A 49,786-nucleotide genomic window follows, 5' to 3' on the forward strand; every position below is an offset into this window, starting at 1 on the left:
GATGAGAACGTCCGTCGTGCTGCGGGCCCACCTACTTGGTGTTTGCCTCGGACACGAGTTCTTGTGCAACGGCGCGGAGTTTGATGTTCGTATGCGACGAGGCCCGGACCAGGAAGGCGAACGCGCGGTCTTCGTTCATCTCGTAGCGCTCCATGAGAATGCCGATAGCCGCCCCGATGGTCTTGCGCGTCTGCAAACCCTCCTTGAAGGCCTCGCGCTCCTGGGCATGCCCCAGGGCAATGGCTGCATGGGTGGCGAACAGCCGAGCGAGGACTTGAGCGTCGTCGCTAACGTCATCGGAGCTCGTGGAGTAGAAGTTGATACCGCCCAAGGTGCCCTCGCCCAGGTACAGCTTGACCGCCATCTGCGACCGCACGCCCGCAGCCCGCGCTTGCGCCACGTAGCGAGGCCACCGCTGTTCGTGCTGCAGGTTCGACACCGACACCCGTACTGCACCGTGTCAAGGGGCAGGACCAGGTCACCGATAAAGGCTCGCGTCTCAATGTGGCCCTTCTTCTCCAGCGTCGCAATGCCGACGTGCTCGAACCCAGGCACTGAATTGCAGGCAACTTCGACAATGGTCTGCAGGGTGTCGTCGAGGCTGCGAGGTGTATTCAAGGTTCGCGCTGCTTCGGCGATGGACTGGGCGTAATCAGAAGATGCGAGCACGGGGCTCTCTCTGGTGCGCTGGAAGTGAGGCACACAGAGAGGCGCTCATAACGAGCCCTGCAGACCAACGGTGCCTCGAAGATGAGCCACGCGGTTGCACCACTGTATCCCCTACAAGCGGCGCACCCGCGAGCGTCAATTCGTTTGCGCTGGGTACAGCAGGGAACGAGCGCTGTTGCGCACATCGGCTGGGCCGCTCGAGGTTCATCGGGTCAAGCAAGCGGCCCGGTGAACCAGCCCGACGCTTGGTGAGCGCGAGTGCTCGCCCGACGGCGGAGCCGGGCGTCCGACAGGCGGCAGCACGACGCGAGCGGCGGTGCGTCACACCTGCTCCGGTTACCGCCGCCGACGGAGAATCTGCGACTGAATGTGAGGCGTCTGGGAGCATCTCGTCATGGACGTCGAGCTGCTGGATGCTGAACGGCTTCGATTCCGCGACGGCGCCCCGGTGCGAGCGGCCTCCGCGGTCGTTCCCTTCGGCGACGGCCACTTGGTGGTGTCGGACGACGCCACCCGAGCAGCCTGGTTCCGTGACGGAACGGCCACTCGCGTACGGCTCCTCCCGCCGGTCGGCGGGCATGACGTGTTCGACGAGGCNCGCCCCCCGAGCAGCCTGGTTCCGTGACGGAACGGCCACTCGCGTACGGCTCCTCCCGCCGGTCGGCGGGCATGACGTGTTCGACGAGGCGTCCGGGACCAAGCACCTCAAACCGGACCTCGAGACCGCCTGTCAGGTCGAGGTCGGTGGGGCGCCAGCGGTGCTGGTGATGGGCTCGGGTTCCTCCCCGGCCCGGATGCAGTGGTGCCTGCTTCGGCTGGAGGACGGCCGGCCGAGGGCCGTGGTCGCCGACATGGCACAGGTGTACGCCGCCGCGGCGGCTGCCCTGGCCATGGACCTCGACCTGCTCAACCTCGAGGGCGCCTGCATCATCGGGAACACATTGCGGTGGTTCCACCGCGGGCTCCCCTCGGCCGGGATGCCCTCGGGGTGCGTCCACATCGACGTACGCACCGCAGTGGCTGCCACCCTGGGAGACCTCAACGCAGCAGAGGTGACGGCCACCCGTCCCGTTCACTACGACCTCGGCGCCGTGGGTGGCGTCGGCCTGGCCATCACCGACGTCGTCGCGCTGCCCGGGGGCGACCTGATCGCCAGTGCCGCCGCCGAGGANGTGCCGGATGTCCTCCGGCTTGGTGATGGAGCCGTCCCGTGCACTACGACCTCGGCGCCGTGGGTGGCGTCGGCCTGGCCATCACCGACGTCGTCGCGCTGCCCGGGGGCGACCTGATCGCCAGTGCCGCCGCCGAGGACAGCCCTGACCCCCGCGAAGACGGGCCGGTGGTCGCCTCGGCCCTGGCACGCATCCGAGGAGACCATGTCCAAGAAGTCGTACCCCTGCCCAGACTCAACGGCAGCGTGATCAAGGTCGAGGGACTGATGGTGCTGGACGCCGACGAGGGACAGACGTCCCTGTACGCCGTGACCGACGTCGACGACCCGGACGCAGCGTCGTGGGCGACCAAGCTCCGCGTCAGTCACTGACCGGAGCCGGCCCAGAGCAGTGATTATGACAACCCGACCCTTCCATCGCACTGGCAATCACACGCTCCTCGGCATGAATGGATGCCTCGAGCTACGTCGACAGGCGGCGAGATGACCCGCCTTGGAACCCTGGGTCGGTACCGTGGCGTGCTACTGCTCCTCCGACGCACGGCTACCTCCATCCGTTGCGGTGATACCTGAACCGTGACCGGGTCCATGACCTGGGCGGTCGCCGCAGGAGGTTGGGGTACCGCTCGCCCGAGGCGCCGATCGCGTTGTCATGCTGACCTTGCCCGCCGCGGACCGTCATTGCGGGTCGGAACTCCCACCGACACGTCAGACGAGCCAGTTCTCGCAAGCCGGAGCCCCACCCGACACCCTCGCAGTTATGCGAGTACGGCGACCCCAGCCAGCAACATGGTCAACAGGGTCGATTCAGCGCAAGCGCCGAGTACGTCGCCGGTCGCGCCACCGATGCGGCGGTGCGCCAGCAGTCCGATGGCCAGGGTGGTTATCACAGCGACGAGAGCCATCAGGAGTGCCGCCCCGGGATGGACCCGGATCACTGCGGCCAACCCCACGAGGACCAGGGCGAGTCCGCTCACGAGCTGCCTCGTGCCCATGCCTTGGACCACGCCCCGGCCCGTCCCCTCCACCCGGGCGTAGGGGAGCACCCGAGCCAGTGGCAGCATCGCGCCGCGGGAGGCGGCGTACACGCCGATCAAGAGCAGCAGCATCTCCTCGGGGGACAGAGCGTTCAGCAGGGTCGCCAGGGCGGCCACCTTCAGCAGCAGGTGCAGTACCAGGGTCGCCGCGGCGTACACGCCGATGGAGTGGTCCTTCATGATCTGCAGCCGGTGCTCGCGGTCACGGCCGGCCATCCCGTCGGCGCAGTCAGCCAACCCGTCCAGGTGCAGGGCACCGGTGAGCGCCACTTCGGTCACCACGGCCAAGGTGACGGCGATCAGCACCGGCCAGAGTTCCCCGGCTCCGACAGCGACGCCCGCCACGATGGCCCCGATCGCGGCCCCGACAACGGGATAGAGCACGGCGGCACGGGCCGGATCGACATTGCCTGCCGAGACGGGGACCGGCACCCGGGTGAGCAGCATCGTGGCCGCGGCCAGGGTGCGCACTCACGCCACCGGGTTGGTCTCGGCCAGACCGAGGCTCGCGAACGTCGCCATCTCGGTGAGTACCGCGATGGCTGAGCGAACCAGGTTGATCGCCAGTGCAGCGCCGCTGCCCTCGCCCAGTCGCATCTCCAGGTCGAGCAGTGGACGAAGCCCGAGCGCGGCGAGCTGCAAGGCGTGCCCGGGCTCGGGTGACAGGTGCCCGGCGATCATGGCATCGGTGCTCGCAGGAGCGAGTCGAGCAGCCACCAGCGCAGCGGCTCCCGTGATGAATCCGTCGACGATCACGGGGATTCGCCGCTCCGCGGCCCCGAGCACGACGCCGGCAAGTGCCGCCACCTCGAGTCCACCGATCGAGGCAAGAGTGGCGAGCGGGTCGTTGGACACCCCGGATGTCGCGTGTCGTGCCAGGATCTGGTCGACCACCGAGACCTTGTGGGCCACCTGCTCGTCGTCGAGCCCGGTGCCGCGGCCACAGGTCGCCGCGGCATCGCGACCGAGGAGTGCCGCCGTCAGGGCGCTGGCAGTGGTGGTGTTGCCGATGCCCATCTCGCCCAGCGCAATCAGGTCGACACCGTCGTCGATGAGCTCGTGGGCGATGCCGATGCCGTGCCCCAGTGCCGAGGTCGCCTCTGCCACGGTCATCGCGGGCTCGAGGGTGCTGTCCGCGGTACCCGGACGGACGCTGCGCTCCAGGAGGCCGGGCACCGCTGGCGGGTCGATCACACCCAGGTCGGCCACCACGAGTCGTGCGCGGGCGGCGCGGGACAGCACCGCCACAGCGGCACCTCCACTGCCGAACGCGGTGAGCATCAGCCCGGTGACTGGCTGTGGGAACGCGCTCACTCCTTGGTTGGCGACACCGTGATCGGCGGCACAGACCACGACAGCCGGGGTCGGGTCGGGCAGGTCGATGCGACCACGCAGGGAGGCGATCCGGGTTGCGACGTCCTCCAGGCGGCCCAGGCTGCCCAGTGGCTTGACCTTGTCGGCCATGGCGGTCGTGGCCTCCTGCAGGGTCTGGGCCGAGGCTGGCCGGATCGCTTCGATGGTGCTCTTCAATGCCGTCAGGTCAGTCATCTGTCCTCCATGGTGGTGAGGTCGAGGTTGTGGTCACCGAGGGTCAGGGCGCGCCCGGCGACCACGAGCTGGGCGAGGGCTGCGTGGCGGGAGAACGTGGCGTTGACCCGGCCGAGCCGATCGCGGTAGTCGCGGCCGAGTGGATGCATCGGCACCAACCCCATGCCGACCTCGTTGCTGACCACGATCCACTCCGCGCCGCTGCCGGCGCACGCAGTGGCAGCGCGTTCGGCTGCTGCTTCGATCTGCTGGGCAGAATCGCCGCGTTCGAGCAGGTTGGAGACCCACAGCGAGAGGCAGTCGATGATGCCGGCGGACTCCGCGCCGAGCCCGGCGATCGCCGGCTCGAGGTCGAGGGGTGCCTCGATGGTCACCCAGTCGGCTGGTCGTTCGGCCCGGTGCAGCCGGATCCGGTCCGCCATCTCTGTGTCGCGGGCTTGGGCGGTCGCGACGAAGGTGACGTCGTGGCCGCTCGCTTCCGCCATCAGCACGGCGCGAGCCGACTTGCCGCTGCGGGCTCCTCCGGTCAGGAAGGTCAAGGGCATCGGGTGGATCTCCTCGTGTCTCGGACTCGGACCAGGACTCGGCCGAGTCGGTGGTCTGCCCGCCAGAGCAAGACCAGCGTCGCGATCAGTGCCCACTCGGTCCTGCTGGTCAGCTCACGCGCCCCAGCGATGTCGGCTGCCTCAGGGCGTGGGCCGTCACCGAGTCGTGGCCGGTCCTCGTGCCGTTCGCCGTACTGCAGGGGACCGCCGAGCTCGCGACGAAGTGCGGCCGCGACCGCAGCTTCTGCCACTCCGGAATTGGGGGACGGGTGCAGGTGGGCATCTCGTCGTACCGATGCCCGCACAGCCCTCGCCCGGGCCGGCGCGGCAGTCATGACCAGCAGGGCGAAGATCCTGGCCGGGACCCAGTTGGCGCCGTCGTCGAGCCGTGCTGCGGCCCAGCCGAAGTTCTCGTAGCGGTCGTTGTGGTGACCGACCATGGCGTCCATGGTGTTGATCGCCCGGTGCGCCGCCACCCCAGGGGCACCGGCGATCAGGCCCCAGAATGCGGGGGCGACCACGGCGTCCACGGAGTTCTCAGCCAGGGACTCGATCGCGGCAGCAGCCATGCCCGATGCGTCGAGACGGCTCGGGTTGCGGCCGACCAGCGAGGGCAGGGCGACGCGGGCGGTTGCCAGATCACCGGTGAGCAACGGCGTCTCGACCAGGCTTGCCGCCCGGCGCAGCTCCCTGCCAGCAGCGCAGATGGCAACCGCCAGGGTCGTGGATCGGATCGCCCCGCCTGCCAACCCGCCGATCGCCACACCGACGAGCGCATGGCGCACGCCGGCGGCACGGTCGTCGGCGTACCCGATGGCCTCCGCCTTCTGCATCGCGATCCCGAACCAACCCACCGGGTGCCAGCGGTCCGGGGGCTCCGGCAGTGCCTTCTGCAGGAGCAACCCACCCGCTACGCCGAGCGCGCGACGCCCCAGCCGGCTCATCGAGCACGTCCCGGATGAGCAACCAACCCCTGTAGTACGGCGGCATGGGTGGCCATGGCCAACCGGTGACCCCAGCTGGAGCGCACACCCCCGAATCGGTGCGCCGGGCCGGCCGTCGAGCAGAGCAGGGAGATGGCGTCGCTCGCTGTCCCCGTGCCGGGCACCTGCGCCTCCAGCAGTGCTTGAGTCTTGGCCTCGGTCATGGCAAGCAGTGCCTGCACCATCGCGGCCGGCTCCAGCGCAACCGGCACGGACGCGACCACGTTGATCGTGCCCGGCCACGAACCATGCCCGGCCTCGGGATCGGCGGCCCAGGTCGGCTTGGTGACCCCGACGGTCGCGCTCACCGATGCCCCCTCGAAGCACGCATGCTCCACCCGGGTCACATCGACGGCGGTGAACATGGCGATGCCAGACCCCGACAGGCCCCGCCCAGCCGCGATCGCCGTTGCGTGCTCGTCGAGGTCGATCCGCGAGTAGTCGTGCGGCACACCGATGTTGAGCAGCCAGGCAGGCGTGCTGAAGCCGCCGCCGACCGAGGCCGACGACAACGCCCGCACCGGTTCGTCGAACTGCCAGACCAGCACGTGTCGGTGATCGCGCCCGGGGGGCAACATGCTGACGCGGTACGTCATCAGACCCATCCCGGTGCATCGGAGATCGGAAGGGCCGACGTGGCGATCTCGTCCAGGGCCTTCAGGTCCAGATGCTCGCCGAGCCACGTCGCCAGGTGGTCAAGGTGTGTCTCCACAGCCGCGTGATAGGGCACTGGTGAGGGCTCGTAGAGCCGTCCTCGCGCCTGCGCCACCGTGCCCATGAAGGAGTGCCGGAAGGCATCGTCGTCGAAGATCCCGTGCACGCTGGTCCCGTGCACCGACCCTCGACGACTGCCCTCGAACGGCACGTCCCACGGCTCTCCGGTCACCGGCCGACCCCACCGGATCTCATAGCCGGAGCCGACCTGGCGCACGATCTTCGGCGTGGCGAATGTCGTCTCCACGTCCAGGAGGTCCAAGCCGGCCACCCGGCCGGCCCCGGACTCGATCGGATCATCGATCCAGCGTCCGAGCATCTGCTGGCCGGCGCAGATCCCGAGCACCACTGCATCGGTACCAGCCACGGCGTCGGCGATGCCACGCTCGCGGATCCATGCCAGATCGGCGACCGTGGTGCGACTGCCCGGCAGGATCACCAGGTCCGCATCCTCGAGGTCGGCGGGGTGGGTGGCCCAGCGCAGGCTCACCGACGGCTCCATCACCAGCGGGTCGAAGTCGGACGGGTTCGCCAGGTGCGGCAGCCGCACGACCGCCACCCGCACCGGCGAAGGAGAGCTCACCGGCCGCGCCGTCGCCGCCAGGTCGAGGCTGTCCTCCACCCCCAGCATCGGATGGTGTCCCAGGTGCGGAAGCACGCCGAGCACGGGCACCCCGGTGCGAGCGGTCAGCTCCGCATGGCCGGGCTCGAGCAAGGAGGGATCCCCCCGGAACTGGTTGAACACGAACCCGCGCACCAGGGGGCGCAGGTGATCCGGCAGCAGCGCCCAGGTTCCGTACGCCGAGGCGAACGCACCGCCGCGGTCGATGTCGACCACCACGATCGCGGGCATGCCGGCCGCGGCCGCGAGTGGCAGGTTGACCAGGTCACGGTCCAGCAGGTTGATCTCGGCTGCTCCACCAGCGCCCTCCGCGACCACCCACTCGTGTTCCTTGCGCAGCGACGTGAACGCATCGAGGACCACAGCACGCAGGCTGCGCGCAACCTCCCCGTAGCCGGCCGCGTCGGTCACTGACACCTCGTCACCGAGGACCACGAGGTGGCTGGTGTGCGTGGCCGACGGCTTGAGGAGGATCGGGTTCATCCGGCGGTCCGGTGCCACCCGTGCCGCCAACGCCTGCATCGCCTGGGCGCGGCCGATCTCGCCGCCGTCGGCAGTGACCGCGGCGTGGTTGGACATGTTCTGCGCCTTGAACGGCACCACGTCACGGCCCGCGTCGGACCAGACCCGACACAGGGCCGCGGCGACGGTGGACTTGCCGGCACCACTGGTGGCACCACAGACCAGCAGGGCGCCACTCAATAGTCGATCCCCTTGCGTGCCCGGATTCCTTGTTCGAAGGCATGCTTGACCTTCACCATCTCCGTGACGGTGTCCGCGACCTCGATGACGGGTTGCGGCATCTCCCGTCCGGTGAGGAAGACGCTGGTGTCCTCGGGTCGGTCGCGGAGCGTCGCGGCCACGTCGTCGGCGTCGATCCAGCCCCAGTTCATCGGATAGCTGACCTCGTCGAGGAGGATCATCCGGTGCTCGCCACGGTTGATCAGGTCCTTGGCGAACGCCCAGGCCGCCACCGCCTTCGCCCGGCTCTCGTCGAGGTCGCTGGACTCCCAGCTGAAGCCGTCGCCGGCGCTGAACCAGTCCACCCCGATCTGACGGCTGATCTTCTCCTCGCCCGTGTGCCAGGTGCCGCTCTTGATGAACTGCACCACCGCGGTCGGCCATCCCCGCGCCACCGAACGCATCACGGTGCCGAACGCCGCAGTCGACTTGCCCTTGCCGTGTCCGGTGTTCACCAGCACCAGCGACGGCGCCGAACGCAGCTCGCGCTTGTCGTAGGGACGTTCGGTACGCGGCTCGGTGTGGTCGCTCATGGGTTGTTCCTTCCGATGGTGGCAGCACGGCGGGGAAGAACGACCATCTCCCCGTTGAGTCGGTGCACATCAAGTGGGGTGCGATAGACCCGAGTCAGGACATCGGGATCCAGGACCTGCTGCGGAGTGCCCACCACCTCGGACGACCCGGCTGCGAGCAGCTGCAGCCGATCGGCGTACCGGGCGGCGGAGCCGAGATCGTGCATGGCGGCGATCACGCTGATGCCGTCCTGCCGGCGCAGCTCGTCGACCACGCTCAGCACCTCTGCCTGGTGGCCGAGGTCCAGAGCACTGGTGGGCTCGTCGAGCAGCAGGACCTGGGTCTGCTGGGCAAGGGCACGGGCCACCACGGCCCGCTGCGCCTCGCCTCCGGAGAGGGAGGTGACGGGTCGGTCGGCGAACTCCCCCAGCCTCAGCCTGCCGATCACCTCGGCGGCGATCCGGCGGTCCCGCCGGGTCTCGCCGCGCAGCCAGCCCAGGTGGGCCGTGCGACCGAGAAGGACGTACTCGACCACCGACATGCCCTCGGGCAGCAGCGGTGTCTGCGGCATCAGCGCGACCTGGGTGGCCCGGGAGCCGGAGCCGATCTCGAGGACGCCGGTGTGTCTCAGCACCCCGGCGAGCGCCTTGAGCAGGGTCGACTTGCCAGCGCCGTTGGGCCCGATCACGCCGAGCCACTCCCCTGCGTCCACGTGGAGGTCGATGCCGCGCAGCACTTCGGCGCCCTGCAGTCGCACGCGCAGCCCGGTGGCTCGCAGCCTCATCGGGGTGCACCGCGTCGCCACAGCACGAACGCGAAGAAGGGAGCACCGACGAACGCGGTGATCACGCCCACCGGCAGCTCGGCCGGCGCGACCAGGGTGCGTGCACCGACATCGACGCTGGCGAGGAAGGCGCCACCGAGCACGCCCGCCAGAGGCAGGATCACGCGATAGCTGTGACTGGTCAGCATGCGCACCATGTGCGGCACCACGAGTCCGACGAAGGCGATCAGGCCGCTGACCGAGACCGCGGCAGCCGTCATCAAGGTGGCCGCGACGATCACGAACAACCGGGTGCGGGCCGGCTTGAGGCCGAGCGCTCTTGCTTCGTCGTCTCCGAGCCGGAGCACATCCAGGTGACGGGCGTAGGCCAGCAGCACCACTGCGGAGAGCCCGACGTAGGGCAGCAGCAACAAGACCTGGTCCCAGCCGTCCGTGCTGAGCTGCCCGAACAGCCAGCTCAGCGCCTCTCGCGCCCTGGACTCGTCGAGCTGCTGCAACGCATAGGTCTGGGCTGCCGAGAACAGCGCCGCCATCGCCACGCCGGAGAGCAGCAAGGTGGCGGCCGACGAGAACGAGCCGCGGGCGATCAGTGCCGACCCGCTCACGGCCAGCAGTGCGCCCGCGAACGCGGCGGCGGGGACCGCGCTGAAGGGCCCGAAGCTCAGGTCCAGGTCGAAGCCCAGCGCGAGCACTGCCCCGAGTCCCGCCCCCGCCGAGACCCCGAGCAGGTAGGGGTCCGCGAGAGGGTTGCGGAACACCCCCTGGTACGCCGCCCCGGCCATCCCGAGTGCCGCTCCGACCAACATGCTCAGCGCCGCACGGGGCAACCGGATCGACCACAAGATCGCCTCCTGCGACGTGGTCAGGCCGGAGTCGACCTCGACCCCGGGCAACGCGTCGAGCAGCTCCGACACCACTCCGGACACCGGCAGTCCGGCGGCGCCCTGGGTGACGCTGACCAGGCCCGCGATCACGAGCAGGGTCAGCGAGACCAGCAGCGCGCGCACGGGCAACCGGTAGGCGCGATCAGCCGCACGGATCACCGCGGGGGGTGCCTCGTGGTCGGCCAACGGAGATGTCGCTGCCGCAGTGGTGTCGGAGAGCACGCTCAGCCGACCGGTGTCTTCACCGAGGCCAGCGCGTCGGCGATCGACTCGACCAGCTGCGGCAACCGGGGTCCCCAGCGCGAGGAGATGTCGGCATCGACGGTGACGATGTTGCCGTTCTTGACGGCACTGACGTCCTCCCACCCGGGTCGGCTCGCCACGTCGTCGGCGGTGTAGCTGACCTGGTCGGTGATCACGATCAGCTCGGGGTCGGCGGCGATGATCGCCTCTTCGGTGACCTGCGGGTAGCCACTCTTCGGCTTGTCCGCCGGGTCCGCGATGTTGGTCGCACCGAGCGCGTCGTACACCGAGCCGATGAAGCTGTTCGAGCTCGCGGCATAGAACGTCTCGTCGAGCTCGTGGTACACCCGCAGGCCTTCTTGTGGAGCTGCGTCCAGCGCGTCGTCGACGGCGGCCCGCATGTCGGCGACCACCGTCGCGGTCTCGTCGACGTGACCGGTGGCCAGGCCGAGTGCCGCGACGCCGTCATAGCCCTCATCGATGGTGGCCGGAGCCGGGCTGACGATGGTCGGAATGTCGAGCTTGGCCAGTGCCCCGACGATGCCGTTGGTGTCGTTGGCGATCACCACGAGGTCGGGCGCGTAGCCGGCGATCGCCTCCACGTTCGGGTCGTACGCCGACAGCTTTGTGGTCGGCGCCTGGGCGGGGTAGGTCGAGTAGTCGTCGGCGGCGACCACCTGATCCCCCGCCCCGATCGCAAACAGGATCTCGGTGGCCGAGGGCGAGAGCGAGACGATGCGCTCGGGCTGCTTCTCGAGGACGACCTCGCCGTTGACGGCATCGACGGTCACCGGGAAGTCAGCCGACGAGACGGGCGGACTGACGTCCCCGGACGGACTGGTGTTGCCGTCACCGCAGCCAGCGATGGTGAGCGAGGTGGCCAGGGCCAGCGCGACGGGCAGCTTGCGAATCTGTTTCAACTTTCCTCCTGATGGGTCGAGGAGGAAGCGATCGCACGACACGTTGCCGGACGAAACCCACCCCTGTCCTCGAGGGCGATGCGGTTCACGTCGGGAAGGTCGACCGGACTTGTCCACCAGGTTCTGGTGGCTTCACCGTTGCGGGACAGTGCCGGACTCTCACCGGACTTCGTCTTCAGGACGCCTGCGAAGGCTAGACCCAGGGAAAGCTCAGAGCACCAAGGGGTCCAGGGCGCGGACGAGTGCCCGATCGAGTCGGGCCAGCTGATCCGGATGCGGTACGGCGATGCGCGCGACGCCGGGCATGCCGAAACTGGTGCAGTCACGGACCAGGACTCCGCGTGGGGCAAGGGCTTCACGCAGTCCCGGCCGATCGACCAGCACCCAGGGGGCAGCGGCGTTAGTGACCTCGAGGTCGTAGCCGCGCAGCAGCCCCACCAGATCCTCCCGAGCCTCGCTGATCTGCGCCGACCACTTCGGGAGGTCTGCGGACTCGAGCAGGTCCGGCAGCACCGCCAGCGCGAGCGCGCTGGTCGACCAGTGTGGTTGGTGGCGACGGACCCGGGCCAGATCGCCCGGGTCCTCGACGAGCACGTAGCCGAGCCGCAGCCCCGGGCAGGCAAACGTCTTGGTGAGGGAACCGACCACCAAGCCACTGCGCCCTGCACTCCAGTGGCCGGTGGCCAGCGCATGAAACGCCTCATCCCAGATGTCGGCGTGATCCTCGGGGCCGGCCAGGCGCCCGGTCGGGCTGTGCGGGTTGCTGCGCCACACGGGTCCGTCGTCACCCCGAGGGTGCAGCGCGAACTCCGGCTCGCCGAGCACCTGCCCGCCGTACTCGGCGATGAGCAGTGCGATCGCCTCGCTCCCGCCGTTGGTCAACAGCAACCTCGATGGATCCACCTCCATCGCCTGCGCCAGGAGCCGAGTCGCGGGGCGGTCGTCGGGGTAGTGGCCGAGCGTGTCCAGATGCCGAGTGACCAGCGTGGACACGTCAGCGGCGAACGGATTCAGATTCTGCGAGAGGTCAAGCAGATCGCCCGGATCGAGCCCCAGCGCGCGGGCCACTGCTGGCCCGTCACCGCCGTGCGCGCCTGCGGCGGGCAGAGCAGGAGTGGACTCGGGCACCCGGCGAGCCTACTGACACGACTCGCTGGTCCCCGTCGTCCGCCCGACCCGGTGCCCTGCACCACGAGCGATCCGAGACGTACGGGAGGATCAACGCCGTGACTCCCCCGGTCTACCTCGTCCGCCACGGCGAGTCGGAGTGGAACGTCCTGCGGTTGACCCAGGGACAGACCTCCCACCCGCGGCTGACGTCCCTCGGGCGCGAGCAGGCCGCGCGAGCCGCATCGCTGATCGGCACGGATCTGGCCGGCCGACCGGTCGCCCGGATCCTCACCAGCGACCTGGTGCGCGCCGTCGAGACCGCCACGGTTGCTGGCAAGGCGCTCCGGGCGCCGGTGATGCTCGAGACCCGCTTGCGAGAGCAGCACCTCGGCACGCTCGAGGGACGCGGGTACGACGAGACCTGGGCCGCCGCGGAGGCGCACGACTGGTCTGATCCGACGCTCCCGCTGGCCGGTGGGGAGTCGATCATGGAGGTGCACGACCGGTTGGGCGCCGTACTCACGGAGGTGCTCGAGCTCCACGCAGGCGTGACGGTGCTGGTCTCGCACGGTGACGCCATCCGAGCAGCCGTCGCCCACCTGACAGGCGTGGCTCCCCACCAGGCCCCGTGGGTCGAGGTCGCCAACGGTGCGGTAGCGCGCGTCGACGGGACGATCACATGGTTGGCCTGACCCGCGCGTCGGGCGCCGTGGCGACCCGTCGACCAGTACCTACGGGTGCCCGGCGCCACCTCGATCACCGCCGGTTCGCCGGACTCAAGGGCCTCACCCTCGTCGCCGGCGACCGCTGCGACGCCCACCTGATCACGGTGGCGGGCCTCAAACCACTACCGACGTGAGAATTACCTGTTGGTGCCAGCGCGAGGTTACGGATGTGCCCCCGAATCGCGGACCTGCTCTCGCTCCTGCATGTTGGCGGGCGATTCGTACCCCCACTCCAGGCCCACAATGCTCACTTTCCATATTGGGCTAACGCTGATGCCAGCGGGGACGTGTACTGGGGAGACCGGGAAGTAGCGTGCCGCTGTCCAGGAGAGGCGACGCAACGGGTGCTTGACAAGTCCCATGCGGCGGAATGACTGTGAGGGTCGCCAACGCAGCTCGCCGGCGCTGGGCTGTCGTTGCCCGACGTTCAGCAGCCTCCGTGCAGTCCGTCCCTGGGAGCCCAATCACGGTCAATGAACATGAAGCTCACCCGGTCGGTGGGACGCGGCTGACGGTTCTCAGGTGTGCTGAGGCCAAAAATGAGCCAGTCATTTCCGCGCCGCAGCGCCTGTATCCAAAGGCGTCCGCCGTCGCCGTCAACGCGCCTCGCCGGACGCAGGCCCCGGCGCCCCGCGCGCATCTCGGCCACGGTCGACCGCACGCCCACGCCCGCCTTGGTGCGTGCCACCGACCTGCCCTTGATGAAGATGTTGTCGATGCTGTCATCGTCGTTCCACCCGACGAATAGGACGTAGGCGTACTTGTCGATCACTTGAGCGGGGTAGCCGCAAGGCTCTTCTGGGTTGTCGACGAGGTGCCCAGTGGCGACAGCTTCCTCGGCGCTCATCCCGAGCTGGAGTGTGCCGAGCTTGTGGGGTGTGAGGATGAGCCGGGCTGCAAACCCGACGTCGGGCGCGGTCGCCCTACTTGCCGTCGCAGGCTGCTGGAATGTGCTGACGACCAGAACGGCGGCCAGGACCCATGCTGAACCTGTGCGGCGTGTGAAAGACATTTGGTGATGATCGGTTCCCGCACTGGGCGTGTCAAGGACGGGTTGGCACCGCGCGGGGCTGCTCGCCTAGGCAAGTCGCCGCCATCAACTTGCGGCAGAATCGCGCCTCTTGGCGTGCCGTCGAATGCGGCGAATAGACGCATCCATGGCGGATGCGAATGACCAACCAACCCCCCGTGATGTGCGACTGGGTTGCGTGACGTGGAGGCCGCCGCGCCGCTGGCTGTGCCAGGCAGCGGTGTGTCGGAGACCCCCCTCGGGCCGCCGCCCCTTATCGTCCGACGAACTCCTCGACCCAGCACGGTCGAGAGGTCCCTGCGCACACCCAACGGAGGAAGGACTGATGACGCTTCGAGTGCTGACAGTCGCGTTAGTGATCGCGGCCGCCGCCGGTTGCTCTTCTGCCGATTCGGGGGAGGATTCGTCGAACTACATCGTCGTGGAAGAGACCGAGACCGGGATCGGCACGGAGGTCGTAGTTTCCGTGGAGGACAGCACCAACGCAGCGGACGTCTTCAAGGAGGTCCTCGACGACAACGACGGCTACGCAGCGGTTTACATCATCTGCGCTGGAGATGACGTTCGCCAGCAGGGCTTCATCCTCTACGGCAGAGCAGACGGCGACGACCGGAACATCATCATCCGCAACGACGATCACGACTGCTAGCCGAGCTTCGGCCCCGCCGCGCGCCTGAACGCGGCGATATGACGCGAGGTGGGCCGCCGTGCTTCTGGCGGGCCTCAGTTGACATCTGCGTCGGCCAAAGATCCCAGATCGACGCCGAAGGCGTCTTCGATGTACGCAGTGGTGGTCGGTTGGGCATCTAGCGATGCCCGTATATGCGTCGTCGTGTAGAGGCCACTCTTCGGGGCCCACTTGGCCTCCGCCCTCTCTACTGCTCGCACCCACTCGACGGCGACGACGTACTCGCAGGTCGCGTTGTCGTCAGCGTCGTGTGCGATGTTGGGTTCGACAAGGTCATATTCTCCGAGTGCTTTGCCTTTGTGTCGGTATAGCGCGTATGGGACGGCCTGCGACCGCACGAGGCCTACGCCGACATAGCCGGCCCCCTTGAGGTAGGCGACAACGACATCACCCTCCTCGAGCCCGCGAAGTGGGTCACTCCACTTCGGCTTGCCACCCGCTGCTAGGAAGCCGAAACGAAGACAGTCGTCCCAATGGCGCGTCTCGCCCTCACCGACGTTGACGTAGTAGATGCCGTTCTCGAAATCGAAGCGCGCGAGTCGTTTGTGAAAGGTGTCGCGCGGCCGAAATTTTCCGACGTATTGACCTGACGCAACATTCGTCAGCGTGCGACCCAGCTTCCAGATGAGGGTGGTCTCGACCATCAGTGCTTCGGCCGAGGTGAGGCCCCTAGCGATGATCCGGATGATGGGCTCGAGTCCCTCCTGCTGGATCGCCTTGATGCGCGCGACCTTGACGGAGTCGCCGGTGTCCTGGAGATGTGCCTGGCTACGGGACCCGGTGCCCTTCCCGTAGTAGAACTCCTCCAGGTTGCGCGGGTCGATGTACACGTAGACGTAGTAGCGATCGGACATCTCCACAGTGTCCACCTAGAGTCTGATGAAATTCGCGGGCGCACCACGGCGAGGGCGTCTCGTCGACATCGCGCCCGATGGCGGCGATATGACGCAGTTCAGGTGGAGCTACGTCAACCGCTCGCAACTCGGCGACGTCCCCACCGACAGGTGCGGCCTGGTGGGTTCCGACGAACTTCAGTTCGTCGCGAACATGCAGCGTCGGCTCGGGGCGGCACGTCCCTGGCACCGAGCGCCACCACCTCCGGGGGTAGGCGACCTCCGGCACAGAGCGCCCCGCTCCACGAGGCCGCGCGCGGTCTGTCTCCTGTGGCTGCGGACTCGGTGGAGCCAGCGTGCCAAGCCGACCCGCTCGAATTGTCGAGCCTGCTAATCTGGGTTCCAGGAAGTCGGAGTAAGGGCTGCGCTGGTTCGTGACCAGGGCTTCCACAGAAAGCGGGTGACCCGGGTTCGAGTCCCGGCCCGGCCCTCAGGTCGGCGTAGCTCAATAGGACAGAGCCCCCTTTTCACTTCTCACTCCCAGCGAGCGAGCGTCCACAGTCCGAGGGCGCGGGCCGCAATCTCGATGTCGACTTCGGCCACGGCGGTCCCGCCGTAGTTCTCGCGGGTGTAGCCGATCGCCGAGCGACGCCACTGGCTGGAGTTGCGGGTCTTCTTGGTAGACGCCGCGAAGTCAGCCACTGCGATTCGCGCCCACGTGTCGACCCTCAGATGGGTGCCGAGGACCGCGTTCATCGCGCGGCCGAGGAACTTGGTGACCGCGAAGGCTGTGAAGATGTGCCCGGCCGTGAGCGCGAGGCGCCCGCTGCCTCCGTCGAGCGCCTCCGGCTTCTCGAACTGGTTCAGGCGCTCCCACTCGGCTCGTGCCCCGGCACCCATCGCTGCGATCGCGTTGGTCAGCTCGGTGTTGACGCCCCCGCGCTCGTGGATGATGCAGTTCCGCGCCTCGCGAAGGACGTGGAACATCTCCATGTAGTCGGCGGGCTCCGCGTGTCCGCAACTCTCGAAGAAGACGGTGTGCATATTCCACGCCTTGACTCGCTTGCCGTGGGTGATCCACGGGGTCCCCTCGGTCTTGATCATGTCGAGCATGTCCATCACGAACGCCTCGTGGGTCGCGAGCGCGTATGGGACCGCCACGGACGCGATGTGCTCGTCCGCGTCATGAAGCAGGGCGCGGGCCTGGTCGCTCCGGAGGTTGAAGCGCCCGATGTGCTCCACGGCCGGGAACAGTTGCCCGAGGGTCGCGGTCGATCCGGTCGTCAGCTGGAGTGTGTGCGCAGCTAGCCGCGACCCCGCCAGCATCGCCATCATCGCGTTGTTCACTTCGACGCGATTGGACACGTAGTCGCGGTACTCGGGGTACTTGATCTCGGGCACGCCTCTACCTATCACTTGCGGCGCTGTCGGCGCTGCGGTTCCGTCGGCTGGCGTCTCGGCCGAGGGGGAGGCATCGTCAGAATCACTCCGTCGGCTTCCACTCCGTTGGAACGCAGAGAATAATCGTGTCGCCCACCTCCACACGGGTGATCACTGTACGGAGAACCGCGTTCCATTCGGGCTGCTTCACCCTCGCCGCCCGTCTGGATCTGCTTCGAGACCTCGACCAGCGGCCGGCCACGTCGACTCCCGCTTCGACGGCGCTCAGCGCCCACTAGCGCTGGCCGCCCTCGCGTCAAGACGGCACGGCACGAGACTGTGTGTGGCGCCTGTCCGGTCATGTGTGGCGCACGAGCGCCGACGTGGTCCACATCGACGACCACATGCGCAGTTGGCGGACCCTGTGTGGCCTCGACATCAGCGGCCCCGGCTGGGCTAGCGGCGGCGGACGCGGGAGCGAGAGGCCCGCGAACCTCTGAGCACGCTGCCGGGCCAAGGACGAGGCCCCGACGCCGTCGAACGAGCCGCGGTACTGACGGGGCTGTCCCCGGGCCCGACGCGGCATTAGGAGCGGGGACGGCTGCAGGATCGCGCGGGGGGCGGGTAGCCGAGAACGGCTTCAGCGGACGCACCAGGGCGCGCGCTGGTCGCCCGAACCCATAGGGGCGCGCGCTGGACGCCGGACCGGCTGGAAGTAGTTTGGCGCGCGTGACGACTCCGATCGAAGAACACCTCGACGCCGTCGAGTCGGCCTGCGCCGCTCTCGACGGCGTCGAGGAGTACGGCATCTGGGAGGGCAACGCCTCCGGCCTGCTCGTCCTGCACGGGCTGGCGATGTACGCGCGGGACACGGCGCGCGCCGCCGTGCTGCTGCTGCGCGAGGGCCGCACCCTGAGCGCCGCTGCGCTCACGCGCGTCGTCATCGAGCACGCGGTGCTCGCGCAGTGGCTGAAGGTCGCGCCTGAGGAGCGCGGGCAGGTGTTCCTACAGCAGAGCGAGGTCGAGCGTGCCCGCTGGTTCGAGGTCGTGCTCGACGCGAACTTCGACCCGCTGAACCCGATGATCGCCGCGTTCGCGGCGCGGGAGAAGCGCGAGGGGATGGTCCCGAAGCCCAAGAACGTGGACGAGGTCTTCCACACGCCCAAGAACCTGTTCGGCGACAGCGAGTATGGGAGGCAGCTGTACCTGACCTACCGGAACCTGAGCCGCTTCGTTCACCCCTCTGTCACGACGTTCTCGCGCTACGGATACGAGCCGCCGCTGGGTCGCGGGCGGCAACTCGTTCCCACGCTCCAGCAGGACCAGGACCCTGAGGCCGCGTCGTTCTACCTCGCCTCGGCGGTCGTGATGTGCGCGATCCCCTACCTCGACCTGCTGGAGGACCAAGTGCAGGCCGCGGTCATGCTGCGGCTCGCGGCCAAAGCCGCGTACGTCCCGACCACCCTCGACTAGGGTCGCGCGGTGCCGAACTACGCAGACTGGGTCTCAACGCTGGCGCTTCTCCTGAGCGGGGGGAGCCTCGGTTGGCAGGTCGTGAGCGCGCGCCGCGAGCAGCCTGTCATCTCCGTGGACGGCCAGTGGGCGATCTCGCGGGAAGGCACCCACGACGGCTGGGACTACTGGACGCTGCCCATCCACGTCACCAACGCTGGTGGTCGCGCGGTGACGGTTGTGGACGTGTACTGGGAACTCGACGGCCCGAGGGGGCCGTTCAGCGTCAAGTCCGCAGACATGGGGACCGCGCTGCCGACGCGACTGGAGCCGCTGAGCGCCGACGCTTGGGAGGCGCGGGCTCCGTTCGACGGCACGACGTGGGCAGGCATGACTGCCCGCCCGGCCGCGGACGTCGTGCTCGGGAAGGGCGTCGTGACCGTGTACGGGCCACCCTGCACGCTTGCCATGCCGCCCGGGTTCCAGGGCAGCCCCGCATCGGGCTAGGAGGGGTCGACCCCTGCGGCGGCGAGCCGTACCCGAACGAGTCCCCGCTCTTCCCGCCAGATTGGTCAACGTTCGCGAATCCGCGAGTTCGTATGCGCGCGTCTTAGTGGGCGGGGTGGGCGTCGTATGCGACCGCTTAGGTATGCCCGCTGTTTCCAGCTCAGTGCGAGTGGTGTCCTCCGCCTGCCGAGCCAGGCCGCGCAGACCGTCGGCGGACATCGAGAGCGGTACGTGTGGATCGGACGACGCCCGTCATCGCGGTCGCGGGGCAGCGTTTTCAGTCCGACTGCTTGACCTTGTGACGTCGTCTATGAACTGTCGAGTTCTGATCTGATGACTCCGTTCACTGGCGTGTATTCCATCGCGGTCATGGCGCGGTCGTCTCGAGTGCTGGCCCGGTTGGCAGCCCGCTCCGAGTCGCTCGCGGATGCGTTCGAGGAACTCTGTCAGGCAGTGGCGTTGCCAGTCCTCGAGAGCGGCTGGGGTAGCGGCGTATCTCGTGTAGTACCGGGCGGCAGCGACGGCGGCGAGCTCGTGGACGAGGTGGGGGTGGGCGGGCCAGCATTCCGGGATCCCGGGTCGAGCCAGATTCCATAGGTGCTGTTCGTTGATCCAGATTGCGACGTCTTCCAGCCACCACCACAGCTCTTGGCGAAGCGCTCCAGAGCAGCTGGCTGGATCCCAGGGCTTCGGCAGGAGGGCGCGGGTTTCCATCTCGATGTCCGTCTCAGCCGGGGTCGTCGACTGGCGGTGGAGGGCGCTCAAGGCGGCGGTCAGGGTCTGCCCGGGGTCGGGGAAGGGCACCACCATGGGCGCCGCGTACCGGTCACGAGGCGCTGGCCTCTCCGAGGACGGTCGCTGGGTCGTCACGTCGGGCTGGTTTCCCTCGTCGACCGCGAACGCGAGTTCACCGCGGCAGCCCAAGACGGCGCGCGTCGCTACCAGAGTCCGCAGCCTCGCTCCTGCGGTCGCGTGCCCGCCGGGCGCTGCGACGGGCATGGTGCTGGGCGGAGAGCAGTTTGGCTCCTCGGCCGTTCTCCACGCAGCGGTCGAGGGTGGCGATGATGGGTTGCCGCGTCTCGGACAGCACGAGTGCCTGGCGGTCCGGGATCGCACGAAGCTCGCCTGGTTGCAGGACAGGTACCTCGGTGGGACTCCACGAGCGTGACGTTGCGTGTGCGTGACGGGTGTGGCTGACTCGCATCACGGTGGTCTGGCCGATCAGGTCGGCGAGCTCGCGGTAGAAGTGGATGTCCTTTCCTCCGCCGAACACCACCAAGTTGTTGCTCAGGCCGTAGATGGTGCGGGCCTCATCCTCCCCGTAGCAGACGACGAGCTGTCGCCACGTCTGGGCGGCGAGGAGGAACGACAGGCCCAGGGCACGCTCGTTGGCCATCCGGGTCGCGAGCGTCGGGACGGGCGCGGTCGACGGGAGCTCGTCGAGGCAGGCGAGGAACGGCGGACAGAGGCGGCCCTGCTCGGCGGTCTCGCCCAGCTGCTTGGCGGTGTCCAGGATTTGCTCGGTGACGGCAGTCATCAACGGTGACGCGGACGCGTACGGGTCCTCACGTCCAAGGAGGTAGATGGTCCCGCCGGCGCGGATCAGGTCGGTGAGGTCAGTGGCCGGCCGGCCGGGTGAAGGTACGCACCGTCGACGGATGTCGGCCTGGAAGAACAGCGCTAGAGCCTGCTGGACGGTGGTGATGGTGTTACCGGCCGTGCGCTCGTCCCCCTGCAAGGCGCCACGCAGGAGCCCGTCCCACAGCGGAGCCGCAGCGGGGTCGGTCCGCAGAATCTCCTCGGGCTCGGGATGGTGATGCGGGTTGGCGACCCATGTCAGCACCACTTCGAGTCCGAGCCCACCGATCGCGGCGGCGTGGAAGTAGGCCTGCAGGACCTTCGCGCACTCCCCCGCGTAGAACCGAGCCGCCTGGTCGCCACCGCTGATGGCGGCCCCCTTCACGGTGCCGGCGGCGAACGCCTTGGCTCGCCGTTCGGCGAGCATCGAGTCCTCACACCCGATGATGGGATCCCACACCAGCTCGGGTACTCCGGGAGCGAGATCGAACGGGTCCAGGACTGCCACCGGTCGACCACCTTCCTGCCGCGCGGCCAGGGTAAGGAACAAGTCGTCGGGCTTGGTCAGGGTGACCAGGGCAGCGCCCGGGGCGTCGAGAAGCGCGGGGACCAACACGTCGAGGGTCTTGCCCGACCCCTGCGGCCCGATCGCACACGTGGTGCGGTCGTACGGGACCCAGAGGTCCTTGCGGCGAAGTCCCACTCGGCCCAGGCGCCAGCCCACGTCGTGCGGACGGAACCGGCCGCGTCGTCCGGGCGTGCGTCCAGACGGCCTCCCCATCGGTCGCTCCTCCCCCGCGACCACGGAACGCGCAGATCCGGTCAGGCGCGTTGCTCGTCTACTGCCGTACAGGTCGGGTCGCACGACCGCGGCCCTACGCCGCAGGGCCGCGGCGCCCAAAGCGGCCCGAGCCTGAGCAGCGGTCGCCAGCCCCCGGTGACCGCTGAGCCCCAGGGCCCCCCGCATCCAGCACGTCACCAGAACGACACCCGCTACGAGCGACACCTCGGCGACCGCCGTCGCGATCCACAGCACCGGGTCACCCGGCAGCCGGTCGGCCGACGCCGGTGCGAGTCCCACGCCGAAGCGTCCTTGCGCGAGTCCGACGAGCGCGGCGGGAGTGTGTCCCGTGGGCCAGGCGAAGGCCGCTCCGCTCAGCCAGCATGCGAGCCCCTGCACCACCAGCGGAGTCATCGCCGCGATGAGGAGGCCGACCAGGGCAGCCAAGACCGGGAGCTCCCACGTCAGCGGGACGGGGTGCTCGCGGAACCGGTCGTGTCGACTGCGCTGCATGCTCATCCGGCGGCGCGATCGACGACCTGCCAGCGGTGGACCGGGAGGTCTCGCGCCCCCCGGATGTCAGGTACCACCGCCTCCACGTCGCTCGGCCAGTCGAGCCGTCCTTGAAGACCGTCCCACCCGTCGCTCCTCCGGGGTGCCGCCGTGAGCGGGCGCCCGCCGGGGGGTCTCGGCACCAGGCCGAGACAGCGACACCCGTCGGGCTCCAGCTCCCGGGCGCCAGGACCGCTGGAGGTGACGATCGTCAGGACGTCTGCGCGGACCCGCCGATGAACCACGAGTCTGGCGGTGGGGACCGGCACCGTGTCCACGGTGTCGATCACCGTGAGCTCGCCGGAGGAGGGCGCGACGAGTGCGCGGTCGACGTCTACAAGAGGGAGGACCACCACCGAGCGGACCGTCATCAAGTCGGTGTACTCGTGGGGCCGGGTGGCGAAGATGCGTGCCGTGCGGCGTGAATCGGCGATCCACCAGCGGGTCAGGTACCGGGCCAACGTCGTCTTTCCCTGACCTGGGTCGCTCAGCAGGACCACCACCCAGTCAATCGTTGTCTGGACATGAACGGGTGAGCCGTCCATGCCGTGCCCGATGCTCACCTTCATGCCAGGAGAGGCGGGGACGCCGCTGCCAGGTCGGACAGCCGACGGTGAGTGCGGCAGCGGGGCGCCCCTCACGGGATCAGGTCAGGGTTGTGGCGGCATGGCCGTGGACCGAGACGTGCACGTGGTCGAGGTGGTCCAGGGTGGGGCTACTGACCCCGGTGGGGTGGGAGTAGGTACGCCAGCCCTCGGCGTCGCGGTCCGGTGACCAGATGTGGGCGTCGAAAATGACGTAGGTGACGCCGAGCTCCGAGGCACGGGAACGGACCCAGCGTGCGATCGCCCAACCGGCCTCGTTGCCGGCCGCGGTGTCCCACCGGTCGATCATGATGTCAACGGCGCGGCCGGTCTCGTGGTCGCTGGGGTTGGGCCGGTCTCCGAGGCCTCCGACGGTGTGGGGGCCGAACACGGTGAGCACGCACCGCATGACCCGCAGCGCGTCCGGGGTGAGGCCAGCCTCGGCGGCACCGCCGGCGGCCGCGCAGTCGGCCGGCACCGGCGCCGACGTCGGGGGCACGCAGGCTGGACTCGCGGTCGTGGTGGGGGCGGCGTGCCAGGTGAAGGTCGCGGTCATCAGCCGGTGGTCGGAGTTCAGGATCCGGGTGGACTGCGCGGTCGGGGTGGCGGTCGCGACGGGATAGAAGACGTAGTCGATGGTGCCGCCGCCCCGGTGGGTTGGTTCGCGGCCGAGTAGGTCCATGGAGGTCTGCATCCCGATGTCGGCGAGGACCGACCGGGGGCCCCACGGGTCGTGGGCCGACCACTGGGAGTTGAAGTCGCCGGCCACGAATACTGGGCCCCGTGCCGCCAGTCTCGTCACGACGGCTGCGAGGGTGCTCATCCCGGCCGTGTAGAGGCGCTGGCGCAGCGGGTTGGGTCCGTGGACGGCGGGGTTGATCATGTGGTGCACCGAGACCATCGATACCTGACGGCCGTGGGGATCCTGCAGGGTGGCCCAGGTAGCGGAGCGTCCCGCGTCCCACCGTTGTGGACCGTCGGGGACCAGGAGCTCACGGCCCCCTGCGACCAGGCTCCACCGGTCGGTGCGCCACAGCACCGCCGTGGACCGGGTCTGGCTGGCGGGAACCGTGGGCGGGGCGCGGAACGCGGCGTATCCCGGCGGTGTGATCTCGCGGTCGCCCCGAGGGGTCATCTCGTTCAGGGACACCAGATCGGCGCCGCCGGCCACCGTCGTCTGGAGGTCGGCGCGGAAAGCGGCCGGCGACAGGCTGGCCTTGATGTTGGCGTGCGCGATCGTCAGGGACGAGGCACCGCCGTCCGCACCCGGGGGCGGCGGTGCGGCGTACACCCGCGGGCCCGGCGCGCCGGACGGTCTGGTGAGCGGGTTGGTGAGCCGCGTGGTGAGCCGCGTGGTGAGGGAAGGCGCCGCGCCCCAGAGCCGTGCGGTGAGGGCCGTGGCCAGCGGCCCCCACTGCTCGTAAGCGTCGCGGTACTCATCGGCCGGCCGTTGGACGGCGGCGGCCGCGTCCGTGACCCGCATGGTCTGCCAGCCCGGGACGGCGACCAGTCGGGTGAGGAACGAGGTGGTGGCGTGGGTGACGTCGCGGACCTGCTCGGCACTCCCCCACCCCTGGGAGGGGCGTTGCTGCAGGTATCCCAGGGAGTCGCGGTCACCGTGCGCGAGGTTCCGCAGCCGGGACTCCTGGTAGCCCGCGGCCAGAACGACCACGGCTGCGCGCGGTGTGTCCCTCGTCGCCGGGTAGCCACGCACCGCGGCGACGGCCTGCGTAGCTACCTGCACCTGTTCGGTCGTGAGATCGACACCGGCGATCGCCTCGATCGCGGTGTCCGGGTTGGTGTCGTCGGTGGTGCAGCCGGCGGTGGCGGTGGGGCGGGTGCCGGCGATCATCGCCACCAACAGCACGGGACCCAGCAGCACGAGGATCACGGTGGGAGCGAGCAGGAGCAGCGGGCGGGGCGTCATGGCGGTCGTCATGGAGCTGTCTCTAGGAACTCAGGTTCGATCGGACGCCTGGAGGCCCTGATCTGAGTTCGTGCAGGTCGTGCCGGTTCGACACTCATCAGCACCTGAATTGAAGGATTGTCGCTCTGACTGACGGTTTCGATGTACTGTCGACGCATGATCGCCTCGCTTGAAGTCGGTGACTGATGGGTTTGGTGGCATTGCCGGGTGGCAGCGCTGCTGATCCGGCACTGATAGGTGCGCAGGCAGTCGCGGACTTCGAGCAGGAGCTTGTTGACCAGTACGCGCTGGCGATGTCCGCGGCAGGGCTGACGGACCGCCACATCGGGTCGACCAGGGCGATCGTCATCGAGTTCGCTCGTTCGCTGTCGATTCCCCTGTGGGAGGCAACCTGTGCGGACGCGGACGCCTTCTTGGCCCAGCAGCGCCGGCGGGGGCTCAGCGTGTCGACTCGGGCGGGCAAGGCCGGCGCGCTGTCGGGCTTCTACGACTTCGTGATCGCCCGCTACGAGGGCACCATCCGCCGCACCACCCGTGTCGTGGTCGAGCAACCGATCGATGAGTTCAATCGCCAGTCGGGGGCATCGCTGGGCAGGATCCGGGTGCCGCCGTCGGATGAGGAGATCGACTCGCTGTTCACCGCCTGGCGCGGGTCGGTCCCTCAGGCACGCAAGTACCTGCCGGCGGCCCGCGACTACTTCGCTGCCTCGTTGTGGCGTCGACTCGGGCTGCGGATCAACGAGACCGTGATGCTCGACATCCGTGACTGGTGCCCCGATCTGGGTGAGTTCGGCAAGCTCCACGTCCGCCACGGCAAGGGCTCGGGCGGCCGCGGCCCAAAGCCCCGGCTGGTGCCCGGAATCAACGGCGCGAACCAGTTGATTGACTGGTGGCTGGCCGAGGTCCGCCCGCAGTACGGCGAGGATTGGGCCGACCCGGACGCGCCGCTGCTGCCCTCTGAGCGGTTCGACCGCGACTTGGACCGGTGCGGACGTGTCGGTGCGAACGCGCTGCGCCGCGCCCTGGGAATACAGGTCGAGGAGTGGTTGCCGGCGTGGTCGGGACGGATGACGCCACACGTGCTGCGGCACTACTGCGCCTCGTCGCTGTACGCGGCCGGGATGGACATCAAGGCGCTCCAGGAACTCCTTGGGCACCAGTGGCTGGCGACGACGTCGGGCTACCTCCACGTCCGCAGTGACCACATCGAGCGCGCGTGGAACAGCGCGAGCGACCGCATTGAGGCCCGCCTGGGCCTCCAGATCGACTGACCAAACTGACCCGACTGATGCACTGAAGGAGAGGATCCAGATGCAGTGGAGCCTGCGGCTACGGGCCGCCGAACGAGGGATCTGGAAGTCAGCAGAACTGCGGCGGATGCTGGCAGATGCGGGGCTCGAGATCTCCGCCGGAAAGATGTCGTCGTGGTGGGCAGGGACCCCGCCGACGATGCGCCTCGAAGAGCTCGACGTCCTGTGCGCCGTGCTCGAATGCACCCCGAACGACCTGATGGCAGTAGAGCCAGGCAAGGTCGCCGCGCGCCGTCCCCGCAACACCGACACAGCCAACGGCGGAAACGGGGACGGCGATCCGAACGGCAACGGCGGCACGCCACCGGCGGTCACACCGCGGCTCGGCAAGCCCCGTTCGACCCCACCGCTGTAGCCCGCACACCCATCGCCCACCGAAAGGACGAGCACCGCATGCCGGCGCCCGGCCCCAACGCGGCGTTGCGGCTGCCGCCCAAGTGCAACCGGTGCCAGAGCAACCGCGTCGCGTGGACCAGCCCCCGGGTCGACTTCTGCTATCAGTGCCTGCCTGGCGGCCCATTCGTAGCTCCACCGTGCGGCCGGTGCCGATCCCGCACCGACTACTTCAGCCAGGGGCTGTGCAGCGGGTGCCATCCCCGCAGCCCCGAGCACATCGGATCCTGCAAGGGCTGCCTGGCCTGGGGCGTCTACCCCCGCCACAACTGGACCTGCTGGTCCTGCCGCTGGTGGCAGAGCCACTACCCGAAGGGCACCTGCGCCTACTGCGGCCGCACCGGCCACGTCAGCGACCGACAGGCCTGCCGCCTGTGCCTCGAGAACGCCCGCCTCCAACAGGAGCCCGGCCGAGCACCCGATGTCGCCGCGACGAACAAGCACAGTCAGCAACTGTTCTTCGCCAACATGGTCTTCAAGCGTCGCGCGACACCGCTGCCCGACCACGTCCGCTGGGATGGCCGAAAGTCGACAAAGAACAAGAACCAGCTGCCCTACCAGCCCGGCACCAGCTTCGACGACGATGCGCTCGAACAGCTGACCCTGTTCGACATGGACCCCGACCCCGAGGTGCTGCGCCAACGAATCCTGGTCGAGGACAGCGACCCGACCCGGTACTGCGCGGCCATCGTCGCCGACCATGCCCGCCGCTACGGCTGGAGCGTCAGGCAGCGCAATGCCGTGATCCAGTCCCTGCGGCTGCTGCAGATCCTGCGACCTACTCCCACCGCGAAGGTCCGCGCCAGTGACGTCGTGGCGTTGCGCCGCTACGACGGCACCATCACCTCCACCCTCGACGTCCTCGCCGAAGCCGGGCTCCTGATCGAGGACGTCCCGACCCGGGTCGAGCGGTACTTCAGCGTCAAGTTCATCGAGTCCGGAGCCCTCCCGGACGCCATGCGGGAGCACCTCCAGCTGTGGCTTCAGGTCATGCTCGGCGGCTCTCGACACGCACCTCGCCAGTTGCCCCGCGAACCCGAGACCGTCGAGATCCACATCCAGGGCCTCGCGCCCGTCGTACAGAGGTGGGTCGAAGCCGGGTGCCAGTCGTTCGCCGAGATCAGCGAGGACGACATCGTGGCCGCCCTCGCGACCCTGCCCGCTGGCACCAGCCACCGCCACTTCGCCGAGATCGGCTTGAAGTCGCTGTTCAAGATCCTCAAGGCCCGCCGACTCGTCTTCACCAACCCCATGAAGGGCGTCGACCTCACTCGCGTCGCCACGAATCTTCCGTTGCCGCTGGACCCCGCCTTGATCCGCGCCGAGCTGGACTCGCCGAACCCGGCCGTGGCGCTCGCTGTCGCTCTGGTGGCCTTCCATGGCCTGACCGGCAGGCAGGTCCGTGAGCTGCAGCTGACCGACATCGTGGACGGTCGGCTCCACCTCGAGGGCCGCGACATCCCGCTCGCCGCACCCGTGAGGACCCGGCTGAGCGCCTGGCTCGACCACCGCAGCCGCACTTGGCCGGCCACCGCGAACCCGCACCTGCTCATCAACCGACGCACCGCGCCGCGTCTCGTCCCCGGCGGTCCGTCCTTTCCTTGGAGGGACAGCCGCGTTCGCCCGCGCGCCCTGCGAGAGGACCGCATACTGCACGAGATCCATGCCACCGGCGGCGACGTACGCCGCATCTACGACCTCTTCGGGCTCAGCGTTGAAGGCGCCACCCGCTACCTCAAGACGATCGAGCACCCCGACCTGAGGAACGAGGACCAGTCTGGCAACCGGCCATGACCATGTCCTTTCGTGCCGCGAGGCGCGAGCCAGCAGTCGTCGCAACATCCTCACGCCACGGATAAGCAACCGTGGCGCGCACGAATCGGACACTCTGACGCCACGGACTTTGGTCACGGGCCGCAGCGTGGCGGCTCAGCGTCCCCCTATCCGTCCCCCCGGGCCCTCCGAACCCGGGGGGACGCGGCAGCTCGCGCCACGTTTGCGCAGGTCAAACAGCGTCCCCCCGAAACTCAAAGAAGAGTTCTGAGACCCGGTTGAAACCGCCCCGGTGAGGAGAAGTCATGCAAGCGGATCCCGCACCGGTCACCCTCCGAGCGACGATCGCTCATGGGACAGTCCCAGTAGAACGGCGCCAGTAGGCGCCGCTCAGTGGCGCCAGCGCATGACAAGGACCAGGAGCCCGCCGACGAGAGTGACCGCGATGCCCGTCGCGAGCAACTGTTGCGGCTCTGGGTCCTGGACGAGTTCCTCCAAGAAGCGCACCACCAGCACAAGCACCAAGGTTCCGGCGACCTTGGCTTCGAGTTCGTCGAAAGTGTGCGTTGCCAGACTCTCCGGCAAGGCCAAGTCGCCGACACAGAGCTCCCACAATCCCAAGCCCACTTGGAGCAGCACGACACCGGCGAGGATCGTGTCGATGCTCTCGAAAAGGTAGAGCAAGGCGTCCTCCCGCGTGCCAGTGCGAGAGGTCACAGCTGCGAAGAACTGGACCGCCTTTCCACCTGCCCAGGCGAACGTGGCGGCGCAGACCACCAAGGCAATGACGGATCGATCCGATGGCGGCCAAATGTGGCGTCGATTCCAAGACGCGCCGCAGGGCCGGAGGTCTCGTCATGCCTGGCGACTGATCAGTGGGTGCGGATGTCTCGTGGGCCATGGCGTTCCTTCTGCGGCGGGGTGGGCTGTCCCCGGCGTTCAGAAGTGCGTGGGCCTAACGCGTTCCGGGGGCGTGACGAATCTGCATGATCGCGCCCACGACGATGCCGGCGCCACCGCCCACCATGGTGACGGTGACGGAGGTGGGGTAGTCGCGAAGTGCGCCGAGGAGTAGCAGTGTTCCACCTGCTAGCGCCGTGACTGCTACTGCCGACGAGGCGTCGGTCGCGCGCAACCACATGGTGCCGATGATGGCGATGGTCGTTGCGGCAGAGACCCAGGACCCAGCAGTGTTACCCACCGGATCGTTGGGGAACAGCCCCCACGAGGACCACAGCGCTCCCACCGCGCTCAGCAGGGTCAACAGCCATCCGATGTCTCGAGATGGTGCCAGTGGTGAGGAGTCCTTGCGTGCCGGGGACTGCGGCCGGGGTTCAGTGGGGTGGCCGCCATCGGCTCCCGGTCGGCTGACGCTCACGTGGGCTCCTAGTCGTGTGGGATGTCGGATATAGGCGCACTTGGGTCGCACCTCGCGCGCTGCGTTGCGGTGACGGGCAAGCAGCGTTGCGGCTTCCGTTCACCTGGACCTCAGGAGGGCGATTCCCCCGAACTCATGCAGCTGTGCGTCGTCGACGAAGGCGATAAGGTTGCCGGCCTGGATGGCGTGCTCGAGGAGGTCGTCAATCAGGTCGTGCGACACAGGCCCCCCACCTTCTCCGGGTAGTCGGGGGTGGACGTAACTTTGTTCGACCACGAGGGTGCCCGGGGTCCGGTCTGCCACGGCCATCCAGCACTGGTCCAGCCCGGCTACTACCTGTTCGGGATCGTTGACGGCAGCCTCGCGCAGGCTCTCCAGCGTCTGCTGACCACGTCGGTGCAGGTAATCCTCCAGACACAATGCTGATGCGCTGAACAACTGGTCCGGGTTGTGGGCCGTGGGGCCGACAACGGCGCCCGCGAGCCGATGCAGCCACCGCGCACTGTTCTTCAGCTCGTTCACGAGTGCCGCGTCGCCGGCCAGCACGAGCGGAGCCGGACGCTCTTCGCATAGGCGTGCCATGCAGGTATCGATCCGGGCGAGCAGGTCGGTTCGGTCGCCGGCCCCGCGCTCCGCGGCGCGCCCGAGACCCGATCTTGGGTCCGACCTGTGGAGGTTCGGCGAGGCCACCAGCCGCGCAGTGCCTACGGGGAGGCGCTCGACCGTGTCGAGCAGCGTGACGTGTGCGGCAACCCAGTACACGCGAGCTCCGAAGTCGTCGACGCGTAGGACCAGGTGCGGCGGGGTCCGGTGCAGCGCCCGGAGCAGGTCACGGGTGGCGAAGGTGGACTCGACCACGACCTTCTGATGGACCGCCACCGGAAGAGCCCAGGCTCGCGACACGCTGTGACTGACAAAGAGCCCGAGAGCGTTCTGCGTCATCGAGTCCTGGGCGATGCGGGCCTGTCGCCGCAGTTCGCACATCAACCGCTCGCGGTCACCCAACGGTTGATCGTCGAGGCGTCGCTCGGCGTCGAGGAGCAGGCCTGCGAGGCGTTCGCGGTCCGCGATCGCCATCCGTGCAGCCGGGGTCGTCGGCATCAGCACGGAGATGCAGGGGTCACCACCGGCCGCGGTCAGATGCGCGGCAGCCTCCGGGGTGAGGTCTCGCGGGATGGCTCGGCCGCCGCCGACGACGTGGTCGGCATCCGTGGGGAGGGTCGACTCCTCCATATCGGGGGCGTGGACTGAGGCGCCGCGACTGTCACCGTGGATCATGATGCTTCTCCTTCCGGATGCTGCGGTGCGGTGGTACGCCGCTCGCGGACCGTCATCGCTTCGGTCTGACCAACTGACGTGTCCATCGACTCCGGCCCGCCGTGAAGTTGGTCCTGACGACGTCGATCCGCACGAGCGGGGTTCCCGGCCACAGCTGGGCAACCTCCCCTTCGCGGTCGGCGACGTCGAGTGCCATGCGTCGTTCCCACAAGAGGTGCAGCTCAGGCTCGCGCGACACCGGTGAGCGAGGAGGCACCGTCAGCGCCAAGTGGACCTCGCATCCGACGGACACCCAGCGGTGGAGCTCGTCGATGACCTCCCACTCCAGTGGTTCCGCCGCGGCGGCGAGCACGTGAGGCCTGCCCTCGCAGCGTCGAGTCTTCTCGGGGGACGTCGCGTCTGGGTGGGGATCGGGCTGCGCCACGAGCTCGTCGAGCGGACGCTCGGGCTGCGATGGGCGTCCAGGTCCGCCGACCCCGCGCCGCCACGCCCACGCCTCCCACCACCCCCTCAGCGCGCCCGGACGGTTTTGGAACCTCACCATCACGCGACTCGCGTCGGGTCCCAAGACCCAGGCGAGGTCTGCGAGACGATCGCGCACGTCCGTATCCGCCCCGGAGGCGCTACGCCGCCGCATGAACGCGAGCAGTCCTCGGTGCGGGATCGTCAGGGTCACGTGCACGCAGCCCTCGTCCCGGAGGTGACCTGCAACCTGGTGCAGGTCCTGGCGTGACAAAGCACCCGAAACCGGCAGTCGCACGTGGGGGTGGAACGGGTCGCCGCTCTCGGGCATCGCAGCTACAGGCAGCTTGAGGAGCATCATGGACGCCTCCCCCCCGCGTCGACGTACGGGCCGTCGGGGCCACCGTCGGGCACGGACCCGGAGGACGCATGTCGCCGGTTGCGCCGAGCCGCAGCGACCCCCTGTCCGCGACGCACGCCGATCCAACCGACGTCACGAGCCCACCAAAGGCCCAACCAGAGAATCACTGCCAAGAGGATGAAAAGGTCGTCCATGCTGATCACCACCGTTGTCGTCGGTCCGGGCCGCGTTGCCCGGATGGTGATCAGGAGTGGTCTCTCCCGTCCCGGTGTGGAACCCGGTCGCCGGGCCGATCAGTCGGGCTGATCAGCCGTGGTGACGTGCGACCGGAGGTGGGGTACTCCCCAACCCTGATGTGCGATCAGTTTATCACGAAGCGCAGTTCGTATGTCAAGGGGTGGCGGTGGTCTTGTTGACGAGGTCGACGAAGGCGCCGATGGTGACTCCGGATTCGAGGTCGTGGCGGAAGTGGGAGTCGCGGGTGACCCGGTATCGGTTGCGCCGACCGACTTTGTCCTTGTCCACGTAGCCGTGCTTTACCAGGTCCGCGACGATCTGCTGCACCGCCCTCTCGGTGATGCCGACGGCGTCGGCGATGTCGCGGGTCCGTGCGTCCGGGTTGCGCGCCAGGGCGACCAGGACGTGGCCGTGGTTGGACAGGAAGGTCCAGTCGTCGCGCGTCATGACGACTCATGCTACGCGATTCTGGTTTCGTATGTCCTGGGTCGTCCTCAGCCGTCCCGCCGACGCGAGCCCCAGCGGTGGCCGAGCTTGACGAGCTCCTCGACGAGGAGCACGCACAACGCCACCGTGATGCAGATCCCCCACTGCTCGGGTGTGAGGGCGACGGTGTCGAAGATCGCCTGGCCCCACGGCGTGTGCACGGCGGCCACGTGCAGCAGGGCTACCGTCGTCAGGGACACCCACAGCCATCGGTTGGTGAAGGTGTGCGGTGCGAACACGGTGACGTGCTCCGCGCGGGCGTTGAGGGCGTTGACGAGCTGGAAGAGCACGAAGGTGGTGAAAGCCATGGTCAGGCTGACGGCCTCGCCCCACTCCTCGCGGGCGAGGATGAGGACTGCGAGTGTGCCGATCGCCATCACCAGGCCCACGCGGGCCAGCCTGATCAGTCGCGCCGGGGAGAGGATCTGGTCGCCACTGCGACGCGGGGGCTCGGACATGATCCCGGGCCGTGCGGGGTCCACGCCCAACGCCATCGCGGGCGGGCCGTCCATGATGATGTTCACCCACAGGATCTGCACGGCGGTCAGCGGAGCCGGCAGCCCCATCACCGAGGCACCGAGGAAGGTCGAGATCGCGCCCATGTTGGTGGAGAGCTGGAAACGCACGAACTTCACCACGTTGTCGTAGATCGAGCGGCCCTCCTCGACGGCGCCGACGATGGTGGTGAAGTTGTCGTCGGTGAGGATGACGTCGCCGGCCTCCTTGGTGACCTCGGTTCCCGTCAGGCCCATGGCCACGCCGATGTGCGCCGAGCGCAGGGCTGCTGCGTCGTTGACGCCGTCACCGGTCATGGCCACGACATGTCCGCGCGCGGTGAGCGCCTTGACGATGGCGACCTTGTGCTCGGGAGAGACCCGGGCGAACACCGCCACCTCGTCGACGACGTCGGCCAGCTCCTCGGTCGACAGCTCGGAGAGCTCGGCGCCGGTCATCGCGCGGCCCTCGATGCCGAGCTCGCGGGCGATGGCGACGGCGGTCGCGACGTGGTCGCCGGTGATCATCTTCACCCCCACGCCGGCCCGGTGGCACAGTGCCACCGCCGAGGTCGCCTCGGGCCGCGGTGGGTCGGCGATCCCGAGCAGGCCGAGCAGGGTCAGCGACGACACGTCGGAGTGGGGCTCGGCCGACGGTGCTTCGACCAGACGGGTGGCCACGGCCAGCACGCGCAGCCCGCGCTCCCCCATCGCCGCGATGGCGTCGTCGAGCCGGTCCCGGTCGGAGGCGGTGAGCACGACCTCCTCACCGTCGAGCAGCCACGAGTCGCATCGCCGCAGCAGCACATCAGCCGCGCCCTTGGCCAGCACGCGGGACGCGGGTCCCTCGTCGTGGTAGGTGACCATGTACTTGTAGTCGGCGTCGAAGGGGATCTCCGCCGACCGCGGCCACTCCTGGCGGCGCGCCGTCACGTCGAGCCCCGCCTTGGCGGCCAGCACGACCAGCGCACCCTCGGTCGGGTCGCCGATGATGCCGGCGCTATCCCCATCCCCATCCCCATCCCCATCCCCGTCCCCGTCCCGGCCCGCCGTGAGTTCGGCGTCGCTGCACAGCGCCAGTGCGTCGAGAAGCAGCGGCGGCAGGCTCGCCTGCGCGCCGTCGGAGTCGAGGACCTCGCCGTCGGTGTCGTACCCCTGGCCGTGGACCGTGAGCACGGCCTCGCCCACGCGTACCTCGCGGACGGTCATCTCGTTGAGGGTGAGGGTGCCGGTCTTGTCGCTGCAGATGACCGTGGCCGAGCCCAGTGTCTCGACCGAGGCCAGCCGCTTGACGATCGCGTTGCGGCCCGCCATCCGGTGCACGCCGAGCGCGAGCGTCAGCGCCAGCACGGCCGGCAGGCCCTCCGGGACGGTCGCCACCGCGAGCGCCACGGCCCGCAGGGCGATGTCGGAGGGGGCCTCGCCGCGCGCCAGGGCCAGCGCGACGTAGACCGTCACGGCGACGAGACCGATCACGGCCAGCCGCTTGCCCAGGGAGTCGAGCTGCCGCTGCAGCGGGCTCTGTGGCTCCTCGCCGGTGGCGAGCATCTCGGCGATGGCGCCGACGGAGGTTTTCATGCCGGTGGCGGTCACCACCGCCTCGGCCCGTCCGCGGGTGACCGCGGTGTTCATGTGGACCATGCTGTCGCGGTCCGCGAGGGGGGCATCGTGTTCTACGGTCGAGTCGGCCCGTTTGGGGACGGGCTGGGACTCACCGGTCAGCGCTGATTCGTCGACCTCCACCGATGAGGCGAGGACCAGGCGCGCGTCCGCGGGCACCCGGTCGCCCGCCTCGAGCAGGACGACGTCGCCGGGCACGAGGTCGCTGGCGTCGAGGACGAGGGTCCGCCCGTCGCGCCGGATCCGCGCCGAGGGGCTCAGCATGTTGCGCAGCGCCTCCAGACTCTTCTCAGCCCGCTGCTCCTGGAAGAACCCGATGCTGGCGTTGATGAGGAGCACCACGGCGATCACGATGGTGTCCTTGATCTCCCCCACCAGGCCCGCGAGGACCGCGGCACCGATGAGCACCAGGATCAAGACGCTGCGGAACTGGTCGAGGAAGCGGAGCAGCGCCGGTCGGCGTACGGGCTCGGCCAGCTGGTTGTGGCCGAACCGGTCGAGCCGCCTCTGGGCCTCCTGGCTGCTCAGGCCTTGTGCGGGGTCGACCTCCAGTGCTGCGGCGACCTCCTCGGCGCTGGCGGCGTGCGGGTTGCTGGGGGGGGTGCCGCGCGGGGTGGTACTGGGGACGGGTGTCGCGGTCATGGCTGGCTCCTGGCGGTGCTCTTGGCGGTGCTCTTGGCGGTGCTCTCGACGGTGCGCTCAGTGGTGGTGGCGCGGTGGTACTGGGCGAGGTGCTTGGCCCCGACCCGGCCGAGCTCGTCGGGCTCGAAGTCGCCGAGCAGCTCCCAGCCCAGGTCCAGGGTCTGGGTGATGGTCCGCCGGGCCTCGCCCTGGCCGACGAACTCCTCCTCGAAGCGGCGGGCGAACGCGAGGTAGCGGCGGTCCTCGACCGTCAGGCCGCTCTCCCCGACGATCGAGACCAGGCGCCGCACCTCGACCCCACGGGCGTAGCAGGCGTAGAGCTGGTCGGCCAGACCCCGGTGGTCGGCCCGCGTACGCCCCGCGCCGACGCCGGCGTTCATCAGCCGCGACAGCGACGGGAGGACGTCGAAGGGCGGGTCGACGCCGCGTCCGGCCATGTCGCGCGAGAGGACCACCTGTCCCTCGGTGATGTAGCCGGTGAGGTCCGGGATCGGGTGGGTGATGTCGCCGTCGGGCATGGTCAGCAGCGACAGCTGGGTCAAGGACCCGGCCGAGCCGTGCACCCGCCCCGCCCGCTCGAAGAGGGAGGCCAGATCGGTGTACATGTAGCCGGGGTAGCCGCGCCGTCCCGGCATCTCCTCGCGGGCCGCGGCGATCTCGCGCAGCGCCTCGCAGTACGCGGTGATGTCGGTGAGGATCACCAGGACGTGCAGGTGCTTCTCGAAGGCGAGGTACTCGGCCAGCGTCAGCGCCACCCGGGGGGTGAGCAGCCGCTCGATGGTGGGGTCGTCGGCCAGGTTGAGCAGCAGCACGTTGCGGTGCCCCGAGGCGCTGGCGGCGAACTGGTCACGGAAGAAGTCGGCCTCGCGACGCGTGACGCCCATCGCGGCGAAGACGACCACCACGTCCTCGGTCTCGTCGTCCTCGTTGGCCTCGTTGTGGTGGCTGCGCTCGCCGGCGACCCGGGCCTGGGTGGCGATCCGGGCGGCGACCTCGGCGGCGGGCAGCCCGGCCGCGGTGAAGATGGGCAGCTTCTGCCCGCGGACCAGGGTGTTGAGCCCGTCGATGGCCGAGAAGCCGGTCTCGATGAACTGGTCGGGGTGGATCCGCGCGACGGGGTTGAGCGGCAGCCCGTTCACCGGTCGGTACGCCTCGGCGGTGGGCTCCGGCCGACCGTCTCGCGGGCGCCCGGCACCGTCGAGGACGCGTCCCAGTACGTCGGTCCCGACGCCGGTGACCGCTGCGCGGAACCGCGCGCGAACGGCGACGTTGGCCCGGCCCATGCCCTCGGTGCCGCCGAGCACTTGTACCACGGCACGGGAGCGGTCCACCTCGAGGACCTGGCCGTCGCGTTCATGGCCGTCGTCGGTGACGACGGTGACGACGTCGCCGAACGCTACGGCCTCGGCGCCTTCGACCAGCAGCAGCGGCCCGGCCACCCGGCGTACGTCGCGCATCTCGATCGTGGGCAGGATGCCCACCGGCGCGGCGGCGACGGCGTCCCGCGCGCGGGTGATCGTGTCCGCGGTGTCTTCCGGGCTGTCTTTGGAGCTGTCCAGCGTGGTCATCGCTGCTCCTCCTCGTCGGTGGTGAGTGCCGCGCGCTCCTCAGTAGCGCGCTCCTCGGTAGTGCGCTCTTTGGTGGTGAGTGCGGCGTGCATGGTCGAGACGGCGTCGTCGAGGTGTCGCTCGAGCGTGTCGTCGACCGGCCAGCCACGTGCTGTGGCGACCGTGCGCAGGACGGGGTGGGCGACGACGTCGGCGACGGGTCGCCCGGCGGCGAGCGCGGCGGTCATGGCCTCCTCGGCGGCGTTGATCAGCCTGAGCATCGTGACCTGCTTGGCCGGCGGGCAGCTGGCGTCGGCGGGGTCGAAGGAGTTCTGCTGCAGGTAGTCCTCGCGGAGCATGCGGCCCACGCGCAGGGTGACTCGCTGGGGCGGCGCTACCGCCTCCACGCCCAGGAGGCTGACCACCTCTAGGAGGCTCCCTTCCTCCTGCAGCGTGCGGACGGCCCAGGCGCTGAGGCGCGACCAGTCCTCGGCGACGTGCTCGTCGAACCACTCGCCCAGCCGGTAGGTGGTGTAGCTGCGTGTCCAGTTGATCGACGGGAAGTGGCGGCTGCGGGCCAGGCTCGCATCGAGCGCCCAGAAGCATCCGGCCACGCGCAGGCTGTTCTGGGTGACGGGCTCGGAGAAGTCCCCGCCTGCGGGCGACACGGCGCCGACGACGGTGACCGACCCGCTACGCGGGGTGGAGCCGAGGCAGTCGACGAGCCCGGCGCGCTCGTAGAAGGCCGCGAGGCGGGTGGCGAGGTAGGCGGGGTAGCCGTCCTCGGCCGGGATCTCGCCGAGACGACCCGACACCTCGCGCAGTGCCTCGCCCCAGCGGCTGGTGGAGTCGGCGAGCAGGACGGCGTGCAGGCCTTGGTCGCGGTAGTACTCGGCCATCGTGATGCCGAGGTAGACGCTGGCCTCGCGGGCCGCGACCGGCATGTTGGAGGTGTTGGCCACGAGCACGGTCCGCTCCATCAGGGGGCGACCGGTGCGCGGGTCGGAGAGCTGCGGGAATTCCTCGAGCACCTCGGTCAGCTCGTTGCCCCGCTCGCCGCACCCGACGTAGACCACCACGTCGGCCTCGGCGTGCTTGGCGATCGCCTGCTCGAGGACCGTCTTGCCGGTGCCGAACCCGCCGGGGATGATGCCGGCGCCGCCGAGGGCGATCGGGAAGAGGCTGTCGAGGACCCGCTGGCCGGTGAGCAGCGGGCGGCGCAGGGCCTGGTGTCCTCGCACGGGACGGGGCCGGCGGATCGGCCAGCGCTGCAGCATCTGCACGTCGTGGCCCTGGACGCGGGCAATGACCTCGTCGACGCGGTGCGACCCCTCAGCGATGTGCTCCACCACGCCGTGGACGCCCGGCGGCACCAGGACGCGGTGGCGCAGCGCCGCGGTCTCCTGCACGGTGCCGAGCTGGTCCCCCGCCTCTACGCGGTCGCCCGCTACCGCGGACGGCAGGAACTCCCAGGTCCGGGAGCGGTCGAGGCCGGGCAGGTCGGCGCCGCGCGGGATGTAGATGCCGTGTTCGGCGTTCAGGGCGGCGAGCGGGCGCTGGGTACCGTCGAACACGGTGCCGAGCAGCCCGGGGCCGAGTTCGATGGTCAGCGGTCCCCCGGTGCCGGTCACGGGGTCACCGGCGCGCAGCCCCGAGGTGTCCTCGAAGACCTGCACCGTGGCCAGGGCGCCGTCGAGGCGGATCACCTCCCCGGGCAGGGCCTGCGGGCCGACCTTGACCACGTCGTAGAGTCGGCAAGCGGGTAGGCCCGTGACCTCGAGGACTGGGCCCGAGACCCGCACCACCGTCCCAACCTGGTCGCCGGAACCGGCCGGCACGCCGCCGTGTGTCGTGCTCGGCATCGTGGTGGGTGTCGTGCTCATGGGTGGTCTCCTTCAGGGACGAAGCTGATCTCGTAGCCGACCGCTCGTCCGAGCAGTCGCTGGAGCTGGTCGTGGGGCTCGGTGTCCACGGCCGGGGCGTCGGGCGGAAGGCCGACCACGAGGACGTCGGTGCGCTCGGCCCAGGCATCGCGCGCAGCGACCGGCAGTCGCGTCCACGCGTCGTGGTGCACCAGGACCACCGCACGGCCGTCGCCGGGCAGGCGTACGGCTGTCTCGACCGCTCGATTGACGGCGTCCGCACCGACCTCGCCGTCCATCCCGTCCTCCATCTCCCCGTCCGGGCCGGGCTCGGGCACCACGGTCGCGGCGCCCGCGAGGCGGAAGCCCGCGTCGACGTCTCGCGGAGCCACCACGACGACCTCCGAGTCCACTTCTGAGTCCATCCGTGGCGCTGAGGGGGTAAGCGCGTTCGTCACGGGGTCCTCCGGTCCGCTCCGCCGGTGACGAGGATCAGTCCGGCTCGGCGGTGCCGGCGGGCACGCTCCTCGAGCAGCAGCACGTAGCCCACCAGCGGGTCGGCGCTCTCGGCGTCGCCGCGACGTAGCCGCGCGGCGGCGCCGGCGGTGGCCTCGTCGTGCAGGTCCCGGTCGAGATGGCCGAGATCCCCGTGCAACTCGTACGCCGCTGCGGCGGCCCGCCAGCGTGGGTAGACGCCGAGAACGGGAGCCCAGCGCCCAGTGATCGCGTGCTCCAGGTCGCGGACGCCGAGGCGCCCGAGCGGCATCAGCCGGCCGGGGTCGACGTCCGACCGGGCCAGCGCGATGAGCAGGTTGCGCTGGTCCCGCTCGCGGGCGAGGAGGTCCGCGACGGGACGCGAACGCGGGTGGGCCGCGCGTTCGCCCCACTCGGCGTGCGCCGTGGCCGTCACTGCGAGCTCGAGCTCCTCGACGTCGCGGTGCAGCTCGAAGCGTGACCACAGCCGAGGCAGGGCCGCCGCCGTGGCCGGCGTCGGCAGCCGCAGCCGTTCGAGGAGGGCGACGACGCCCGCCTCGTCCCGCGTGTGGGCGAGCTCGGCGGCCCGCTCGGGGGTGATGGCACCGACCGCGCGCACCCCCCGGAGCCGGTCTTCAGGCGGGAGGCCCGAGGCCGCGCCGCGCAGCAGCGCGAGGGCGTCGCGCAGGTCGTGTCGTCCGGTCAGCACCTGTGCCACCGCGCGTGCCTCGCCCACGAACAGCTGCGGCAGCCGACGCATCTCCTCGCTCTCCTCGCGATCACCCTGGCCTGCTCCGTCCGGGGTCAGGCGCGACATCCGGGCCCGCAAGGCCGTCGAGCCGGCGACGTACAGCGGTGCCGTCATCGCGGGTCCACCTCCGGGACCACTTCCGCGTCAGCTTTCGCGTCCGCTTCGGGGTCCACTTCCGGGTGCGGTTCGCACACCGCGTCGCGCAGCACCGGGCGCAGCAGCGGCCACGCCGCGTCAAGGCGTCCTTCGGCGGTGTTGTGCACCGCTCGCCCCTGGGCGTCGCGCAGCACGACGCCGACCCCCACGGGTCCAGTCTCCACGACGAGGCAGGGCCGGTGGCGGCGTACGGCGTCCAGGTGGGCCGGATCGACCGTGCAGGAGGTGGCCGAGGGCAGGAGAGCCATCGCCTCGTCGAGGAGGTCGAGCGTGGCCGCAGTCCCGTGGCCTGTGCCGACCAGTTCCTGCAGCTCCTTTCCGGCAGCCGTGCGCACCCGTTCGAGCTCGGCGTCGACCACCTCGCGAACGTGGGCGCGGGACGCGGCTGCCCCGGTGGAGCGGACGCGGAGCGCCTGGTCGCGGGCGGTCGACTCGGCTCGGGTGAGGATGCCGAGGCGGTCGCGCTCGGCCGCCTGGTGGGCTTCCCGGAGGATCTCGCGGGCGCGATGTTCGTCCCGGGCGAGCACGTCGGCCAGGTCGCGACGACCGTCGTGCTCCATGGTCTCGAGCAGCGCCTGGAGGGTCATGTCAGCCGCCCAGCAGGAGCACGATCATGGCCGCGACCGCGAAGCCCAGGATGACGAGCGTCTCGGGGATGGCCACGAGCAGGATGGCCCGACCGGCGAGCTCGGGCTTCTCGGCGATGGCTCCCATGGCGGCTGCGCCGATGCGCGCCTGGGCGTAGCCGGTGGCGAGGGCGGCGAGGCCGACGGCGAGTCCTGCTCCGAGGGCGATGAGTCCGGTTTCCATGTGTGTCACCTTTCGTGGGTGGCGTCGGCGATGCGGACGCCGTTGGTGGTGCCGTGCGGCGGGACGCCGACCGGGTCGAAGGTTGGGGTGAGGAGTGGGCCGAGCGGTCGGTCGCGGGGTGGGGTCAGGAGTGCGCGGGGGTTGAGGGCCCCGTGGGCGCCGAGGGGTTGGAAGGCCTGGCCCTCGCCGTCGTGGAACTTGCTGAAGAACTCGACGTAGTGCAGTCGCAGGGCCTGGACCATCGGGCTGAACGCCGCCAGGCCCAGGTTGAGCAGGTGCAGCAGGACGGCGACGAACAGTCCGATGAGGAGGGGCAGCTCGGTGGCGAGCTCGTTGGCGACGTTGGCGAGGTAGACCGAGGCGAGTCCCACCGCGGCGACCCGGAGGTAGGACAAGACGTTGCCGACCGTGCCGATGAGCTCGAGTGGGCCGAGGAGGGCGCCGATGGGGCCGTGCACGGAGCTGGTGGCCACGAGTCCCACGACGGCGGGGACCAGCGCGGCGAGGGTGACCCACGAGGGGGCGTTCAGGATGGCGGCCGCGATGGCCGCGGTCGCGCCGAGCAGGACGGCCAGGGTGCCGCCCACCTCGAGGGTGCGGTGCCGGTCGCCACGGCGCAGCGCGGTCACCAGGCCGAGGGTCAGGCCGAGCACGATGTGGGACCAGCCGAGGGCGACGGCGAAGAGCAGGAGGGGCTCGAGGGCCTCGGGTCCGCCGCGGTAGAACCACAGCGCCGGCATCCCCCACATGTTGCCGAGGCTGCCGAGCGCCTCGCCGAACATCACGCCCCACAGCACCGCCCACGCACCGCCGGCGATCAGGACGCGGCCGGCGTCGTCCATCACCCCGCCTTCCACACCGCCGCGGTCGTGCGTGCGTGCCCGGTGGCGCAGCCACCAGCCGATGCCGGCGAGCGCGGCGCCGTAGACGACGTCGCCGACCATGACACCGAAGAGGAACGGCAAGAAGATCGCCATCAGTCCGGTCGGGTCCAGCCCGTTCGGGGAGGGCCAGGAGAGGAACCCGACCAGGCGGCGGTAGGGGGACCATGCGGCGCGTCCGGTCAGCTCCACCGGGGAGGGGCCGGGGACCTCGCCCGCCGGGGCGTTGACGACGGCCACGTCGGCGAGTCCGTCGCGGTCGAGCTGCTCGCGGACCTGGCGGCGACGGTCCGCCCGGATCCAGCAGCGCAGGAGGAAGGTGCGCTCGGAGAGTGAGGCGGTCGCGACCGCGGCGTCGCGTTCGGTCAGCACAAGCAGCGCATGCTCGGCGGCGCGCAGCCGTGGGGCCTCGCGGAGCCAGAGCGCTTCGAGGTCGGCGCGGATCGCGTCGAGGTCGTCTTGGAGGTCGACCAGGCGTGCGCGCATCTGCACGAGCGTGGTGTGCAGGGACAGGTGGGCGTAGTCCTCGGGCACCTCGACCCGGCTGATCTCATCCGCGCCCATGAGACCCAGGACTTCGGGCAGCCGGTCGCGGGCCACCACCAGGAGGCAGCCGCGGGTGCGGCCGGCGTCGGTGCTGCGGAACATGAAGCCGTCGCCGACGAGCTGCCGCAGCTGGGTCTCGAGCAGTCCGACCACGGACCCGGCCGGGTCGTCGAGCACCAGCGCGGTCATCGCGAGTCCCAGCAGCTCGAGCTCGGCATCGGAGAGCGAGGTCAGCTCCGGCACGAGGGTTTCGAGCTGGGTAAGGACGTCCACGTAGCGCGCCAAACTGTCGCGCTCCTCCTCTAGCGAGGCGTGGGCCCCGCGCAGGGACTCGACCTCGAGCTCGAGCGTCGCGATGTCGACGTCGGCGTCGCGCGGGTCCACCGGTGCGGCGTCCGCGCCCGGGCGTGGTAACTCGCGTGCCAGCGGGGCATCTGACGGTGCCCATTCCAGCAGGCGTTGCACCCGCGACAGCAGGTCGCGCCTGGTCATAGGGTCCTCACCCTTGTCCGCAACCGGGTCTGCAACCGGGTCTGCAACCTTGTCCCCGCTGCTGGTCGGCGCCCCGAATGCCGCCCCGGCTGGCGCCCCGGATGGCGTCGCCTCTGCGACCCCGGCTCGCTGGAGCGACTCGACCGTCTCGAGCAGCTGCTCGCGTCGGCCCAGGAGCTGGACGTGGTGCAGTCGCCGGATCATCGGTTCGCCTTTGGGGTCCGGTCGGCCCGCTGGGCCACGGCCGGGGCCATCGTCGGAGTCACGGTCGGGGCGACGGATAGGACGGCGCAGACGGTGGCGGTGACGAGTTCCTCCCGTAGGCGCATGGCCCGCTGCGTCACCTCGGCACCGATCCGCTGCTGTTCAGCCTCGTCGGCCTTCACCCATTCGCGCGCCTCCTGCAGGATGCGCGCGGACAGGCGGTCGGCCTCCGCGGCGGCTTGAGCGGCGGACTCCGCCACGAGCAACTCCGCCTGCTGCCGGACCGCGTCGACGCGGTCGTGGCTGTGGCGTGCCTCCTCGAGGCGGGCCTCGATGAGCCGCTCGAGCTCGCGCACCTGGCGCATCGCGGCCGGGTCCTGCATCTGCGTCATCGCCGTTCCTCCTCGTGGGGTCGCGGCACGGGAGGATGGTCCTGTGCCGGTCGGTCCTGCGGGACGCGTCGTCGCTCCCGCGCCCGCTTCAGGCGGGAGTGCTCCTCACGTTCGCGCTCTTCGAGGACCGCGGTGATGTGTGCGGCCTCCTGCTGCAGTCCGGGGATGACGACGTTCTCGAGCGCGTTGACCTGGCGCGTGGTGCGGGCCACTTCCTTGGTGAGCCGGCGCACGGTGGCCTCGAGGGCCACGAAGCGCAGCACGTGCTCGAGGTATCGCTCGTAGGCCTCGGCCGCCGCCTCGATCGACGGTGCCACCAGGGCCGGTGCCGCGCCGCGCTCCTCGGCCGTCCGTCGCACGTCCCCGGCCTGCACCGTCACGACTCGCACGCCGACCACCATGCGGTCCTCGCGCAGGGCGACGACGCCGGTGGCCGCACCCGCCGCGACCGCCGCGACGGCGGCCGGGCCCTCTTCGGCGGTGCTCTCGTCGAGCAGCGCGCGAGCCTCACGGGCGAGGACGGCGGCGGCCTCACGCTCGGCGGACACGTCTGCGTCGAGGCGGTGCAGCTCGCGCACCAGGGCCATCCGCTTGTCGACGAGCAGGTCGCGCCCCTGGGCCGTGAAGGCGATCGCTGTGCGACGCCGCAGCAGCTCGGTGCGGGTCGCGGTCAGGGCTGTCATCGCTGCATCCCCGACGTGCAGACCCGGCTCGATGGGCAGCGCCGATCGAGTAGCCGGTCACGGAGTAGGTGAGTGTCCACAGAAAATGCCTCCCGACAGTGGTCGGAAGGTCTTCCCCGCCGCACCTCGTGAGGTGTGGTCGGCCACCGGGTCGCAGGGCGACCGGAGTGACGATGGCCGGTTGGTGGGGTACTCCCCTTCAGGTTTTGTTGTTCTTACGAACTACATTACGTGAATCGGCGTGCCGGGTCAAGTGGCAGGTGTCAGCGACGTAGAACGAGTGCGATCCGGTCGTGGGCTCGTAGGTCGCCGTCGGCGACCAGCGCCAGCTGGCCGCCCAGCAGGATCACCTGCTCCATCAGGTCGTCCACCAGGTCGTGCACGTCGGCGGCTCCCGAGACGTGCCCACCAGCCTCCCCTGTGGCGTCTCCCGAGGCGCTCCCCGTGGCGCCCCTTGTGACGTTGGCGGCAACGTGGTGTCCGGGTGCCGTGGTGCCCGGACTGATGAAGTTCTCCTCCACCAGGAGCATCGCGGGTCGACGCCGTCCGAGGGTCCGCCAGCACTGCTCGATGCCCGAGGCCACGTCCGTGGGTCGATCCGCCTCGGCCTGGCGCAGCAGTTCGAGTGCGTCGTCGCGTCGTGTGCGCAGGTACGCCTCGACCGATGTGATGCCGGCCAGGGCCAGGTCCAGGGCTGTGGCGCAGTCGCGGTCGTCGACCCGGCCGGCGAGGCGCTCCAGGTTGCCGCTGAAGGTGCAGAACTCGTCGAGCAACCGCGGTGGACCCACCAGGACAAGTGGGCTCGGGTGGTCGGCCCGGTAGTCCCCGAGCATCCGGTCGACTCCGTGCAGGAACCTGGCCGTCAGCTCTGCCCGGCCCCCGGCCGCGCCGGCCTGGCCGGCGCCTGGCACCCGGATCGGTCGCCCCCCGCCAAACGGCTCGTACCGTCCGACAGGCCGCAGGCCGCCATCCTCGGCGGCGTACAGGTGAGCGCACGTGGGGTGCAGCAGCAGCACCACGTGGGGTGGCATGCGGTGCAGGGCCGCGATGAGCGGCCGGGTGGCGAAGGTGCTCTCCACCACCGCCCGAGAGGTGACCGACTGCGGCAGCCGGAACGAGCGGGCGACCGCCCTGTTCACGTAGATGCACAACCCCCGGTCGGTCGAGTGATCGATCGCACTGTCCACCTGATCGGCCAGCTTCTCCATCAGCAGGGATCGATTGGTCACGTTCCGCTCGGCGAGCTGACGCTCCACGTCGACCACGAGGTCGTTGAGTCGTGACCGGTCGTCCCGGGTCATGCGAGCGGCCGGCTTGGTGGACAGGATGACCGAGATGCACGGGTAGCCGGAGGTGATGGCTAGGTCGGCGATGTCCCTGGTCCGCAGGGCCACCGGCGAATCGCCCGCCTTGGGACGTGTGCGGGGGCTCATCGCAGCACCTCGTCCTCGTCGGTCGCGTGGTCCGGCGTCGCGTTGGGCGCGACCCTGGCCTGGTCGCGTGTCGCGCGGAGGCTGGCGATGACCGCGACGGTGATGCAGCTGGCGATCACGCTGAGGGAGAGCCAGATCGGGACCTTGTAGATGTCGAGGAGCAGCATCTTGATGCCGACGAAGACCAGGATCGCGGCGAGGCCGGCCTTGAGGTAGATGAAGCGGTCGATGAGGTCGGCGAGCAGGAAGTACATCGCGCGCAGTCCCAGGATGGCGAAGGCGTTGCTGGTGAAGACGAGGAACGGGTCCTGGGTGACGGCGAAGATCGCGGGGATGGAGTCGACGGCGAAGATGATGTCGGTGGTCTCGACCATGACGAGGACGAAGAACAGCGGCGTCGCGACCCACTTGCCGGCCTGCTTCACCCAGAATTTCTGGCCGTGGTATTCCTCCGTCGAGGGGATCTTCCTCTTGGCCAGTGCCAGCAGCTTGTTGCGCGAGAGGTCCATCTGGTCGTCGCGGTGGCGGAACATCTTCCAGCCGGTGTAGACGAGGAAGGCGCCGAAGAGGTAGAGGATCCAGGCGAAGTTCTCGATCAGTACCGCGCCGCCGGCGATGAAGATCGCCCTGAAGACCAGCGCGCCCAGGACTCCGTAGAACAGGACCCGGTGCTGGTACTCCCGGGGGACGGCGAAGTAGGTGAAGATCAGCGCGAAGACGAAGACGTTGTCGACGGCCAGCGACTTCTCGATCAGGTAGCCGGCGTAGTACTCGCCGCCGGCCTGGGCGCCGTAGGCCCACCAGACGATGCCGCCGAATGCCAGGCCGAGGCTGACCCAGACCGCGGACCAGATCGCTGCTTCCTTGACACCTACGACGTGAGCGGTGCGGTGGGCGAACAGGTCGATCGCCAGCATCACGACGATGACGGCCAGGACCGCCGCCCAGGCCCAGAAGGGGACATCCATGACAGCTCTACCTCCAGCGTGACCGCTCGACCAACGGTCGAGCGTGACGTTGGAGGTCTCCCCCGTCGCCCGGTCCGTGGACCTGGCGACCGCCGCACCGGACCGGGCAGGGCCGGTCGAACTGTCGATGTCGGCGAGGGTGGGGTACTCCCCTCATGCGCTAGAGTATTCACGAAGCACACTTCGGAAGTCAAGCCCGTTCACGAGGAGCGACCATGTGCGGCCAGTACCGCGAAACATCTGCCGATCCGCTTGCTCCCGAAGTGGAAGTTTTGGCGCCCACACTGCGACGCGACAACCTGGTAGCAGCCGTGCTCCACCTCGCCCAGGCCGTCGCGGTCCTCGCCCTGGCCACCAGCTTCGCACTCCCGGTCACCGGGACCTACCTCGCCGGCCCGCCCGGAACGACGCCTGAGGACCAGGTCGTCCTCTTCGACGTTCCGACCGGGGCTGCGGTGGCAGCGTTCCTCCTGCTGTCCGCGTTGGCGCACGTCGTCGTCGCAACGTCCTGGTGGGGCGGCTACCGTTCCGACCTCGCCCGACGCCGCAACCGGGCTCGCTGGATCGAGTACTCCCTCTCCTCGTCGTTGATGATCGTGCTGATCGCCCAGCTGGTCGGGATCTCCGACGTCGCAGCCCTGGTGGCGCTGTTCGGCGTCAACGCCTCGATGATCCTGTTCGGGTGGCTCCAGGAGCACTACGAGGACCCGGGCTCGCGCGGCTGGCTGCCGTTCATCTTCGGGTGTGTCGCCGGGATCGTTCCGTGGCTCGCGGTCACGGTCTACCTGGTGTCGCCGCAGTCCACCTCGGGCGCCGAGCCTCCCGGTTTCGTCTACGGCATCTTCGTGTCGCTCTTCATCTTCTTCAACGTCTTCGCACTGAACCAGTGGCTGCAGTACCGCGGCCTCGGACGGTGGCGCGACTACCTCTTCGGTGAGCGCATCTACATCCTGCTCAGCCTGGTTGCGAAGTCGGCACTGTCGTGGCAGGTGTTCGCCGGCACCCTTGCCGGCTGACCTCCATCACGGGAGCTCACCACTGGCTCCGGCGCAGCTCGGAACCTCGACGAGTCGCCGCTCGACGCCAGTACGGACCAGTACGTCATACCCGCAGATGGTGGCGGCCGGCCCGTAGTGCCTCTCGATCAGCGAGCGGAGTCGGCCGTCGTCGTCGATGTCCCACGAGTTCAGCCCGTTCAACACGACGAACCACGTCGGCCTCGAGGGTCCGTCGAGCAAGCGCTCGAGGCGCTGCTGCTCCGGGTCGAGGGTCCGCATCGGCAGGCTCCACAGGTAGGGGTAGGGCGTGGGCAGATCGGCCGCCTCCACGACCTGGGAGTTCCCGTACGCGACCACCATCGTGTCGCCCTCTTCGGCGGAATCGGCCACCCACCCGCCGATGAGCTGGGGGTACCACGCCCGCGGCGAGGCCTGGTAGGCGAGCGTGGTGGTGGCCACTGCCCCCAGTGACGCGACCGCCGCCCACAACGCCAGCCCGCGCATCAACCGCCGCCCGGTGCCACCGCCGGCGATCACCACAGCGGCGGCAAGGCCCGCGCCGGGAGCCAGTGCCTGCAGGTAGTCCAGCCAGTAGCTCCCCCCGAGAACGATGCCGATCGCGCTCCACCCGAGCAGGGAGAGCAGGGCCCAGTGCTCGGCCGCGAGCGAGCGCGGCCGACGCAGCGCCCACACCAGCCAGGTCACCAATACAGGCACGGCCGCACTGGCCACGGCGGCGACCACGAGGAGCCGAGCACGCTCCATCGGTGCCGAGTGGTGGGAGCCGGCCAGCACCTGTCCCGCCTCGACCCGGAAGGCAATCACGTCCTCCCACATCACGTCCACCGCGACGCCCTCCAGGTGAATCCACGCCGCCAGCGCTGCGACGACGACGACGGTGCCCGCACTGAAGCCGGCGGCCAGAGCGCCGAGCCGCGTCCGAGACCACGGCTGCCGCAGTGCCGAGACCGCGATCAGCACCCCGGCGAAGACGAACGCGTCGACGAAGTTCTGCTTCACCAGCGGCGCCGAGGCAGCGAGCACGCCGGCGACCAGCCCCCAGCCGACGGTCGTGCGGAGGTCACCTGCTCGCCAGCCGTGCAGGATCGCTGCGATGCTGCCCATGACGAACAGAAGCGCGAACATCACGCCGTCGGCCTGATCGGCCGCCAGCGCCGGGGAGCACATCAGAGCCGCCGTCACCACCGCTGCCCACCTCGCCGTAAACTGGCCAGCCAGCAGGCAGGCGGCGCGAGCGGTCGCCAGCACGATCGCCACGACCACCGGGATCGTGATGACCCGGATCGCCGCGTCGCTGTCCCACAGCGCTGCCAGGCGGAAGAACGCCATCAGCAACGGCGGCCGGTCGACGTGGAAGTCGCCGTAGACGAACTCGCCCTCGCCCGGCGCCCAGTGGCGCGCAGCATGCAGGTACCCGCCCTCATCGGAACGAATCGGCTGGGCCACGAAGACCGCGCGAACCGCCACCACGGCCGCACAGGTCAGCCACAGGACACGCGTGGTGACGCGTTCGTCGTACGAACGCCCGGGCCGACTCGCGGGCCCGGGCCCTGCCGGAAGGTCCGCCAGCGCGGTGTCCATCACCCGGGCTCGGCGCCCGGCGAGCTCCCGCTCGCCGTCGCGGCTCGATCACCGGCACCCTGCACCGAACGCCGCCGGAGCCGCCACACCACATAGGCGTACGTCGCGAGGATGACCACAAGGTGGGTCGCGTACACGAAGGTCTGAGTGCCGTCTGGGAGCAGGATGCCGAAGATGTAGTGGTCGAGGAAGGAACCGGCGTACGGCGTGCCGCCGGCGCGTTCGATCAGGTCCTTCTCGAGCACCGTCAGCGGGCAGCTGCCCTGAGTGATGACGATGCCGACCCCCCACGTCACCACGGCGAGGTGCAGGACGAACCACACCCGCGACTTGCGGGCGAGGAGCGCGCCAAGCATCTGGAAGACCAGGAACGCGAGATGCAGGATGACGACGGCCCAGGCCATCAGGGTCCAGGCCATCGCAGTACCCCTCTCGGCACTTGCCCGCCAGCGACGCCAGTGACGGAGCCGCTCGCCGGAACGGTCATACCCACCGCTGGCGGGGCGTCCGCGGTTTGGTCGCTACGACCCTGCGTCGGACCGCACTGACGAGACGACCACCTGGAGAGGCGAACCAGGTTGGCCACGCCCCTTGGGTCCGACCGGAGACCTGAATCTTGAACATCATGGACGCCACCCGAATCTCGGCGAGCCGTTCCTACGTCTCGCTGCGGATGGTCTCTCCCGTCCCTGGCGGGACCGGGCTCCGGGAGCCGTTGGCACCGTGTTGACGAAGCCCGCCACGGGGATACTCCCCATTGCACGAACCAGTATTCATGCTTTCGTCATCGTTTTCAAGGGTTCGGCACGGAAGGATTCGACCTGAGGACGACTCGAAACCAGGGGTTGAGGATGGTGCGGCGGAATACGGACTGCTGCAAAGGGGTGCGCCGTGGATCGGCTTGACGGTGCCGCCGTGCGACGACGCACTTGCTGTCGACGGCGCTCCAAAGCTGGTCGTTCCCGGCGCTTGAAAAGTGAGCGGTGTTGCCGAGTCTAGGACTCGGTCTGGTCGGTGGTGGTGCGGATGCTG

Annotated in this window: 46 protein-coding genes, 1 pseudogene and 1 riboswitch; of the genes and pseudogenes, 10 read left to right on the top strand and 37 right to left on the bottom strand. The window is 69.5% G+C overall.

Going from position 1 to position 49,786, the window contains the following annotated elements; all coding sequences use genetic code 11:
* Positions 1-31: 31 nt before the first annotated feature.
* Positions 32-439: an ANTAR domain-containing protein gene (locus tag ASG88_RS06830; RefSeq protein WP_157559600.1), complete on the bottom strand. Its 408-nt coding sequence runs from the start codon at positions 437-439 to the stop codon at positions 32-34.
* 828 nt (positions 440-1,267) lie between these two features.
* Between ASG88_RS06830 and ASG88_RS24190 the strand changes: the two are divergent.
* Together ASG88_RS24190 and ASG88_RS06845 are read left to right on the top strand one after the other, a co-directional pair.
* Positions 1,268-1,840: pseudogene (locus ASG88_RS24190) on the top strand (DUF6910 family protein); the annotation flags it as partial.
* A 39-nt stretch (positions 1,841-1,879) separates the two neighbouring features.
* Positions 1,880-2,212 (top strand): DUF6910 family protein, encoded by a 333-nt coding sequence (locus ASG88_RS06845; protein ID WP_056886691.1) that lies wholly within the window; start codon positions 1,880-1,882, stop codon positions 2,210-2,212.
* Positions 2,213-2,598: 386 nt separating this feature from the next.
* Here ASG88_RS06845 and cobS read toward each other — a convergent pair whose 3' ends face one another.
* The 11 genes from cobS to ASG88_RS06900 form a co-directional block, all read right to left on the bottom strand.
* The gene (gene cobS / locus ASG88_RS06850; protein WP_056886692.1) at positions 2,599-3,348 is read right to left on the bottom strand and encodes an adenosylcobinamide-GDP ribazoletransferase; all 750 of its coding nucleotides are present in this window, start codon (positions 3,346-3,348) and stop codon (positions 2,599-2,601) included.
* Positions 3,349-4,425 (bottom strand): nicotinate-nucleotide--dimethylbenzimidazole phosphoribosyltransferase, encoded by a 1,077-nt coding sequence (gene cobT / locus ASG88_RS06855; protein ID WP_056886693.1) that lies wholly within the window; start codon positions 4,423-4,425, stop codon positions 3,349-3,351.
* Positions 4,422-4,970 carry a bifunctional adenosylcobinamide kinase/adenosylcobinamide-phosphate guanylyltransferase gene (gene cobU, locus ASG88_RS06860; protein WP_056886694.1) on the bottom strand — a complete coding sequence of 183 codons (549 nt, stop codon included), beginning with the start codon at positions 4,968-4,970 and terminating at the stop codon, positions 4,422-4,424. The genes cobT and cobU overlap by 4 nt, the downstream gene beginning before the upstream one ends.
* Complete coding sequence (locus ASG88_RS06865; protein WP_056886695.1) at positions 4,961-5,914, bottom strand: cobalamin biosynthesis protein; 954 nt, start codon at positions 5,912-5,914, stop codon at positions 4,961-4,963. Before ASG88_RS06865 ends, cobU begins: the two co-directional genes overlap by 10 nt.
* Positions 5,911-6,549 carry an adenosylcobinamide amidohydrolase gene (locus ASG88_RS06870; RefSeq protein ID WP_200956384.1) on the bottom strand — a complete coding sequence of 213 codons (639 nt, stop codon included), beginning with the start codon at positions 6,547-6,549 and terminating at the stop codon, positions 5,911-5,913. The genes ASG88_RS06865 and ASG88_RS06870 overlap by 4 nt, the downstream gene beginning before the upstream one ends.
* Positions 6,549-7,991: a cobyric acid synthase gene (locus ASG88_RS06875; RefSeq protein ID WP_056886697.1), complete on the bottom strand. Its 1,443-nt coding sequence runs from the start codon at positions 7,989-7,991 to the stop codon at positions 6,549-6,551. The genes ASG88_RS06870 and ASG88_RS06875 overlap by 1 nt, the downstream gene beginning before the upstream one ends.
* Positions 7,988-8,563, bottom strand: a complete 576-nt coding sequence (gene cobO, locus ASG88_RS06880; protein WP_056886698.1) for a cob(I)yrinic acid a,c-diamide adenosyltransferase — start codon at positions 8,561-8,563, stop codon at positions 7,988-7,990. Before cobO ends, ASG88_RS06875 begins: the two co-directional genes overlap by 4 nt.
* Complete coding sequence (locus ASG88_RS06885) at positions 8,560-9,327, bottom strand: ABC transporter ATP-binding protein (protein ID WP_056886727.1); 768 nt, start codon at positions 9,325-9,327, stop codon at positions 8,560-8,562. The genes cobO and ASG88_RS06885 overlap by 4 nt, the downstream gene beginning before the upstream one ends.
* Complete coding sequence (locus ASG88_RS06890; RefSeq protein WP_200956385.1) at positions 9,324-10,334, bottom strand: FecCD family ABC transporter permease; 1,011 nt, start codon at positions 10,332-10,334, stop codon at positions 9,324-9,326. Before ASG88_RS06890 ends, ASG88_RS06885 begins: the two co-directional genes overlap by 4 nt.
* 101 nt (positions 10,335-10,435) lie before the next feature.
* Entirely contained in the window at positions 10,436-11,374 is a 939-nt protein-coding gene (locus ASG88_RS06895; protein ID WP_056886699.1) for an ABC transporter substrate-binding protein, read from the bottom strand.
* A gap of 80 nt (positions 11,375-11,454) precedes the next feature.
* Positions 11,455-11,591: riboswitch (cobalamin riboswitch) on the bottom strand.
* A complete protein-coding gene (locus ASG88_RS06900; protein WP_157559601.1) occupies positions 11,585-12,502 on the bottom strand; it encodes an aminotransferase class I/II-fold pyridoxal phosphate-dependent enzyme in 918 nt (305 codons plus the stop codon). Its footprint overlaps the riboswitch before it by 7 nt.
* A 98-nt stretch (positions 12,503-12,600) precedes the next feature.
* Between ASG88_RS06900 and ASG88_RS06905 the strand changes: the two genes are divergently transcribed.
* The gene (locus ASG88_RS06905) at positions 12,601-13,176 is read left to right on the top strand and encodes a histidine phosphatase family protein (RefSeq protein ID WP_056886701.1); all 576 of its coding nucleotides are present in this window, start codon (positions 12,601-12,603) and stop codon (positions 13,174-13,176) included.
* Positions 13,177-13,636: 460 nt separating this feature from the next.
* Here ASG88_RS06905 and ASG88_RS06910 read toward each other — a convergent pair whose 3' ends face one another.
* Positions 13,637-14,221 (bottom strand): hypothetical protein, encoded by a 585-nt coding sequence (locus ASG88_RS06910; protein WP_056886702.1) that lies wholly within the window; start codon positions 14,219-14,221, stop codon positions 13,637-13,639.
* A 343-nt stretch (positions 14,222-14,564) separates the two neighbouring features.
* On the opposite strand from ASG88_RS06910, the gene ASG88_RS06915 reads away from it, so the two are divergent.
* Entirely contained in the window at positions 14,565-14,888 is a 324-nt protein-coding gene (locus ASG88_RS06915) for a hypothetical protein (RefSeq protein ID WP_056886703.1), read from the top strand.
* Positions 14,889-14,962: 74 nt separating this feature from the next.
* Here ASG88_RS06915 and ASG88_RS06920 read toward each other — a convergent pair whose 3' ends face one another.
* Together ASG88_RS06920 and ASG88_RS06925 are read right to left on the bottom strand one after the other, a co-directional pair.
* Positions 14,963-15,781, bottom strand: a complete 819-nt coding sequence (locus tag ASG88_RS06920; protein ID WP_056886729.1) for a GIY-YIG nuclease family protein — start codon at positions 15,779-15,781, stop codon at positions 14,963-14,965.
* A 513-nt stretch (positions 15,782-16,294) separates the two neighbouring features.
* A complete protein-coding gene (locus ASG88_RS06925; RefSeq protein WP_056886704.1) occupies positions 16,295-17,161 on the bottom strand; it encodes a hypothetical protein in 867 nt (288 codons plus the stop codon).
* 708 nt (positions 17,162-17,869) lie between these two features.
* Here ASG88_RS06925 and ASG88_RS06930 point away from each other — a divergent pair.
* Complete coding sequence (locus ASG88_RS06930; protein ID WP_056886705.1) at positions 17,870-18,613, top strand: DUF5677 domain-containing protein; 744 nt, start codon at positions 17,870-17,872, stop codon at positions 18,611-18,613.
* A 9-nt stretch (positions 18,614-18,622) separates the two neighbouring features.
* Positions 18,623-19,099, top strand: a complete 477-nt coding sequence (locus ASG88_RS06935) for a hypothetical protein (RefSeq protein WP_056886706.1) — start codon at positions 18,623-18,625, stop codon at positions 19,097-19,099.
* A gap of 907 nt (positions 19,100-20,006) precedes the next feature.
* Here ASG88_RS06935 and ASG88_RS06940 read toward each other — a convergent pair.
* The 3 genes from ASG88_RS06940 to ASG88_RS06950 form a co-directional block, all read right to left on the bottom strand.
* Positions 20,007-21,293: a TraM recognition domain-containing protein gene (locus ASG88_RS06940; protein WP_235534757.1), complete on the bottom strand. Its 1,287-nt coding sequence runs from the start codon at positions 21,291-21,293 to the stop codon at positions 20,007-20,009.
* Between the two features lie 680 nt (positions 21,294-21,973).
* The gene (locus ASG88_RS06945; protein WP_056886707.1) at positions 21,974-22,579 is read right to left on the bottom strand and encodes an ATP-binding protein; all 606 of its coding nucleotides are present in this window, start codon (positions 22,577-22,579) and stop codon (positions 21,974-21,976) included.
* A gap of 76 nt (positions 22,580-22,655) precedes the next feature.
* The gene (locus ASG88_RS06950) at positions 22,656-24,533 is read right to left on the bottom strand and encodes an endonuclease/exonuclease/phosphatase family protein (protein ID WP_157559602.1); all 1,878 of its coding nucleotides are present in this window, start codon (positions 24,531-24,533) and stop codon (positions 22,656-22,658) included.
* Between the two features lie 182 nt (positions 24,534-24,715).
* Here ASG88_RS06950 and ASG88_RS06955 point away from each other — a divergent pair, with 182 nt between their 5' ends.
* From ASG88_RS06955 to ASG88_RS06965, 3 genes are read left to right on the top strand one after another with little or no spacing between them, the layout of a single operon-like run.
* Positions 24,716-25,792, top strand: coding sequence for a tyrosine-type recombinase/integrase (locus ASG88_RS06955; RefSeq protein ID WP_235534758.1), 1,077 nt, complete (start codon positions 24,716-24,718; stop codon positions 25,790-25,792).
* Between the two features lie 40 nt (positions 25,793-25,832).
* The gene (locus ASG88_RS06960) at positions 25,833-26,186 is read left to right on the top strand and encodes a helix-turn-helix domain-containing protein (RefSeq protein WP_056886710.1); all 354 of its coding nucleotides are present in this window, start codon (positions 25,833-25,835) and stop codon (positions 26,184-26,186) included.
* Positions 26,187-26,224: 38 nt separating this feature from the next.
* Positions 26,225-28,018, top strand: coding sequence for a hypothetical protein (locus tag ASG88_RS06965; RefSeq protein ID WP_056886711.1), 1,794 nt, complete (start codon positions 26,225-26,227; stop codon positions 28,016-28,018).
* Positions 28,019-28,387: 369 nt separating this feature from the next.
* Here ASG88_RS06965 and ASG88_RS06970 read toward each other — a convergent pair whose 3' ends face one another.
* The 17 genes from ASG88_RS06970 to ASG88_RS07045 all read right to left on the bottom strand — a co-directional run bounded on the left by ASG88_RS06970 (position 28,388) and on the right by ASG88_RS07045 (position 46,154).
* Entirely contained in the window at positions 28,388-28,774 is a 387-nt protein-coding gene (locus ASG88_RS06970) for a YqhA family protein (protein WP_056886712.1), read from the bottom strand.
* 178 nt (positions 28,775-28,952) lie between these two features.
* A complete protein-coding gene (locus ASG88_RS22975; protein ID WP_157559603.1) occupies positions 28,953-29,261 on the bottom strand; it encodes a hypothetical protein in 309 nt (102 codons plus the stop codon).
* 213 nt (positions 29,262-29,474) lie between these two features.
* The gene (locus ASG88_RS06975) at positions 29,475-30,653 is read right to left on the bottom strand and encodes a hypothetical protein (RefSeq protein WP_056886713.1); all 1,179 of its coding nucleotides are present in this window, start codon (positions 30,651-30,653) and stop codon (positions 29,475-29,477) included.
* Positions 30,654-30,705: 52 nt separating this feature from the next.
* On the bottom strand, positions 30,706-31,476 hold the full coding sequence (locus ASG88_RS06980) for a hypothetical protein (protein WP_056886714.1): 771 nt from the start codon (positions 31,474-31,476) through the stop codon (positions 30,706-30,708).
* A 390-nt stretch (positions 31,477-31,866) separates the two neighbouring features.
* A complete protein-coding gene (locus tag ASG88_RS06985; RefSeq protein ID WP_056886715.1) occupies positions 31,867-32,160 on the bottom strand; it encodes a helix-turn-helix transcriptional regulator in 294 nt (97 codons plus the stop codon).
* A gap of 47 nt (positions 32,161-32,207) precedes the next feature.
* A complete protein-coding gene (locus ASG88_RS06990) occupies positions 32,208-34,955 on the bottom strand; it encodes a cation-translocating P-type ATPase (RefSeq protein WP_082600062.1) in 2,748 nt (915 codons plus the stop codon).
* A complete protein-coding gene (locus tag ASG88_RS06995) occupies positions 34,952-36,523 on the bottom strand; it encodes a V-type ATP synthase subunit B (RefSeq protein ID WP_200956386.1) in 1,572 nt (523 codons plus the stop codon). The genes ASG88_RS06990 and ASG88_RS06995 overlap by 4 nt, the downstream gene beginning before the upstream one ends.
* Entirely contained in the window at positions 36,520-38,385 is a 1,866-nt protein-coding gene (locus tag ASG88_RS07000; RefSeq protein ID WP_157559604.1) for a V-type ATP synthase subunit A, read from the bottom strand. The genes ASG88_RS06995 and ASG88_RS07000 overlap by 4 nt, the downstream gene beginning before the upstream one ends.
* Positions 38,382-38,789 (bottom strand): hypothetical protein, encoded by a 408-nt coding sequence (locus ASG88_RS07005; RefSeq protein WP_157559605.1) that lies wholly within the window; start codon positions 38,787-38,789, stop codon positions 38,382-38,384. Before ASG88_RS07005 ends, ASG88_RS07000 begins: the two co-directional genes overlap by 4 nt.
* A 29-nt stretch (positions 38,790-38,818) precedes the next feature.
* Positions 38,819-39,703, bottom strand: a complete 885-nt coding sequence (locus ASG88_RS07010; RefSeq protein ID WP_056886717.1) for a V-type ATPase subunit — start codon at positions 39,701-39,703, stop codon at positions 38,819-38,821.
* The gene (locus ASG88_RS07015) at positions 39,700-40,332 is read right to left on the bottom strand and encodes a hypothetical protein (protein WP_056886718.1); all 633 of its coding nucleotides are present in this window, start codon (positions 40,330-40,332) and stop codon (positions 39,700-39,702) included. The genes ASG88_RS07010 and ASG88_RS07015 overlap by 4 nt, the downstream gene beginning before the upstream one ends.
* Before the next feature lies 1 nt (position 40,333).
* Positions 40,334-40,555, bottom strand: a complete 222-nt coding sequence (locus tag ASG88_RS07020) for an ATPase (protein ID WP_053208071.1) — start codon at positions 40,553-40,555, stop codon at positions 40,334-40,336.
* A gap of 5 nt (positions 40,556-40,560) precedes the next feature.
* Positions 40,561-42,474: a V-type ATP synthase subunit I gene (locus ASG88_RS07025; protein WP_162259820.1), complete on the bottom strand. Its 1,914-nt coding sequence runs from the start codon at positions 42,472-42,474 to the stop codon at positions 40,561-40,563.
* A gap of 200 nt (positions 42,475-42,674) precedes the next feature.
* Positions 42,675-43,070, bottom strand: a complete 396-nt coding sequence (locus ASG88_RS07030; protein ID WP_056886720.1) for a hypothetical protein — start codon at positions 43,068-43,070, stop codon at positions 42,675-42,677.
* Positions 43,067-43,753: a V-type ATP synthase subunit D gene (locus ASG88_RS07035; protein WP_056886721.1), complete on the bottom strand. Its 687-nt coding sequence runs from the start codon at positions 43,751-43,753 to the stop codon at positions 43,067-43,069. The genes ASG88_RS07030 and ASG88_RS07035 overlap by 4 nt, the downstream gene beginning before the upstream one ends.
* Before the next feature lie 263 nt (positions 43,754-44,016).
* Complete coding sequence (locus ASG88_RS07040) at positions 44,017-45,186, bottom strand: hypothetical protein (protein WP_157559607.1); 1,170 nt, start codon at positions 45,184-45,186, stop codon at positions 44,017-44,019.
* Positions 45,183-46,154: a TerC family protein gene (locus ASG88_RS07045; RefSeq protein WP_056886723.1), complete on the bottom strand. Its 972-nt coding sequence runs from the start codon at positions 46,152-46,154 to the stop codon at positions 45,183-45,185. Before ASG88_RS07045 ends, ASG88_RS07040 begins: the two co-directional genes overlap by 4 nt.
* A 215-nt stretch (positions 46,155-46,369) precedes the next feature.
* Here ASG88_RS07045 and heR point away from each other — a divergent pair, with 215 nt between their 5' ends.
* Positions 46,370-47,170: a heliorhodopsin HeR gene (gene heR / locus ASG88_RS07050; RefSeq protein WP_162259821.1), complete on the top strand. Its 801-nt coding sequence runs from the start codon at positions 46,370-46,372 to the stop codon at positions 47,168-47,170.
* 6 nt (positions 47,171-47,176) lie between these two features.
* Here heR and ASG88_RS07055 read toward each other — a convergent pair whose 3' ends face one another.
* A complete protein-coding gene (locus tag ASG88_RS07055; RefSeq protein ID WP_157559608.1) occupies positions 47,177-48,643 on the bottom strand; it encodes an ArnT family glycosyltransferase in 1,467 nt (488 codons plus the stop codon).
* 110 nt (positions 48,644-48,753) lie between these two features.
* Positions 48,754-49,173 carry a DUF2784 domain-containing protein gene (locus ASG88_RS07060; RefSeq protein ID WP_056886726.1) on the bottom strand — a complete coding sequence of 140 codons (420 nt, stop codon included), beginning with the start codon at positions 49,171-49,173 and terminating at the stop codon, positions 48,754-48,756.
* Between the last annotated feature and the right edge of the window lie 613 nt (positions 49,174-49,786).

The organism is Nocardioides sp. Soil777, assembly GCF_001428425.1.
GTDB lineage: Bacteria > Actinomycetota > Actinomycetes > Propionibacteriales > Nocardioidaceae > Nocardioides > Nocardioides terrigena.

Bases quoted from the DNA above. Each gene is read 5' to 3' on its own strand.
- cobO (WP_056886698.1), bottom strand. From the start codon at position 8,563: ATGAGCGACCACACCGAGCCGCGTACCGAACGTCCCTACGACAAGCGC.
- ASG88_RS06960 (WP_056886710.1), top strand. From the start codon at position 25,833: ATGCAGTGGAGCCTGCGGCTACGGGCCGCCGAACGAGGGATCTGGAAG.
- ASG88_RS07015 (WP_056886718.1), bottom strand. From the start codon at position 40,332: ATGACCCTCCAGGCGCTGCTCGAGACCATGGAGCACGACGGTCGTCGC.
- ASG88_RS07020 (WP_053208071.1), bottom strand. From the start codon at position 40,555: ATGGAAACCGGACTCATCGCCCTCGGAGCAGGACTCGCCGTCGGCCTC.
- cobT (WP_056886693.1), bottom strand. From the start codon at position 4,425: ATGACTGACCTGACGGCATTGAAGAGCACCATCGAAGCGATCCGGCCA.
- ASG88_RS07035 (WP_056886721.1), bottom strand. From the start codon at position 43,753: ATGACAGCCCTGACCGCGACCCGCACCGAGCTGCTGCGGCGTCGCACA.
- ASG88_RS07025 (WP_162259820.1), bottom strand. From the start codon at position 42,474: ATGACCAGGCGCGACCTGCTGTCGCGGGTGCAACGCCTGCTGGAATGG.
- ASG88_RS07005 (WP_157559605.1), bottom strand. From the start codon at position 38,789: ATGGACTCAGAAGTGGACTCGGAGGTCGTCGTGGTGGCTCCGCGAGAC.
- ASG88_RS06965 (WP_056886711.1), top strand. From the start codon at position 26,225: ATGCCGGCGCCCGGCCCCAACGCGGCGTTGCGGCTGCCGCCCAAGTGC.
- ASG88_RS07045 (WP_056886723.1), bottom strand. From the start codon at position 46,154: ATGGATGTCCCCTTCTGGGCCTGGGCGGCGGTCCTGGCCGTCATCGTC.
- ASG88_RS06915 (WP_056886703.1), top strand. From the start codon at position 14,565: ATGACGCTTCGAGTGCTGACAGTCGCGTTAGTGATCGCGGCCGCCGCC.
- ASG88_RS06985 (WP_056886715.1), bottom strand. From the start codon at position 32,160: ATGACGCGCGACGACTGGACCTTCCTGTCCAACCACGGCCACGTCCTG.
- ASG88_RS07060 (WP_056886726.1), bottom strand. From the start codon at position 49,173: ATGGCCTGGACCCTGATGGCCTGGGCCGTCGTCATCCTGCATCTCGCG.
- ASG88_RS06910 (WP_056886702.1), bottom strand. From the start codon at position 14,221: ATGTCTTTCACACGCCGCACAGGTTCAGCATGGGTCCTGGCCGCCGTT.
- ASG88_RS06920 (WP_056886729.1), bottom strand. From the start codon at position 15,781: ATGTCCGATCGCTACTACGTCTACGTGTACATCGACCCGCGCAACCTG.
- ASG88_RS06980 (WP_056886714.1), bottom strand. From the start codon at position 31,476: ATGATGCTCCTCAAGCTGCCTGTAGCTGCGATGCCCGAGAGCGGCGAC.
- ASG88_RS06870 (WP_200956384.1), bottom strand. From the start codon at position 6,549: ATGACGTACCGCGTCAGCATGTTGCCCCCCGGGCGCGATCACCGACAC.
- ASG88_RS06945 (WP_056886707.1), bottom strand. From the start codon at position 22,579: ATGAAGGTGAGCATCGGGCACGGCATGGACGGCTCACCCGTTCATGTC.
- ASG88_RS06865 (WP_056886695.1), bottom strand. From the start codon at position 5,914: ATGAGCCGGCTGGGGCGTCGCGCGCTCGGCGTAGCGGGTGGGTTGCTC.
- heR (WP_162259821.1), top strand. From the start codon at position 46,370: ATGTGCGGCCAGTACCGCGAAACATCTGCCGATCCGCTTGCTCCCGAA.
- ASG88_RS07000 (WP_157559604.1), bottom strand. From the start codon at position 38,385: ATGAGCACGACACCCACCACGATGCCGAGCACGACACACGGCGGCGTG.
- ASG88_RS06995 (WP_200956386.1), bottom strand. From the start codon at position 36,523: ATGACCACGCTGGACAGCTCCAAAGACAGCCCGGAAGACACCGCGGAC.
- ASG88_RS06950 (WP_157559602.1), bottom strand. From the start codon at position 24,533: ATGACGACCGCCATGACGCCCCGCCCGCTGCTCCTGCTCGCTCCCACC.
- ASG88_RS06990 (WP_082600062.1), bottom strand. From the start codon at position 34,955: ATGACCGCGACACCCGTCCCCAGTACCACCCCGCGCGGCACCCCCCCC.
- ASG88_RS07010 (WP_056886717.1), bottom strand. From the start codon at position 39,703: ATGACGGCACCGCTGTACGTCGCCGGCTCGACGGCCTTGCGGGCCCGG.
- cobU (WP_056886694.1), bottom strand. From the start codon at position 4,970: ATGCCCTTGACCTTCCTGACCGGAGGAGCCCGCAGCGGCAAGTCGGCT.
- ASG88_RS07040 (WP_157559607.1), bottom strand. From the start codon at position 45,186: ATGAGCCCCCGCACACGTCCCAAGGCGGGCGATTCGCCGGTGGCCCTG.
- ASG88_RS06975 (WP_056886713.1), bottom strand. From the start codon at position 30,653: ATGATCCACGGTGACAGTCGCGGCGCCTCAGTCCACGCCCCCGATATG.
- ASG88_RS07030 (WP_056886720.1), bottom strand. From the start codon at position 43,070: ATGACGCAGATGCAGGACCCGGCCGCGATGCGCCAGGTGCGCGAGCTC.
- ASG88_RS06885 (WP_056886727.1), bottom strand. From the start codon at position 9,327: ATGAGGCTGCGAGCCACCGGGCTGCGCGTGCGACTGCAGGGCGCCGAA.